Below are 53,583 nucleotides of genomic sequence, written 5' to 3' on the forward strand. Positions count from 1 at the left end.
ATTTCGAGGATTGTTTATAAAAATAAATTGAAAGAAAATGTCTGATATTATACAGGAATTTAACGACTATCGTTCTAAAATGAACGAAAAATTATTAGCTGACAATAATAAAATTGTAAAGCGAATTTTTAATCTTGACACTAATGCTTATGCTCCGGGAGCTCTTGATGTAAAAACTAAAGAACTTTTAGGATTAGTAGCTTCAGCAGTTTTACGTTGTGATGATTGTGTAAAATATCACTTAGAAACGAGCCATAAAGAAGGAGTTACAAAAGAAGAAATGATGGAAGCAATGGGAATCGCAACTTTGGTTGGAGGAACAATTGTAATACCTCATTTGCGCAGAGCATACGAATTCTGGGAAGCTCTGGAAGAAGAAGCTGCTAATTAGAAAATGTACCAATTTGATAATTAGATCATTTCCTGAAATACTCTAATTCTTGAATTCCGGAATACAAATTCTAAATTTTGAAACGCAATAATTTGTTAATTGATTTACCGAATTGATTATTTTACATTTATTTTGCCTTTCAAATAAAATCATAAAATTGAATTTGAGGTAGTTTTGAATTATCTCATTTTCTAATTATCTAATTATCCAATTGAAAAAATGAAGCTAAGAGCCGATAATTTAATCAAAACCTACAAAGGTCGAAGCGTTGTAAAAGGAATTTCTGTTGAAGTTAATCAAGGAGAAATCGTTGGGCTTTTGGGACCAAATGGTGCTGGAAAAACGACTTCATTTTATATGATTGTAGGATTGGTAAAGCCAAATTCAGGAAATATTTATCTTGATGATTTAGACATTACCGATTATCCAATGTACAAGCGTGCACAACAAGGAATTGGTTATTTAGCACAGGAAGCTTCGGTTTTCAGAAAATTAAGCATCGAAGATAACATCTTGAGTGTTTTGCAATTGACTAAACTTTCTAAGGAAGAACAAATTGCAAAAATGGAAAGCTTGATTGAAGAATTTAGTCTGGAACATATTCGTACGAACAGAGGTGATTTACTTTCCGGAGGAGAACGTCGTCGTACCGAAATTGCACGTGCTCTGGCAACAGATCCTAAGTTTATTTTATTAGATGAACCGTTTGCGGGGGTTGACCCTGTTGCAGTTGAGGATATCCAGAGAATTGTTGCTCAGTTAAAAAATAAAAACATCGGAATTCTAATTACAGATCACAACGTTCAGGAAACTTTAGCGATCACTGATAAAACATACTTAATGTTTGAAGGTGGAATTTTGAAAGCAGGAATCCCGGAAGAATTAGTCGAAGATGAAATGGTTCGCCGTGTTTACTTAGGTCAAAACTTCGAGCTTCGTAAAAAGAAACTTGAATTCTAGAAAAAGTATACAGTCCCAGTTTACAGTTTACAGTCGCAGTTTACAGTTCTCACTTTGACTGAATACTGTAAACTGAGACTGCGACTGGGACTGAAATACTGCGATTGAAAAGCTATTCAACTGTAATAAATTGCAATTGCTCTAGATCACCGTTATAAATATTTACATCTACGCGATGTTTGATTCCGGGCAATGATGCTTTTTCTGTAAATTGCCAAAAAAGCCAATCGTCTTCGATTTTCTCTCTGTAAAAATTGTAATTGGCAATCCAGAATAGGTATTCTCCAAATTCTTCTTTCAGGAAATCACTATAATAACGTTCGCCTGTATAAATAATTGGTCGAACCTGATAATGTGCTTCTACTTTATTCAACCAACGTTTTAAACCTTTTTTTAAACTATCCAAAGATTGGTTCTTTGGTAATTTCTCGATATCTAAAACTGGTGGCAAATCGCCTTTTTGCAATTTTACAGTTTTAATAAAAAGATCTGCCTGCTCAATTGAGTTTTCATTTGGACGGTAATAATGATAAGCACCACGAATGATTTTATGTTCTTTTGCGCCTTCCCAATTTTTTTTAAACTGCCTGTCTACTCTGTCATTTCCTGCAGTTGCACGAACAAAAACAAATTTTACAGGATATTTTTCATCCAGAACCTCGACTTCATCCCATTGTACTTTACCCTGAAATTCAGACACATCGATCCCTATTACTTTTCCTTTATGATTTTCAAGGACTTTAATATTTCGAACATCAGACAAATGCTTATCAACGGCATCTTCGTCTAAAACTTTACTGGATTTAAAGCCAAGATAATATGCCAGTCCATCACGATAATGATAAACTGCCACAAAAAAAAGCAAAACAAAAAATGAATAAATAATAAAACGAATTGCTCTTACTAAAACCGATTTTTGAGGTTGCGATTTTCTGGAATAAGAAGTTCGTCTTGTCGTTTTTCTTGCCATTCGAATAAATCTACTTTTTCAAAAATATATTATTCACAACTGATAATAATACATAAAAAATGATAATCAACGGGATTGCCATGTATTGAAGTGTTATTACAAGAAGTAATGAAATCAATAAAAATACGATTTGAAGCACATTATCTTTTACTGTGAATTTCTTGATTTTTAGGGCAAATAAAGGAATTTCGGCATTTAAAATATAAGCACTACATAATGTAATTATTAATAAAACCCAGTGATTACTTAAAATTTCGAAAATCATTAAGGAATCCGAATATTCAATAACCAAAGGAAGACTCAGAATAAACAGCGCATTTGCAGGAGTTGGCAAACCAATAAAAGAATCCGTTTGACGGGTATCTATATTAAAGTTTGCTAATCTGTAGCAAGAACCCAAGGTTACGATAAATCCTAAAAAAGGAATAAATACTGACCCAACTACCTCGTGAGGATTTGCACTTTTTACAAACAAACTATACATTACATAACCAGGCACAACCCCGCTTGTAACCATATCTGCCAATGAATCTAATTGCAGTCCAAGCGGACTTGAAACTTTGAATAATCTGGCAAAAAAGCCATCAAAAAAATCAAAAAAGATTCCTAAACAAACCATATAAAAAGCCATTAAATAATCGGCTTGAGAAACAAAAACAACGGCGATGCAACCACAAAACAAATTGATTAATGTGATTAAATTAGGAATATGCTTTTTTACATTCATGTTTTATATAATTTGATAATGACAGGGAACAAATTTAGCATAATAACTGCATGTAAGAGGAGTTTTTGCAAGAGTTTTTTATTTGAAATTTCGAGTTTCGCATTATTTATCAAAAGGAATAAATTTGCTGAGTAAAATATTATATTTTTGGTAAAAATTAAAACAGACTTCGGTTTGCTAAAAAATATCCGTTGAAGAAAACATTTGTGCTTTTATTATTTTGGTGTTATACAGTACAGTATGCGCAAACTGCTCGAAAATATTCGAATGAATTTATGAATATTGGTGTAGATGCTGCTGCGTTAGGTATGTCCAGCGCGGTGACTGCTTCGACAAATGATGTAAACTCTGTTTATTGGAATCCCGCTGGATTAACCAATCTCGAAGATCATCAAATATCATTAATGCACGCCAATTATTTTGCAAATATTGCACAATATAATTACATAGGTTATGCAAGTCCAATTGATGACAGGAGCGCCTGGGGAATTTCGATGATTCGTTTTGGTGTTGATGACATTATGGATACAACGCAATTAATCGACAATCAGGGAAATATTGACTATAATAGAATTAGTTTATTCTCGACTGCAGATTATGGTTTTACTTTTTCATATGCGCGAAAATTACCTGTTGAGGGATTTCAATATGGTGTAAATGCAAAAATAATAAGAAGGGTTATTGGTAAATTTGCTAATTCCTGGGGTTTTGGTTTTGATGTGGGACTTCAGTTTGAACGCAATAACTGGAAATTCGGATTAATGCTACGAGATATTACAACCACTTATAATGTCTGGAATATCGATGAAGAAGAGTATGCAAAGATTGCCAATGCGATTCCGGGAGAAAATAATGAATTACCGGAAAGCACTGAAATAACTTTGCCGAAAGCACAATTGGGGGTTTCAAGAAAGTTTGAATTTCATAATGATTACAGCCTTTTGGTTGCTACTAACCTGAACATGCGTTTTGAACAAACTAATGATATCATCTCTACAAAAACAGTAAGTATTGATCCTGCTTTAGGATTCGAATTTGGTTATACTGATCTTGTATTTTTGAGAGCCGGAGCAGGAAATTTTCAGAATGTAACACAATTAGACAATACTGAAAAAGTAAATTTTCAACCTAATATTGGTTTGGGATTTAAATATAAAGGTATTCAGGTTGATTATGCTTTAACTGACTTAGGAAACCAAAGTACCGCTTTGTATTCAAATATTTTTTCTTTAAAAGTAGATTTAGGTATCTTTAGATAAAATTTACAAACCATAAACTTCTTAAAATTTTAAATCATGAAAAATGTCATTTTCAAAAAAACACTTTTTAGTTTACTATTCTTACTAAGTTTTATTGGTTTCAGCCAAAATTTACCACTCTCGAAAGATGCCAAAATAAGCGTTATCACTTGCGGATTGGGTAATGAAACGTATTCTTATTTTGGACATACGGCAATACGTGTTGCTGATCCCGGCAATAACATTGACGTTGTATATAATTATGGCGCTTTTGATTTCAGGACTCCAAATTTTGTTGCAAAGTTTGCAAAAGGAGATTTACAATATTTTGTAATCGTACACTCGTTTCCGGAATTTGTTGACGAATATAATACAGAAAAAAGAAGTGTTTTTGAGCAGGAACTTCTTATTTCCCAAGATTCAAAACAAAAGCTTTTTGATAATTTAAACACGACCTTAGCTTCTGAAGATCGTTATTATACCTATAAATTTATTGATAAAAACTGTACTTCGATGGTGGTTGACATCATCAATAAAAGTTTGAATGAAACTGTCATTACAAAAAAAGGAGATACTGATATAACTTACAGATCTATTTTGTTTCCTTATTTTAATGGGCATTTTTACGATCAATTAGGCACAAGTATTATTTTTGGAACTAAAGTAGATCAGTTAGGTACCAAAATATTTTTACCTTTTGAATTAAAAAACAGCTTAGAAAAAACCAGGTATCAAAACCGTCCTTTAGTTAGTAAGACTCAAACGTTACTTAGCTTTGAGAAAGAAACACCCGGATCTTGGTGGAATAACGTTTATACTTATCTTTTTATTCTTGCTTTTGTTGTTTTGGCTCACAACAAAATAGTAGACAAAATCTATCTCCTTATTTTATCTTTTATGGGAATCTTTTTTGTTGCTGTGGGATTTTATTCTTTTCATCAGGAACTGGCGATGAATTATAATGTCCTTTTATTTAGTCCACTATTATTGATTTTGATTTTTCTATCAATTATAAAAAACAAAAGATGGACGTATCGATTTGCCGTATTACACTTACTGTTTTTAATTGTTTACAGTATTTTCCTGATTAACAAAGCTCACTTTTTGATTGTTTTACCAATGATTATTACAAGCGGATTTGTTTTAGTAAGAGTTGCTATTCGAAACAAAAAACGTATTCCGATTATTATCTAAATTATTGTCCGCGGTAAAATAAAACTGTCGTAATGGTTTTAAAAGTGATACTTAAATCCAGAAAGATGCTTCGATGTTTAATGTAATATAAATCATATTGCAATTTTATCAAACTCTCGTCTATAGATTCACCATACGAATAATTGACTTGTGCCCATCCTGTAAGTCCTGGTTTAATGACATGTCTGGTTTCATAAAAAGGCATTATTCGCGCTATTTCTTCAACAAAAAACGGTCTTTCCGGTCTTGGTCCAATTACTGCCATATCGCCTATTAGAACATTAAAAAACTGAGGCAGCTCATCTATTCTTGATTTGCGCATCATTTTACCAAAAGGAGTAATTCGTTTGTCATTTGAAGTTGCAAAAACAACTCCGTTAGATTCAGAATTTTCAATCATGGTTCTAAACTTGTAGATTTTAAAAACAATTCCGTTTTTGCCTACACGTTCCTGAGTATAAAACAATGGACCTTTATTGGCAAAAAGATTTATTAGAAAAATTAAGGGAACAAAAAGGAAACAAACTAATAGTCCGCTAAAAGAAAACAGAAGTTCCATTGAGCGCACCAAAAACAGGTATAATTTATTATTGTTGCTTCGGCTAAAAGGGAAAAAACGATAAAAATCCCTGGATATATATTGCATTGGGATACGTTGGGTTTTACTTTCATAAACCTGCGTATATTCTCGAATTATATTTCCTGATTCTAATAAGTGAAGTAATTGCTGGTATAAATCAGCCGTAATTCCATCAGTTTTTTGAGAAGCTATTACAATTTCAGAAACTTGGTTTTTAATTACAAAAGTCTCTAAATCATTCTTTTTAACTTCTTTTACATAATGAAATCCTGAGTTTTCTTTAGAAATTGAATCCGAATTAACAAACCCAATAATTTTATAATGCGGATCGACGTTTTCCAGACTCAAAACTAATTCTTCGACTTGATTTTGATCACATATTAAAACAACATTTTGAGAAAAACGATGTGATGCAAGGAAATAAACATAAAAAAAACGCCATAGCAACAATGTGCCAAGTATTGTAAAGTAGAAAATAAATATGATTAATCGCTGCTTGGGCAATTCAGGAGATAAAACCGGCGTAAATAAATAGGCTAAACTAGAAGCGGTAACAGTAAAAATTACACTTTGAAGTATTTGAAATTGATTGCTGGCAACTTGCAAGTCATACATTTCGAAAATTACTCCAAAAGCAAATAGATAACTCAGTAGTAAAATAACATTTAAAAAATTATGTGTATCGAAAATAAAGTAATTGTAATCAAATATCAAACTTAGTATATATAAAGCTGATAAGATAAAAACGGCATCAAAAATAAGAAGCAATATTCTTCTTTCCGATATTTCGAAATGCATTTTGTTGTTAGAGAACATTTAGTCAATTTGTTTAGGGGCTTAAACTTGAGTCAAATGTATTATAAAAAATAGAATCTAATCTATCAAATTTTCTGTTTTTTCAGGAATTTTAACCTGAACTAAAAGTAATGACAATGCATATACAAAAGCCGGAGCTGCTGTTCGCATTGCGGCATGATTTATAGTTAATAACCAAAAGACAAAAAAGGACAGGAAATATAAATGCTGCCTATTGTTGATATACACTACAAAAGGAGTTATAAAAAGCAATAAAAGTCCAAAAATCCCAAACAAACCATGCTCACTAAGCATACGAGTAATCTCATTGTGTGAGGCTGCACTCTCGCCAAATGTTTCTTTCCTGATTTGTTTACCCATTCCGGCTCCAACTCCTAAAATAGGATTATCCATAAAAATCGTAATTTCTTCACCCATTATTTCTTCCCGACCACCTAAACGATCTTTTTTTACTCTTCCTGCAGCATCTTGATTTGCATATCGTTTTTGTATAAGTCCATTAGTCTGAACAGAAGAATAAACCCAAACTCCTGCAGCCATTACTCCAGTTAAAACGAAGACCATTACAAATTTATTCTTGCCTCTAGCATTTGAAAAACTATATAATAAAGACAACAAACAAACAATCATAACTGCAGCTGTTATAACTCCTCCTCTTGAAAAAGTAACAATCCCTCTGTAAGTCATAAATAATAGCAAAAAGCCATTTATAAGGATTGCTTTTTTTGATTTTGAGAATAATATTAATTGCGTAAAAAACACAAACATTCCTAAACCTAAAGCTGTCGAAACCTGATTAGGACCAAAACCTCCGGAAGTTTCAAAATTAGATTGTGTACCTGTTACAACATCCCTAACGCTTGGGTTAAATAAAAATAAGTATACGGTTGTACTTACTAATGGTAATCCCATTGCAACTAATACATTTTGTAAATCAGTAAATAAAATTCTTCTTTTAAACATGTAGATTGCGGATATCGCTAGACATACGGGTCCCGATAAATTAAAAACCAATGACTTTTTGATATCAATAGAAGGATTAAAAACTGTAGAGGTAATTAAAATTGATGGAATTAATAAAATCAGGAAAAACCAATATATAAATGCATTCGTAGAAAAATTACTATACATCATACCCAAAAGCATGAAAAAAGCCACTCCGAATTTAACAAACTCATTATTGAAATTTCCGCCGGTCATTCGCAAAAAAACCTCAACTCCTACTAAATATCCTGCAACTAAAAGAACTTCATTGTTCTTGTTTTTGGTTCTGTAAACGATAAAAAAACCAACAACAAGAATTAAAAGCGCATATATTTTTGATAAAAAAGGAACTGTAAAAACAACTAAAGCAATTGCCGCATGTATTAGAAGCAGAAAACTATAGGATGATTTTGAATTTTTCATTTTTTATTTATTGTCTTTTAAACGGTAAAAGTAGTCAAAGATTTTAACCATAAAAGATACTTTTTGATAATAGTTGTTTCGCTAAATTGCAACTGAACGTTATGATGCAAAGCCAAACCAATCTTATTTCTGTAATTTTCATCGGCGATTAGTTTTTCAATTGCTGTAACAAATGAGTTTAGATCATTAGATTCTATCACTATTCCTTGCTCGTTTGAAGTAATTATTTTTGAAATTTCACCCACATTTGTAGCTACAACAGGCAAATTATACATTCCGTATTCTAAAATTGCCAACGGAAGTCCTTCTGAAAGAGACGGAAGAACGGCGATCTGGCATTGTTCTAATGCAGAATTAACAGTATTAGTTGTTCCATAAAAAAAGATAGTTTCGTCAAGTTTTAAGTCATTAATCTTTGTCTTTAATCTATCAGAATACGAATCTTGAAAATCTTTGCCAAACAAATGAAATGTCCAATCCGGAAATTTGTCTTTAATCAAATTTGCAGCATTTATTAATAATTCATAATTTTTTTGCGGACGTAAATTTGCTACACAAATTATTCTTTTGCCTTCTAATCCTTTTAAATTTATTTTTTCTACTGAAACAGAAGTGTCAATTATAAAATTAGGAAAGTAAACAACATTTGAACTCCACAAATATGAATTTGCCCAATCTCTAAGGGCAGTATTAACCGAAATAATTGCGAGAAAAAAAAAGGATCCCAATTTTAAACTCAGGCTTTTGCGGGAAGATAAATCTTGCGAAATCCCATAATGATCATGCCAAATAATTTTGACTTTCGGCAAAGTTAGTTTCACCAAAACAGCAATAAAAAAAGAAGAACTATGAGCATGAATTACATCAACTCTATTCTTTTTTAAATATTTACGCAATCTGAAAACTGCCTGAAGATCTATTTTCTTTTTTTTATTCAGGAATAAATAAGAAACCTTTTTATCAATTTGATTGACCAACAATCCTTCTTTTCTAGAGGCAACTAATCCTGAAAACTGTATTTCTTTTGATAATGCATTTGCATAATTCACCGCCATTCGCTCTGCTCCGCCAGCTTCTAAAGAGTCTATTATTTGTACAATTCTCATTTTGATAATAACTTTTTAATTTCGGCTTCAAAAAAATCCGTGGTATAATTTTGTGACCAGTTTGCAGCTAATTTGCTTTTTGCCAGAAACATTTTTTCGTCATCAAGTATTTCGTTTATCTTATTGCTGTCTTTTTCTAAATCCATTTCTAATAAAATTCCACGATTACCATAATCTAACATAAAAGGCACGCAAGAAACTTTGCTTGCAACCGGAATACATCCCCAGAACATTCCTTCGGCAATGGCTTTTGGCCAACCTTCACTTTTAGAAGGTAAAATCACAAAATGACTTTTTTGATAGGCTTTCTTTAATGTTTCCTGATTTTGATTTCCGTGTAAAACGATATGATTTTCCAGATTATTTGTTTGAATATAGTTTTCTAATTTACTTCTTTCAGAACCTTCTCCATAAACATTCAGGTTTAGATTATATCCTTTTTCTATTAATTGCTGCACTAATTGTATCGCATATAACGGATTTTTACCGGAAACTAAACTGCCTGTAAAAATAAATTCGATGGTAGTATCTAAACCTGTTTTTTGAATATTTTCTTTTTCAGCTTCTGCATATGTAGCCGTAAAAAAGGGTTTTATATTTCGAGACTGATTATGCCAATCTCCATACACTAAAACCTGCATATTACGAGTGAAAAATGTATTACTCAAAATCCATTTTTGTATTTTATATGTATAAGGCTGTTTACTATTAGAATCCCAGTTGCCGGCGTATTTTGCTGTTTTAGGTTTTGTTGGAAATAAAATTTGAACAATACAGCCTATTAATCCCATATTACCCGGACAACGCAAATGAATATGATCTGCATTTTTCATTGCGAGAAATATTCTCCAAAAAATAACGGGCAGTTTAAAAACTGACAGTAAGATGTTTTTGAAACTGGTCAAACTAAAATCAGGTACTTTCCTGAAATTAATATTATTATGTTTATAGGCGATATCTATTGCTGTTGGATGATCTGTTTTTAATGGTGCAACAACTATTACTTCATCAACATATTTAAACCAGATATTCATTTCGCGAACATAAGGTGCGTAAGCAAAAAATAAATCCCGCTCGCGAATGTGCATTACATGACTGATTATTACAAATTTCATTTATTTATTTTCTAATAATCTTTTAATAACTTTTTGAGGTGCCAGATAAGTTTCAAAATAATTCCTGCTTACTAATTCTAAGTTCTTTTTTAAACTTATATCTGTTGTTAGCTTTTCTATTGCCTGGTTAATTTCTTCCTGATTTTCAGCATATAATAAATGCTTTTCATTTAGTAAATCTGCCGGTAATTGATTGTAATGAGTCGTTGAAATAATTGCTTTACCCAAAGCTAAAAACTCAGCTAATTTCCAACCATGACAAGAGAGAACAGCTGGTGTATTAAATACAAAGGCAGAATTTTTTACTTTTTCTATATACGTTTGAAGAGGAATTATTTCTGAATATACCAAATGATCAAAACCTAAATTATCGCCATTACTTCTGGATACAAAACCACCTTCAAAATTAATATTCTCATTGCTTTTGCAGGTTTCAATAAACAAAGCCCTGTTGTTATTGGTTTCACTTTCTTTTTTCCAGATACTATTTAAAAAGAAAACCTGATTGGTCGAGGATTGGGTCAAATTATAATTTTTTAATCTCAATCTTTTATATTGTCGCCAATAATTAGCGGCAAATCCTCTTTTGTTTACAATAGCGTTTTTAAATCTTATAAAATTAAAAGTCAAGTGATATAAGGTTTCAAACAAGTTCCAGATTTTAATACCAAAACTTGGTCCTATTGCAACAATTTTCTCTTGATTATGAGCCGGAAAACTATCTGAATTATAATTTACTTTTCCGTAAATATCACACCATTCAAATGCCATCCTATTAATCTGGCTTGAATCTATCGAATCAATAATAATTTTTCTGGAATAGTTATTTCCTTCAATAATAATGGCAAAGGTGTCCTCGCTAAATTTAGGAAATTTAGAAGTATTGAATTCAAAACCTTTATAAAGTTCTTTTATTCTCTGAATGTAATATCCGTCGTAAAAAACATCACAAAGTCCATAAACATAAACTTTCACTTTCATTTTATTTCTTTTGGTTTACTGTACAGCAAACTCAACCAACCAATTGTTCTGCCAACGGCTTCTGTAAAAGGTGTTTTTTTATTGCCTGATGTAATTATATTCGTAAATCTAATTAGAGTTAATAGAATCGTTATCGCATTCCACTTAAAACGATCTTTAAAACCCGGATTTGGATTTTTAACACGCCAAATATAATATCCGTTCCGAACGACCATTTTTCCGTAATTATACTGATTAGGACGTCCTGACGGAGCATGAAAATGAGATAACTGTGCTTTTGTGTTTATAACATTTTTACCATAGTCAAGAGCTCTTAAACTAAAATCTGCATCTTCGTATAAACCATAACCTTCAAAAAACTTAGAAAACTTAATATTGTCGACCACAATTTTTCTAAATGCCATCGACATCCCAATAAGCAAATCGACTTCGTATGTTTTTCCGGTCATGGGAAATCCGGAAGTTCGACCATGAGAGAAATCAGGCATTTTTCCTGAGCCCAAATTAGAAGCCAGACCTAAATAATTTCTGGCTACGTTACGTGTTCCCTCTTTATAAAAATAACCTTCGAATAAATAATATTTTTTCTTATTGTAAACAAAATCCTGACTTTGAGGTTTCCATTTATATTCATTAATTGCTATTCCTCCTACTCCTGTAATATCCCGATTGTTTTGAAATGTTTTTATTGTCTCAAAAAAATAATCGAGTTCTAAAACGGTATCATCATCCAGAAAACAAACTATTTCGATGTTCTCACTTGTCTTGGAAATTCCAAAATTTCTTTGTTTTGTTAATCCTCTATTTTCTTTTGAAACCAGAAAATAGTTCAGATTATCAAATTTATTTTTTTCTAAAATAATTTTGGTCTCCTCATTAGTCGATCCGTCAATTATTAAAATTTCATCCGGATACAGGGTTTGCTTCTGAACAGATTGCAGTAAAGCCAGCAAAGGTTCAGGACGCATGTACGTGCAGACAATTAGAGAAAAGCGCAAGGGTAAATTCATTAAATTTTATACTTTTAAAACCACAAAAATATTTCCGGCGGTTAATTCTTCATCAGAATATTTTTTATAATCTTCATGAAGCTGGACTTTTTTAAACAAATCATATCTTGGTGTTCCTTCTTGTAAACTCTCATATTCTAAATGAACAATTTCGTAATCATATTTTTTAAATATTTCAAGAAACTGAGGCAGTCTTAATCTATTATGATAATCGTATTTAGTGTGAATTTTATTCCAATCTTGCTTGCTGTACTTTAAAAAATCCTGAAGCGATAAAGAGCTGTCATTATGCTGACGCAAATCACTTGGTGAAATAAAATGAATTACATATGTCCCTTTTTTCAGGACCGTTGTCATTTTTTTATGCAATGCGTCAACATCATTTTCATTCATATGCGAAAGCACATAGCGCGAAAAAACAACGTCGACATCAGGAAAATCATTTTTTACAATATTGTAATTTGGAAAATACTCGACTCCATCCGGAAGTTTGTACTTGTTATCCGGGTTAGAAACTATTTTAGAATCATATCTTTTAGAAAAAAGATCATTTAATGCTAAAACTGTTTCTTTTTTAAAATGCTCATTTATATCAAAAGTAAGTACTTTTTTTGCTTCAAATTTATATTTGAAAAAATAAGGCATACTAGGAAACCAGCCTGAACCAAACTCAAAAACAACTTTGTCTTTTAAGTCAATATTTAAATTGGTTAAAACTTTTGAAAGTCTAAAATAAGTTGATTCAACACTTTTTAATCGATCTTCTAAAGTAGATTTATCAAAAAAACTTTGAATTTTATGATAACAATAATCATCTACTTTATTGGGTAATAAAGTAAGTGATTTAAACAACATCGTTTTTAGTTTATGATTCATGTATTATTAAATTGCTGGTCGTTTATGTAGACTTGTGTTGCTTTTTTCAAATATATTCCCTTCTCGATCAATATCAAAAACCAATTTTTCAAAATCAGCCCAATATTCAATTAATTCAGTAAGAGTAGGATTCCATATTTGATTATTTTTGATCGTAGAACCTAAATATTTAAAGTTTTCAGCGACTTTATGATCTATTGTCGCCGGTGTCAGGAATAATTTACCGTCATGGTATTTCATGGGCACAGAAAAATAGGTATGCGCGATAAAAACCCCTTTTTCATTTATTAGCGTATTTATATTTTCTGTAGATAATGATTTCTTAAAATCAAGCATTTCTAAGGTTTGAAAAACATAAAACTCTTTGTCTGCAATTGTGTGTTTAAATACAGTTGGACAATATTTTGCTAATTTATAAGGTTTCTTCTTTTTAGTATTCCAAAATAATAAAACAGAAAAAATAGAAATGCTGAGTTTAAAAAAATCTCTTATTAATGGCAAAAATGATTTTAGATCTCTTTGAAAAAACACTTTCTTGAAACGTGATGCTGTATGTTTGTATCTCAAAATTAAATCTTCTTCATTGTAATAATGAAAAATAATATTTTTGATTACAAGCTGCATTTTTTTTATCAAACCCAGATCTTTATTTCCGTTTAAGAAACTTGATAATGTAAAATGCGTGGTATTAAACTGATTTATGACGCCATTTGTTGCTGTTCCTGAATCAATATAATTCCAAAGGGTATTTATTTGTTTTTTATGTAAAATATCCTCAAATTTATTTTCATTCAGTTTCTTATTCTTTAAAAGAGAAAAATTATAGGGTTGAAATCCGTGATCAATCCAGACATTTATATCCTGCAAAGGAGGTACAAATTGCTCAAAATCTGCAAAACTTTCATCATCTGTTTTTATAGATTGTGAAAGTGAATGATAACAAAGCTCGTGTCCGTCATTACTCCATTTTAAAAGTTCTTCTTTTTGATTTTGAAATGATGCATTATCTTCTCGTTTTGAGAAATGATTTAGAAAAAAGCCTTTGGTTACTTTTATCTGATGTTCTTTGAAAAATTCTCTTTGCAAAACCAGATTTTCGGCAGTATCAAAATCGCAATGATCTGTAAAACAAGCCACGGCTGTAAACGGTTTTTTTGATCGGCTTATTTCAATCGCTTCCTTTTCAGGAAATAATAATGTGGGATTTTCAATAAAACTAAAGTGCTGTTTTGCTGAAGAAATATTTTTTTTATTTTCATTTCCCAAATAATTTGCAATTGGCATCGCACAATCCGGATTAAAACGCCAAAGCAAAACTGTTGCGTTTTTAGGATCAATTTCCCAAATACCCGCAGTAATATTAGACTGAACAATCTGACCGCTTTCTAATCGTATTATTTTTGGACTAAACTGGTTTGCAATAAAATTAATTTTACCTTTTTGCCAGGTATAATCATGATTACGAAATTGCGTTACAGGTTCTAAAAAGACAATCTTTATATCGAATGAATTACAATCTGAAATAGTAACCTGAGATAAATCTATGACCGCTTTTTGTGCCTGACTATCAAACACAAGATCATAACTTTCCAGGGGTTTTATAATGGTAATAGATTGTATCAAATTATATTATTTAGTAATTAATTCATTAGCCCAATACAAACTTTGCTGCCATTGCTTTTTGAAATTTTTAAAATATCGAATCGGATTTTTAATGGTTTGAACTTTGTAAAATTTTAAAAATAAAATTGTCCTGTATCCGTTAATCTGCTCCTTCGTTAAATGCAATTGCTTGTACAGCATAACTGTTGGCGATGGTTTTGGCTGAATTATATCATCTCTCCAGGCTAAAACGGGTTTGGTTCTAAAACCTCCCATTGGGGCACTTAGATGTATAATTTCAGGATTAGGAAAATATAAAACATCAGCACCTAAATTTCGCAATTGCATTCCAAAATCTGTATCTTCAGCATAACCAAATTCAAAGCCCATTCTAAAAGAAACATTATTAAGTAATTCACTAGCCATAAAACAGTTTCCTGATCCAAAAATAGGGGCTTGATTTACAGTATCAGATTCTTTTTTTTCATTTTTCTTTAAATAAGAATTATTGATAACGGTTGCACCGTATTTTTTGCATTCTTTTAAAGTTTCGGCTATTAAATCTACTCCAAACCTATTGTCATCATCATTTAAAAAAACCCATTTGCTTTGTACTTGTGCCAATGCCAGATTTCTTGCATTACAAGCTCCTGCCTGATGTGTAAAAGTATGTTTTATCTTAAAAGGCCAGCTTTCGTTCTCCAGATAATCCAGTTCAGAAACACTTTCGGTATTTGTATTTTGTTCTACAATAATAACATTTTCAGGCAAATGAGTTTGTACAGATAAATCTTTTAAAACATCATGTAAATATTGTTTTCTTCCAATAGTCGGAATTATGACATCTATTGTTTCAATGCCTGAAATAGTCTTTGTTGACTGAACGTTTATGTGATCGAGTAAATTGTTTTCCAATTTTCTTTTACGATAAAAAAAAGTGGATATAAACGGAAGTATCGCTACTTTTCTTTCGTATAAAAACAAATTTAGAAACAACAAAACTACCCAACGGGTTTTATAATGCTGTTTTACAAATTTAAACACGATGTATAAACTTTTTTTTCTCTCTTCAGGTTTAATGGAGACATTTGTAAGTAATGTTGGCTCTGAATAACAAAGAAGTCCTTTTTCCATTGCTAATTTGGCAAGAGAAATTAAAAAGTAATCAAAATCAACTCCAGTATTAATTTTTCCGTCTAAAGCCAATAAAACAGCTGCATGAATTCCGCCCACACAACTACTCATTTGCCAGGTTGGATAACTCACTTTTTTACTAATTTTTATAAAAGGAGATTCCTCAACATATCCAATAGCATCTGACAAGAATGGTTTTGAAAATGGGTTGTATGATGCCATTATTTTATGATGATGAAAAACATCATTGAAAGCTGAAATATTTAGATTTGATTTAAAATCTATATTACACCAAATTATTAAATCATTCGGGTATTTTACCGCAATTTCAAATAATATACTGGCTATATTATTTTGCAAAAAGTCTACACTTTTCTTGTCGATCTCAACCTCAACAACCTTATTATTTTTGTGATAAACAATTATCATTTTAATTAATTTGATTAATTACTTTTTTATAAAATTCAATATTCTCAGTTACAAGCTTATTAATATCAAATTTAGCTTCAACTCTTTTTCTGGCTTGTTCTCCTATTTTCAAACAAAGTGCGTCATTGTCTAATAAATCACTAATTCTGTTGGCAAATAAATCATGATCGCCCGGATGCACAAGATAACCACTTTCACCATCAATAATAAGTTCCTGAGACCAGCCAATATTACTGTTTACTACTGCTTTTTTCATCGCCATAGATTCTATCGTTACCATTCCCAGAGTCTCGGCAAAAGTTGGAAACACACAAACATTTGCTTTTCTAATATAGTTTACAACCTCATTATATGGCATTTTACCTAAATATTCTACATTAGTAAGATCATCATTTTCTTTCAATTGATCTTGCATCAATTGCCATGTTGAAGCGGAACTTGTCTTGATATCTGGTGCGTCACTGCCAATTAAAACGAGTTTAGCTTCTGGAAATTTTTTACGTACTTTATTAAAAATTGCAGGTAATTCCAGAGCTCCTTTTTTGCGAATTAATGTTCCTACATACAAAATCATTCCTTTTTGAAAAACTGCGGGGAAATCATTTGTAAAATTCTGTAATTCTAATCCGTGATGAATTGTTTTAATCTCATCATTTTTCAACTTAAAGATTTTCTTAGAAAGTTCTCCTGCAAAAGTAGTTGGAGCAATAAATGCATTTGCACTATTTAATGCTAATTTTTCTGACCAGTAATTCTTTAGTTTTTGTTTTCTTTTTTCAAGATGGCAAAAATAGGCATCGCTGCCATGAAAACGAATTACTACAGGGATTTTAAAATTCATAAAAGCTGTTATTCCAGTCCAGTCAGGAGCTTCGATAATATTTATTTCTCTTTTGGAAATTGTCTCTTTTATAAATTTTTCTATTTTTTTTCTATTAAAATAAAATTTAAAGAAAGTCGCGTTACTATCCGTAAGACTATAAAGTGTGATATTACCTTCTTCTAAAATAAATTCTTTTTTTTGGCTGTATACAAAAACTGAAACTTTATGATCGAGCATATTAAGTTTCTCTACTAAATTGTAAACACTTGTACCTAATCCGCCATCGTGGCCAAATGCCTTATGCGGATAATGGGATACTATGTATGCGATATGTAGTTTTTGTGCCATATTTATTTTATTAGAAGTACTCTTTTGACACTTTTTTTAAATTGTATTTTTTTTCTTCTTATGTATTTTTTAATACTATAATTGTAACCGCCAAAACTTAAAAACTTCACGCCGTAAAAATCTATCCAAACTTCATTAGAACCAGTTTCTTTTAAATCTGCGTTCTTTTTTAGATAAACATCCAGAGTATTATTTTTCGTTTTTACCTCTCTAAAAGAAGAAAATATCGTTGAAAACAATCCAAGATCATTCTGCACAACTAGTTCATCGTAATTTAAGGCTCGTGAAACTTTAAAAATTTCGACTACATTATTAACGACCAGTTTTACAAGAGGTTTATTTAATTCTAACCAACTCTGGTATATCAAAAGTGGCGGTAAAAAATAATCTTTTTCTAAATAATAAACATTCTCAGAAATTTCAATTTCAGAATCGCTAAGAGCAATTTTTACATCAAAATAATTTAAAACATAATTTTTTATTATCTCTTTGTTTTTCTTTGATCTTATATAAAAAGTTACTTTATCTAATACAATTTTATCGTTTATATGATTGTAATTTGTCCATCTTTCCGGATAATAATCTTTATCGTTTAACTCGATACTTTTTGGTCCGTCAAAGTTTTTAAATGGTCTGATTATTTTAGAATCTCCTTTCTCTCCTAACCAAGCTGACCACCACGAAAAAGTAGAATTACTTATTATAAAATCATTGCATAATGATCCTAAGCATAATTGCTCAACCTCTGTTAATCCGTCACCAAAAAAAGCATTTTCTAAAAATGAAAAATGAAACTTGCAATATTTAATGTCATCGCTTAAAACAATCAAATTATAGTTCTGCCAATCCGGAAAATGTTGTACTAAACTATTGAAGTAAAATTTTACAGGCAATTGAAGATAATCCGGATGATTTACAAAATCTCCTCTTCGTATAGAAATTAGAATTGTTCGTTTAGAAAAAGCATCCTGATATAAATTTTTAAGCCTGTCGATTAAAGAATCAGAAAACTCAAAATAATGTTTTGTCAATGCTTTATCAAAATACTTTTCAGTTTGAAGCCAACCTTCTATATCATAATTATCTGTTGCTAATTCTCTATTATAATAACTATATTCTTTTTCTTCGACCGTTTTAAAATTAGAGAAATTGGCTTGTAAAAGCGGTAATTTGTTTTTAAAATAATCCTGATATTTCCAATCTAAAAAAGCAAATTTATGCTGATGCTGAACAGCAATGCCAATAGTCGAGGCTATTTGAAAAAGCTGATTTCCTAAATTGCCTTTCTTTCCTATTTTGCTGTACGTTATCATTTTTTATTTTAGCTTTGAGAGAGAATTATTTACTAAAAAAATCTTTTATGATTCTCGCTGTAAACATTTTGGCTCCGGTATCATTCATATGTCCGCAAGACGAAAAATTTTTATTTTCTACAACAACGTTTTCATAGTTATGAATTTCAGGATATGCTTTTTGTACTTTATCAAAATAATTCATTCCGATAACATTTTCGCACATAGGCGTCATTACGGTTATCAGGTTGATATTATTGTTTTTACAAATCTTTTTAATTTTTTCGTAATGTTTATTGTGTGGTAACGGATTTAGATTCACGATATTGTTTTTCATGTTTCCGTTTTCTACACCTAGTAAAGGATAATAACCTTCATTATCCAGATTACCTGTTCTTTTATGAATCGCATTAAAAAACATTTCTCTAAATCCTATTCTGCTTTCGAACTTAATGTATCTATAAAACGGAATATAATACAGTTCATTAAAATCTATTTCACTCTCAAATTGTTTTTTAACGATTTCTGAGCTGTGAATAAAAGGTAAAAACGCAGCGCTTATTCCTTCGGACCTGTTAATACCGGCAAGGTTTAAATCAGCTTCAAGAATAACATTCTTAATTTGATATTTACGTTCGATCATCCATTGTAACATTATTGAAGTTTCAAACAAATGAGAGCCACTCATACCATAATTAAAGGTTTTTAAACCTTTTTCTTCAAACATCGAAGTTACGAAATGATTGTTTGCTCTTGATGAACCTAAAATTATGACATCATATTTTCTTCCTTCTGAATTATATACCTGATCTATTTTTCCTCTGTTTTTACACTGTAGAAACATGACCGTGTAAAATCCATCTAATAGAATTGCTAACGAAATTGTTATCAGGACAATTTTGGCTATAAAAATTAAAAACTGTTTCATTAAAATTGAAAATATATAAATTCTTTATAATCTGAAAAAATCCCGAATGCGAGGATGGATGCAATAGCCAGGCTTAATCTCAACAAACTTCTTTTTCCTGAAATAGGTTCTTCTTTATTACGATTGTTCCATTCTACTAAAACGAAAAGACCTGTAAGTATTAATAGCTCATAACTATAACGTTCGTTTTCGAGATATTGAAAACTAAAATCAGCGTTTGTAAAAAGTCTTTTTAAATATAAAAAGGCGTCAGTTATCGTTTTTGATCTAAAAAATATCCAGGCAACGCAGGTCAGTAAAAATGTTGACAAAACGCTTATTAATACTTTGAAAGAATCAAAATTCCATTTTAACATGATAGAATCCATGTTGTTTCTATTTCTATTTGATAATAGTAAAGGCAGAAAATATAACGCGTTTATAAATCCCCAGGCAACATAAGTCCAATTTGCTCCATGCCAGAACCCGCTTACTACAAAAATGATAAATGTGTTTCTAATTTTCATCCAGATTCCGCCTTTGCTTCCGCCTAACGGAATGTATAAGTAATCGCGAAACCAAGAGGAAAGCGAAATGTGCCAACGACGCCAAAACTCTGCTATATCTCTTGAAAAATAAGGGTAATTGAAATTTCTTAAAAGGTCTAAACCAAATAATTTTGAAACTCCTAAAGCAATATCTGAGTATCCTGAAAAATCTCCATAAATCTGAAAGGCAAAATATATTGCTCCCAAAATAAGTGAAAACGAGTTCATGGAGGTATAATTGTCGAAAATAGCATTGGCATATGTGGCGCAAGTATCAGCGATGACAACCTTTTTAACCAATCCCCAAACAATTTGAAAAACACCTTCTTTTGCTTTTTCAAAATCAAACTCCCGTTTCACTTTTACCTGAGGCAATAAATGTGTAGCGCGCTCAATGGGTCCGGCAACTAACAACGGAAAGTAACTTACAAATAAAGAATAATCTACAAAGTTATATTCGGCTTTTATTCGTTTGTAATAAATATCAATAACATATGATAATCCGTGGAAGGTATAAAATGAGATTCCGACCGGAAGAATTACGCTTAGTAAAATTGGGCTTGCCTTTACTCCAACTGAACTTAGCAAATCAGAGAATGAAGATGCAAAGAAATTATAATATTTAAAGATTCCTAAAAATCCTAAATTAACTATTATACTCAGCCAAAACCAAAATTTCCGGCTTCCTTCTGATTTTCCTTTTTCAATCTGAATTCCTGTATAATAATCCAGAAAGGTTGAGAACACTAATAAAAATAGAAATCTCCAATCCCAGCAAGAATAAAAATAATAGCTGGCAATAATTAATAATGCATTTTGCGTACTTTTTGTTTTATTGAAAACAAACCAATACAGAAAAAAAACGATTGGCAAAAAAACAGCAAATGCTAAGGAGTTAAAAAACATATAATTTAAAAAAAATTGATAAAAATTTTAATGGAAAATAAATTCAAAAATTAGCTTAGTATTTTGTCTACAGCTTTCCAAATTCTGTTCGAAACACTTTCTGGCGAAGGACCACTTATAATCTCAAACCATTTTTGAGCATTTTCTATTGTTTCATTTGGGTGTTCTAAACCAAGTTTGATTTTTTCTTTTATATCTTCAGGTGAGTTGAGCCATAAAACTGCATTTTTATTTGGCATGGACCTAAAATGAACATATTGATAAATTTTAGAAACAGACCAGTCTTTATCGACTTTATGGGCTACATCATAATTGATAAAAGCACACGGTTTTTTGTGTGCAACATAATCAAATACCATTGATGATCCTAAATTCAACACCATCTCAGTATATTTGATGGTATTAATTTGCAATTCGAGATCTTCTTTTGTTGGTAAAATCGTATTCCAGTCTTCTCCAACTTTCTCCCATAAAGGAGCGATTGGCGTTATTATATCTTTGTTTTTCTCAAGAACTGAATCATATCTGTTTGAAAAATCTACAGGACAACGTCTAAAAATAATTCCTAATGAGTTTCCCTGATTATTTAATTTGCGAACTGCATCTGCAACATCAGATAAATATTGCGGATCATCAGGACAGGTTGTAAAATCATCTCCTGAATAACACACATATTTTTTATTTAAATCAAGGTTATATTTTTCAAAAAATTCCTTCTTTGTTACTGTAGAATTGAGATCAAAATGGCTTTCGAATTGTGGTGTTCCTGTTACAAAAATTTGATTTTCTTTGATATCAGGATAATAATGCAAAAGTTCTTTTTTCATGTGTTCGCTCCAGACAAAATAAAAATCTGTCTCGACTACCATTGTCGCTTTGGGCAAATTATCCCACGAAAAAATAAATGTTGCTGTTGGAATTCCAAGTTCTTGTGCTGCTAATAATGGTGCAATTGCCAAAACCGGACGTTGGTTTGTACAAAAAACAAAATCAGGTTTTTCTGCCCCAAGTGTCTCTAAACATTGCTTATAATAATCCGTATTTTTTTCCAGCTTTTTAATTTTTTCCCGAATTTTATTCAACCCTTTATTAGAAGAATGGGTTGCAATTAAAAACTGGGATATTAAATTTTTTACGGCTGGTTTTAATTTTTTATATGAAAAAGGAAAGCGATAGGTATCATAAACCTGATCTTTCTCGATTTGAATATTTAAATTAAGCTCAATATGTTTTCGCGCATTTTTATAGCTATCTGTTAAGAGATTAGCTTTTGCATTTTTGATTTTTACTTCATTAAAACCTAAAGTTGTTAAATCAAAAGGAGTATTATTCCAATATGTTATTTGAAAATTTTGCTGTAATCCGAATTTGAAAAAATTTGAAAAAGCAAAATTGCGCAGTCCTACTCCGTCAGGCAGTAAAATAAAAATCTTTTTAGTAAGCATCAACTGTCTCTAAATTGTTTTTGGTGATTGAGATGCCAAATATCTGATTTTTGAAGAGACTGAAGAAATAATTCGTTACTATTTCCTTCTCCAAAATCATCAATTGATCCCTGAACTTTATGCGAATCTATGATTGACAATGCTTTTTTTATACCAGATACAGAATAATCTGTGTTGATAATATCAGCATGTATGGCTCTATTTTGCTGTCTTGTTCCTATATTTATAATAGGGATTCCGTAATAAGGCGCTTCTCTAATTCCTGCGCTGCTATTTCCTATTATAAATTGACTGTTTTTTAATAAAGTAAGAAAATATTCAAATCGCAGTGACGGGAAAACCCTGAATCTTGGGTTGTCTTTTAATTTTTGGTAAGCGTCAAGAATAAATTGGCTTCCTAAATCATTATTAGGAAATATTACCACATAGTTGTGATTGTCGTTTAATAAGGATTCGACAAATGCTTCTGCATATTGTTTCATTATCGAAAACTCAGTCGTAACGGGATGAAACATCACGATTGCAAAATCATCAAACAAAATTTTATAGTAATCTTTGACTGTATTTAAGTCCGGCAACTGATCTGAAAACATAATGTCAATATCCGGGGAACCAATTGTAAAAATAGATTCTTTTATTTCTCCCATCTGACTCAGTCGTTTCGCTGCCTGATTGTTTGAAACAAAATGAATATGGCTTAATTTACTCACGCTATGACGAATTAACTCATCAACTGTTCCTGAAATTTCGCCTCCTTCTATGTGTGCTACCAAAATATTATTGAGCGAACCAACAATTGCTCCTGCAAGTGTTTCTACGCGGTCACCATGAACCACTATCATATCCGGATTTATGGTTTTGCAATAGCTTGACAATCCTTCGATTGTTTTTGCCAATGTTAAATCCATTGTAGTTTCATGTGTATGATTTTCGAATGTAAAAACATTTTTAAAATTGCAACGTTCAATTTCTATCAATGTATAACCATAAACTTCTTGTAAATGCATACCGGTGACAAAAACAAATACTTCAAAATTATCTTGTTTTTCAAGCGTTTGAATCAATGATTTTATTTTGCCAAAATCAGCACGGGTACCGGTAAGAAAGAGGATTTTTTTCATTTAAATATTTTTATTCAAAATCAGAAAAATCTAATTGCTCATCATTTTGAATATCTCTTGTAGCTGCTTTGCCTATTAAATCATTAAAATGTTCTGCCAGAATTTTTCCGGTTCCCGGACGTTTTACCCAAATATTTTCTTTAGATAAAACTTCTCCTTTTTTTATTGGGGCAATGGCACAAACTGTAGCAAAAGCAAAATCTATTGTTACTTGTTCTTCAAGAGCTGGTTTTTTAGTTCCGCCTCGCATTAGAGCTATCTCTGCAGAGGAAACTATTAATTCCTGACATGCTTTTTCATCCATACTACAAACAATATCCGGTCCGGTACGTTGCATATGATCTGTAAAATGTCTTTCTAAAATACTAGCTCCCAATGCTACTGCACCAAGACAGGCGTTATTATTTAAGGTATGGTCGCTTAAACCAAAAACTTTTCCGGGAAATGCTTCGTGCAATTCGACCATCGCACCATAGCGAACTAAATGAATTGGGGTAGGATATAAATTTGTGGTGTGCAAAAGTGCTACGGGAATATTATGTTTGTCAAAAACTGCAACGGCTTTTTGAACACTTTCGATAGTATTCATTCCTGTACTTAAAATTACGGGTTTGCCAAACGAAGCAATATGTTCTAATAATGGGTAATTATTACATTCTCCGGAACCTATTTTATAAGCCGGAATGTCGAACTTTTTTAAACGTTCTGCGGCTGCTCTTGAAAATGGTGTTGAAATAAAAATCATGCCTTTACTTTCGACATAGTTTTTAAGTTCCAGTTCCTGATCTTCATTTAAGGAACAACGCTCCATAATTTCATAAATAGAAACATCAGCATTACCTGGAATAACTTTTTTTGCAGCACCGCTCATTTCATCTTCTACAATATGAGTTTGATGTTTTACAACCTCAGCTCCTGCTCTATGTGCAGCATCGACCATTTCTTTGGCAACTTGTAAGGAACCTTCATGATTAATTCCGATTTCGGCAATCACTAAAGGTGGAAAATCTTGTCCAATTTTTCTTCCTGCTATTTCTATATATGGATTCATAAAGTAGGTTGTAAATTAAGGTTTTATATGTTTATGGTATAAATATTTGGCATAATCAAAGTCTTCTTGGGTATCAATATCTACATTGGCAAAAATATGATCTATTTCATAAGGAAATGCATCTTCAGAAATAATTATATTTTCAAGAATTAAGGCTGCTTTTGTAATATAAAGTAATCCGTTCTCGAAATAAAGCGGATCAAGATCCTGACTTCTTTGACCAATTTTGTAGTTGTAAGGAATAAATTTTTGATCTATTATTTTTCCGAATTTTTTATGATTCCGTGAAACGGTAAACAAACTAGTGCAATTTTCTTTTTGATAGATCTCAAACGTATCTTTCAAAAGATTCTCTGGTCTGATGGGATTTGTGGCCTGAAGCAAAAAAACATTTTCTACATCAGAATCAATACTTTGCAAAACATGTTTTAATGCTGAAACCGTTGGCTCAAAATCACCAGAAATACTCTCTGGTCTGTCAATGACTTTTGCGCCATATTCAAGTGCGATTTTTTTTATGTTTTCATCATCTGTAGACACATACACTTCATCAATAATTTTGCTGTTTGCCTGTGCATATAAAATACTAAATGACAGCAATGGTAAGCCGTCAAGTAATTTTATATTTTTTTCAGGTAATCTTTTAGAGCCACCTCTAGCAGGAATTATTGCAATATTTTTCATTTAAAAAAAATTAAGAAATGATATTATCTTTTGGTTGCCAATAAATTTTAGTGTCTTCAAGTTTTTGAAACTCAGAAAATTCATGATCTGAAAATCTGTTTTTATTTTTTATAATTTTTGGAATACAGGTAATGAAGTCAAAACCTGCAAGAATTAAAGCTTTCAAAGCTCTAAGATCACCTTTAAATACTTTCAGTTTTAGCTGCATCCAAATAGAATAAGCCATTTTTTTTGGGATTAGCTTTACCGGTAAAAACAAAAAATATAAAAACCAGCCTGATCTTAAAGATCTTTGTAAACGGATACTATAATCTGCATTTTTTTTTCTGGATTTTATACTAACTCTGTGATTTACTAAAACTGCAGGAAAATAATGAACTTCCCAATTTTTTTTGAATAATTGCATGGAAGAAAAATCTTCTTCGCCATAAAACTCAAACCATTCCGGATAATCAGGCGTATCTTTCCAGGCACTTATTCTCCAAACATGTCCGCAGCCTACAAATCCCTTCACTCTTTGTGCTTTTTCTGTAGAATTGATTTCTATAGGCTCTTCCAGTCCCCAAAAAATCCTTAAGGCTATTAGACCACAATTTTTGTTTTCAACAAAATGATTTTGAATAAGCTGCAAGGGATTTTCAGTAACAAAATGTGCATCATCATCTAATGAAATTGCAAATTCGGCTTTGGTTTCATTGAGCATTTTATTTCGACAATAGAGATATCCCTTTGAGATCTCATTGCGATAAATTTTAACTCCCGGAAAATCTGCTTTTACTTTTTCGAAAGTTCCATCAGTAGATCCGTCGTCAATAATAACACATTCTACGTCGTCTGCTTCTAGTAAATAATTGATTTTATTAAGAGTAACTGCCAAATCATCTTTGCGATTTTTTGTAGCTATAAGTATTGAAAAAGTGGTTTGATTTAGGCCCATTTAATATTTTTCTACCATTTGTTTTGGTAATTTTTTCCACTTCAAGAAAATTCTTAAGATCCAATCTACAGCAATTATTCTGGTGAAAAGTTTATTCTTTATGAAATAATTGACACCGCCTATTTTTTTACGTTTGAATAAGTTTAGGTTTGAATAATTTTCTGATGTTGTTTTTTTTGGGATATTTTCCATCCAATCTTCATAAATATTACCCATATGAAATGCGTAATTATCATAAGTTGTAAGTCTCCAATATCCTTTTTTCAAAGGTTTATTATCAATATAATCTTCTCCAATTCCAGCTGCTTTTTTGCCTCCAATAAAAGAAAGCAACTCTTCAAAAACATCTTTTTTGTAGGTTGCCACAAAATGTCCTGAACCTACAAAACATTGTACATCTCCTTGGGTAAGACCTAATCCAAATTTTAAATAATCCTGATTGTAATTTCTGTCCCAACCAATGCTGTCATAAAAATGAATCATGGCTTCTTGATTTTTTACAGGAAGAAATTTTAAATTCTTATTAAAAAGATTGTCAAAAATAACGTTGCCGCAATATCTTTTATACATTTTAAACTGCGGAACGATTCCTACTACACCAGCTTTTGGGATTTGAGAAAAAACTTTTAGTGTTTCGGTTTGCCAGTTTGAAAGGAACATAACATCTGCATCTGTTATGGTTACCAATTCTATATTATTTCCGGATAATCCTTTGAAAACGGCATTAATTTTACCAATATTATCAGTATGAATTAACTCTTTTATTTTATTTTCTTCCAGAAGTTCGTTGAGATATTTTACAACATTACTACAACTTCCATTATTGACAATCGTAACAAAAGTTCTGTCGTGAATGGTATTGAATAAAGAATTCAGACATATTTTTAATATTTTAAGTGCATCTAAAAAATATCCTTCTTCATTAGGAATATATACCGGAACTATTATTTGATGTATGTAGAAAGATTGTTCTTGATTAATCTCTTTATTAGGATTACTACCTATTCTCATAAAATGCTAATTTTAAAACTTCTCAGAATGTATTTAAACATTAAAAAAATTATTCTCTTTTAATTTTTTATATAGTTCTTCTTTAGAAACTACAACATTGTCGCTTGAAAATTCATCGAAATTTACATTCGAATTATCATAAATATTTTTATAATGCATCATATATAAATTTAGTTTTTCATCTAAATAAGTTCTTGGAGTTTCTTCTTTAGCAATCATAATTTCATGTATTTTTTCTGAAATTCTTGGTACTCCCAATGTAAATTTCAATCCAAATTCTTCTTTATAAATTTCAAAAAGATCTAAAACGCTAAAACTAGGAATGTTTGGAATAATATTAAAACCTGTAAACTGAAATGAATTGTGAATTAGCCCAACAGCTTCTTCTACATCGATCATAAATCTTGTCATTTCCGGCGAGTATAACTTTAGCTCGTATTTATTTTTAATAGAATCTAATATCAACGGAATTATACTTCCGGTTGAATTTAATACATTACCATAAATGGCTGTAGTAAGATTAACATTCGATTTTTCGGCATCTACAATAAAAGATTCTCCGCCTATAAATTTCATGGCTCCATACAATGTTGTCGCCGCCCTGCTTTTATCAGATGATATAAAACATGCTGCTTTAAAATCATTTTCTTCGGCTACATTACGAGAATTAATTGCTCCGTTTACAATAGTCCTCAAAGCAACTTCGACATTCTGATCAACTGCTTCAATTTGTTTCAAAGATGCTGCAAAAATACCATGATCATGATTTTTAGCTGCTTTATTCATTAACTTAAAATCTGAGACGTCTCCAATTACACAGTTAATTTTTGGAAATTGTTTTTTTAAGTAATAATGCTTAGCCTCATCTCTGCTGTAAATGGTTATTTCGGCTTTGTCATAAAAACTTTTAACTATTTCTCTTCCCAGATAACCGGCCCCGCCTGTAATAAATAATCTCATATTTTATAATTGTTGTAACTCAAGTAAGTTTGATACAAATCTAATTCAAATTTTGTCTTCAATTCTGGAAATTTATGGCTTAGGTTAATTTCATGGAAATATTTCAAAAGTCTGTAAACCTCATCAACTGACGTTTCATTATACAAAATTTCGCTTGGTTTTAATTTAGCAATAATAGGTATTACATCATTAATACTGGTTAATTTTACTTTATTTTTATTAAAATCTATTTGCAATTCATGATGCAGGTTATAGCAGAATGTTGCGACAAAAGATGTTTTATTGGGCACTGCATACATCCCAAAAGTGTTAGGAAGCTTAAAGGATATAAACTCTTTATTTATTGATGAACAATATTGACTGAACGCTGTTTTAGCTTCTTTTTTAGCTTGTCCGTATGGATTCTCTAAATCTTCCTGAAATGAGGATAAAAAAGCTACATTACATTTAATACCATTATCTGTTAAACACTTTATAGTATCATCTGTTAGGTTTTTGTTCAGAGTTATTAGTTTTTCAGGATCTTTATGTCTTTGAATAAAAGCTCCATGAATAAGCCAATCCAGCTCTTTTACTTTTGAAAGCTGTTCTAAATAATCTCTTCCAAGTTCTATCACTTCATATTTAAGAATATTTCTAAAATATTGTGTCAGATGTATTCCTATAAATCCTTTTTCTCCTGTAATTGCTATTTTCATTTTATTTATGAAATTAAAATGTTTTTATTATTTCATTAATTTCATTAGTCTGTATGCTTTAATACAATTCTTCAGTTTTGAAAATTTTCCAGTTCGAAGTGCTATTTTTATTCCTTCGATTATTCCTAAATAGAATTGCTGTTTTAAAACGGTATTAGAAAAATGTTTCCTGTAAAAGTAGAAATATAGCTTTTGCTTTTCTAATTCAATATTAATTGATTTTCCCTTATCTCTTTGTCCGCCAACCGAAACTTCCAGATGTTCAACCAGAATTTTAGGCTGATAATAAATATTTGCTCCAGCCTGAAGCAAGCGCATTCCGTAATCCCAATCATCGCCCCAAGTCGTGAAATTTTCATCAAACAAAAAGCCCGCATCTTTAAAAACGTCTTTCTTAACAATATTTAAACCGGAACAAACTTGTAATCTAAATCTTGGTTTCGAAAAATTGTGTGGTTTTGCGATTGTATCTAAAATGGTCTGATATTTAAATTCTGCAGTTTCCATTTTCTCAAACTGAATTCCCGGAATTAAAACATCGATGATATTGGGTTTTAAAATTTCTATAATTTGCTGGAATGCTACATTTGAAATTCTTAAGTCATCGTCAAGAAAAAATAGCCATTCTTCATTTTTATAATGTTTTAAAGCCTGATTTCTGGAATGATTTACAGATTTTTCTCTTTCGTTTTTAACAAACGTAAAACTAAAGTTCAGTGGCAATTTATTAATATCTGATTCTATATCAGCCTGACTTTGATCAACAATAATAACTTGCGAAATATAATTTGAGAAAGCATTTAAATCTAATAACAAATTAGACAAATACGCTACTCGATCTCTGGTTGGAATAACTAAAAAAAAGTTTTTCATTTATTTAGTATTTTAGCATAAAGTGCATAGACAATTTTAAATATTTTGAGTTTTTTTAAAATCAAAATTATACGATATTTTATTAATCGCAACTGAAAATTTATTGCTGATCCCAGACTTATTTGTCTAAAATGATAATTAAGTACGGTTTTATAATTTTGAAAAGTCGGAATATTTAAAAAAGCAACTTCTAGCTTATTTAAAATTACTTTTTTTTGAGGTTTTGTAAAAAGTGATTCATGTTCTGTAAAAAGTATGTGGACAAACTCGAATGTAGCCTGGTTTTTACGATTATTACTACTCGAATCTCCGGTAATACTTAAATTCGAAACTCTGATAAAAAGAGAAGCATCATTTATGGAGTAGATAAAATTGGGCAAAGAAAATTCTAACACGGCCAAATCATCAGAATGCCAGGCAAGAGGTAAATCTTTAAATGTTTCTTGCTCAACAATCTTTTTTCTAAATAAGTATTCGCTTAACGAACTTCTGGTTTTTTTTGAAAATTTTCTGGCTAAGAAATCCTGTCCATTTTCTAAAACCGGATGCACAAACTTATCTGAAAAAACTTCGCCTTTTTCGTCTATAACTTTGGTAGAAAAACGAACAACATTTATATTTTGATTTTTAATTTCTTCGTGATTCTTATAAAATAATTCAATAACATTGTTGCTCAATACATCATCGTCTCCCAGAATCATAATCCATTCTTCAGTTTGTGTAAGGGCAATACATCTTTGCCATTGTTTGACTAAAGATGTTCCTCCCAAATTTGAACCGAAAAAATGATAATCATACTCAAAAGCATCCTTAAACTTATTCAGCAAAGGTTTTGGATCTTCAGGACTTGAATCGTTGCCTATGTAGACTTTAAATCTCTTATCTGTTTGATTTTTTAAGGATTCTAAAGTTGCTTCAAAAAACTCAAGCTTATAATATGGTATAATGATAGCAATCATAAATTCATAACTTTTAAGTAGGTATCGATAACTGCTTTTTTGTTTTTTACATAATCAAATTTATCTTGTGACAGATTAAAATTAAGTTCTTGTGCCTGTACACTTATGTTTTTATTATCCAAAAAGTAAGTAATTAAATTTTTTAATTCGTTTATATCTTCAGGATTTTCAATTAGCAAACCATTTAATTTATTTTTTATAATTTCTGCCGTTACTCCGCCCGGATTTGATTGCATGGGAAATGCTCCCATAACAATTGCTTCCAGCAAAGTATTTGGCATGCCATCTGATGTACTATTGCCAATGTAAAGTAATGATTTACCCATAAGTTCTAATATATCCAAATGAGATAATTCATGTCTATCGTATACTTTAAAATTAAGTTTATTATCCTGAATATATTTTTTTACAGTTTCATGTGCCCCAAAAACTATTATTTCATAACCGGATATTATCGACTGTAAATCCTTTAAAGCTTTTATAATATTCAAAGCTCTTCCAAAATTATGTTCATATCCTTTTACCAAAATTAGCTTTCTTTCGCTAATAGGTAATTTATAAGGTTCTAATTCATTTATTTTAAATCCGGCGCCACCGGGAATGATCCCGAAAAAATGATTTTTAAAACCTAATTCCTGCGCTATGACATAATCACGTTCACAATCTGTAAGCAAAACATCTACTCTTTTTAATACTGCTTTAATTTGTAAGGCATGATCTTTAAAATTTTGATAATAATATAAATCACTTCCCCAACAAGAATAAATCCATTTTATATTTGGAAACTTTTTAATTGTTCTTAAAATTGGGTAAGAACAGCTTTGCATTTCAAAACTATGAATAATATCAGGTTGAATTTCTAAGATTATTTTTTGTAATGCTTCATTTATTGTTACTTCTAGAAATGGAAGGATTCTATTATATAAGGAAGGTATTTTTTTACTCAGAAAGTATTCTCCTTTTACATTCTTTTTCTTTCTTTTTTTCCAGTTTGTAAATTGATAAACAGAATCTAACGTATCTATTTTCCCTCTGTCTAAAATATCAAACCAATACAATTCGTAATCAGTATCTTTTAAATTTTCTATCCATCTTATTACATGAATAGAAGGCATTGATATAAATAGAATTTTCATTTATTTTAATTAATTATGCCTTTAATTCAAAAGCTTTTGTCTACAATTTGAAATTGCTCTTTTATCATTTTTTCACTTTAGCCAATATCCATTTGGCGAATCCGAGTAGATGTAGTTTTGAAAGTATTTTTTTTATTTTGTTCCCTACTTTATAGGCTCCTGAGTTTTTATATTTCTTCAATTGAATGCCACTTTCTCTTGACTGTTGCTGATACTTTTCTATTAAAAAAATTAAAAAAGCTTCAAATTCATTTTCAGATAACATCGTTTTCAAAATTGGAAATGAATAGAAGAAATTGCTTTTCATATGCGCAAAATCTTTAGTCATATTTTTATCATGATATCTGTAATACGCTAATGGCTGATCGACGAAAATAACTTCGGGATTATTTTTAAAAATCCTTAACCACATAATCCAGTCTTCTTTTGCGCCTAATTCAGACTGAAATTGAAAATTATGGAAATTACTTTTATGAAAAAAACCGCAATGGATTGGTATATTAAATTGAAAATCCCAATCATAAAGTACTTTTTCAAAAGTAAATTCTGCCGGAGTCAGCTTGCAAAAAGGAGGTTCTAAATTTTGTATATCTCTAAACATCTTAAAATTTGAGATTACAATTTTATGCTCTAATTCATTTGTTGTTAAAGCCGCCAATGAATCTTTTAATTTATTTTCATGCAATAAATCATCTGAGTCCACAAACTGTATAAATTCACCTGAGATTTTGCTTAATGCATGATTGCGGGCATAACTTACGCCTTTATGCTCTAAAGCATACAATGAAAAACGATTATCATTTTTTATAAATTCCCTAATAACGGCAACTGAATTATCTGTTGATCCATCATCTACAATAATACATTCCCAATGAGAATAGCTTTGCAACAATACTGATTCTAAAGTATCTTTTATTAAATTTTCTCTATTAAAAGAAGGAATTATTATTGAAACTAAAGGGGCTATTTGCTCCATTTTATTCATTTGAATATTTTATTGAATTTAAATAATTATGGAAAATGAAATGTTTATTTTAAAAGCTCTTTCAAAAATTCAAAATGAAATGTACTTACAGGTTTTAAGCGAACTATTTTTAACCAAAAATAAAAAGCTTGTTTTTTTAAACCAACTTCATTTAACTTACTAACAAAGACCTTTCCGTTTTTAATCTCTTGTTGCTTTAAGTTGCTATTTTCTGATAATGATAACGGTAACATTTTTTTATATAATTTATAAAATGCTATTGCAGATTGACACCAATCTTTATTTATTGTTCCTCTGGAGAAGTGCTCTAATAAAATATCTTTTGTAGCAATAATTCTGTACCCTTTTTTAAGATACTCAAATGAAAAATTCAAATCATAATTATGAAAACCGGTCATTTTTTCATTAAAAAAAATTGTACCTGTTTTTCGAGCTGCCATAAACACACCATCAATAGCTATAACCTCTTCGATTGAATTATTTTTAAATCCTTCTAACCAATGTTCTTTCCCTTTATTTTTAAGATGCTGAACAATATTTAAGTGCAAGTCTTCATTGGGACAATCCCACCAGGCCGATGGCATTTTTGTTTTACTTTTCGCTCCGGCAAGACCTATTAACCCTATTTTTTGATCGTCCTTGAAAATTGTATGTAAAATTTCTCCCCAATTTTGAGTAATTATATTAATATCATCATGTATAAAACAAAGTATTTCTCCTTTGCTTTTGATTATACCTGCATTATATGCTTCGAAAATTGAAAATTTATTTTCTGAGTTATCTATTACTATTAATTCATATTCGCACCCAATTGTTGCTGCAATATTATCTTTTAGAGAATTTGAAATATTAGTTTGTCGGGAACAAATTATAATCGAAATCATGAAATTATCTTCTTTAATTTTAAGACTATCTTTTTCTTTAATTTGTATCTCCTTAGAAATTCATCAAACACGCCTAACAAAACAAATACACCTTTCCATCTTTTATCATTATGAAATAGAATCATACCTTTTTCATATTTTAAAGATTTTGTTGTTTTTTTATTATTTGAAATAATCTCATTATAATTTACTGGCATTTTTTTTTGCAAAACTGAAAGCATTACTTTTCTCATTTGCAAATTAATTTCGATAATCGAAATTCTATTTTCTACTTTCACTGCAGTTGCAATAACGCTATTAGCGTGAAATCTAAAACTATTAAGTGAATCAGATATAAATGCAATTTTATGATTGCTAATTTGCTGAAAATACAATACCCAATCTCCGCAAGACTTAAGGTGAATATTTGAAACTAAATCATCAGTTATTTTCAGATTCTCTTTCCTTAGCAATACAGCGCTGGCATTTGGAATAGCATTAATATATATAAGATATTTTTCTATAAATAAATTACCATCTACCATAAAATCTGTCTCAAATTTTTTTACATCCAGAACATTTGTATGCTCTTTCCAGTTTCCAATTACTGAACCGTATTCATCAACACGATTAGATTGACAGTAAGATAAAACAACCTGATTGTTTTCTAATAAAGGCTTACTGACTTTTTCCAGAAAATTAGTTTCACAAAAATCGTCAGATTCTGCTATCCATATATAATTTCCCTGCGCCAGACTAATTCCTTTTTGCCACTGTGTAAAGGTATTTCCTGAATTTATTTCATTAAAAACACAATGGCTGACTTTTGGATTTTTCGCATATTCAGATAAAATTTGCTTGCTGTTATCCGTACTATTATCATCTAATAAAATGACCTCAAAGTTCTGGTATGTCTGACTAAAAATTGAATCTAAACGTTGTTTTAGATAATTTTCATGGTTGTAATTTGGGACAATTACTGAAATTAAAGGTAAGTTAGTCAGCACTTTATTTATTTCTTTTAAAAAACAGAAAACGTTTAATATTTTTTTTGAGAGACGCTAATCTTCGTTGATTTCGTAAATCAATATATTGTTTCAATTGATCATTCAATATTTCCTGAACTTCTTTGTCAAAGTTTTTTCGTATTTTTTTTAAAAATCCTATCCAAATTTGTTCTCTCTTAGCTTGCGTTTTTGATGACCAAACTGAATTTTCATGTAATCTGTAAACACCCATGCTTTCATCATGAAATTTGATTTTTCCATAACGGGCATTTAGCAAGTGCAAAAAATAGTCGCCAACAGGAGATTTATAAAAATACGCCGGTAAATTATCAAATAAATTATTCCTAAAAACAACACTACAGGTATGAATATAGTTTCCTTTTGCAAGATCTTTTATTGTTGTTGTTTCTGCAGCTTTCTGAGTAATACTATCTTCTTTTAAAACACCATTTTGCAATACTTTTACTTTATGATAACAGATTACATAATCTGGATTTTCTTCTAAAAAATCAACTTGCTTTTGTAATTTTAAAGGATCTGTCCAATAATCGTCGCCTTCACAAAATGCAGTATATTTACCGGAACATTTCTCAAAAGCAAAAATTCCATTTTTCTGCATACCAAGATTTTGCTCTTGTCTAAAATATTTAATTCTATAACTCTTGGGATGTTTATCTATAATTGATTCAATTATTTCAAGGGTATTATCAGGGGAGCAATCATCTGCAATAATAAATTCAAACTCGAAATTGGTTTGCTGCATTAAAATACTTTCGATAGCTTCTCTTATATACAATTCATGTCTATAAGTAGTCATCACAACAGATACCATTATTTTCTTGTCATTCATTAATTTATTTTCTTTTAAAAACTTTTATGTCAATTATTATAATAAATTACTGTTATTGATATGATTTTAAATTCAAAAATCTTGTTCTTTAAATTATAACTATATAATTTTTTGAGAATCAATAAATCCTCCTTTTTTGATAAATACCAATTCAACAAGCCATAAAATTTTTAATTCAAAAGGTCTATTTAAGTCAGTTATTTCAAAAAGCCTATATCCTTTATCATCCATAAAGTTAATTAATTCCAAAAAACTATTATGAAATGCTTTATTTACAACTCCTGCTTCAACCATAAATATTTCTGTCTTTCCAAAAAAATTACTGGCTCCTTTTAGAACTTCAATATCTAAACCCTCGGCATCAATTTTTATAATATCCGGTACAGGAATTTCACTTTCAAAAAGTAAATCATTTAAGGTCACAACCGGAATCTCGATTTGCTTAAATCCTGCCTCTAATGCTTCTTCTTTTGTGTATCTAAAAGAACAACTATCATCTCTATCTACAATAGTAAAAAGAAAAGACCCTTTTTTTTCACCAGCACCAACCGAATGAAATTGTACTTTAGGATTTTTTTCTAAAATATCCTTAAATGATTCTTTTAGCCATTCCTGAGGTTCGAGCAAAGTATAATATGCATCAGGGAAATATTGAAGAGCCTCGCGAGACCATGTACCATGATTAGCTCCAACATCAACAATATGCTTAGGTTCAAAGTTTATTTTTTTTAAAGTATTATAAAAATTCGATAATAAAAAATCCTTTGTATTTGTATCAACTGTGTTTACGGTACTTACCTTATTCAAAGTGTAACCTAAGTTTTTTAGCAATACTTTTGATACTTTTTTAATCTTCTTTCTCATTTTTATTTTTAATTATCTTTAATTGACCACTCAAATTTCGGTTTTATAAATCCTGGTTCTTTGCCCATCCACGAACCTATAGGTCGCTCTCCTTCCTGAACAATAAATGACATCACATCATTTTCAACAAAAAGCGTAGATTTAGCATCTTCAATTACATAAATACTTAAATAGTAAGTTCCTACATTTAAAAACCCTTCAGGAAAAGAGCATTGAACCCTATTTAAACCTTCTTTTAATTTTAAATTACTATTTGAATGAGAGAATGTAAAAAGTGGCTCACCAGTATCATTGTTTAAAACAAATGTCAGGTGTAATTTTTTTGAACCATCTTTTACAGTAAGTAAAGTATTAATTTCAATTTTCTGATATTCATCCAATGGCTCGTCAGATGATTTTCCATCTCCATTCAAACTAATTTCATGAAGTCTAAACTCTTTTTTATCATATTCAGAAGAAAAAACCTTTTTATTCATAGATTCAAAATCACTACTTAAATAATAACTTACAGCATTATCTACATTTCCTTCCATCGCAACTTTACCATTAACCAACACCAATCCTCGTGTACATAAACTTTTGACAGCTGCCATATTATGGCTCACAAACAAAACAGTCCTGCCTCCTTCTCGAGAAATATCCTGCATTTTTCCGATAGCTTTTTTCTGAAATTCTGCATCTCCAACTGCAAGAACCTCATCAATAACTAAAATTTCTGGTTCTAAAAAAGCGGCTACCGCAAAAGCTAATCGAACCGTCATTCCTGAACTATATCTTTTTACAGGAGTATCAATATATCGTTCACAACCAGAAAATTCTATAATTTCATTGAGTTTTGAGGCAATTTCTTTTTTAGTCATTCCAAGAATTGCTCCGTTCAGGAAAATATTTTCCCTTCCGGTCATTTCACCATTAAAACCTGTACCAACTTCAAGAAGTGAAGCAATACGACCACGAGATTTTATGCTTCCTGTGGTTGGAGCTGTTACTTTTGAAAGGATTTTTAATAGAGTCGATTTTCCAGCTCCATTTTTACCAATAATCCCCAGAACTTCTCCTCTTTGTACTTCGAAATTTATATCTTGTAATGCCCAAACATAATCTGAATCTCCTTTTGTAGAACGATCATTTGTTTCACCTATCTTTAAATAAGGATTCTCTTTACCTAGCAATTGATGCCACCAGCGATTTAAATCATGGCTTAGAGTCCCAGTTCCTACTTGACCTAAACGATATTGTTTAGAGATATTTTCGGCTTTTAATATGATATCCTTTTCCAATTATCAATGTAATTATTAAGTTATTTTTTTTAACTGTTACCTGTTTCTTTCTAAACCGTGTCTATAAAACTCTTTTCTGTTTTATTAAAAAATAAAACACCTATAAAAAATACTGCTATCGTTATGCTCAAGGTATATATTAATCCTAAAAATGAAATTTCTCCAATATCAAGTAACATATAGCGAGCAGTTTCAATAATGTATGCAAGCGGATTATATTCTACAAGCCAACCAAACTCCGGTAATTTTTTCTTAATTAATTCCATTGGATACATTACCGCAGATAAATACATTAATAACTGTATCCCAAAACTAACCAAGTAAGTAAAATCACGATATTTGGTTACTAACGAAGAAATAAGCATACCTAATCCTAACCCTAAAATTCCCATAAAGGCAATTAAAACGGGGAAAAAGAGTAAGGAAATATTAATGGTAAGTTTACTTCCGCTAAAATAATAGAAAATATAAAAGGCTATAAAAATTAAAAATTGAATTCCGAATTTTATTAAATTCGATATTACAACTGATAATGGCGTAATAATTCTGGGAAAATATACTTTACCAAAGATTGCTGCATTCGCCTTAAAGGTATCTGATGTTCCGCTTAAGCATGCGGTAAAATAACTCCAGACTGTTATTCCTGCCAAATTAAATAAAAATGGAGGAACTGTTCCGGTATCAATACCTGCAACGTTATTAAATATTATGGTAAATGTTACTGAAGTAAATAATGGCTGAATTAAGTACCAAAGCGGCCCTAAAACAGTTTGTTTGTAAACTGTGATGACATCTCGCTTTACAAATAGAAATAGTAGATCTCTATATTGCCAGACTTCTTTTAGGTTTAATGAGAAGAATTTATTTTTAGGTGTTATTTCAAACAACCAATCATTGGGGGTATTGTTGTCGTTCATTTTATGTGTAATTACAATTAGATTGTAATGATATTACTTGTAAAAGATAAGTTTTACTATTCTTGCATTTTTTAAATAATTAACAAGATTTTTATTCTTTTGTAAGTTATCCAGAAAGCAAAAAGGCGTTTTAAAAAAAAAACACCTTTATTATTATTAGAATAAAATTCAATTTATATTGTATGAAACTACTTGTCCAAAACTTCAAAAGCCGAATTCATACTTTTGAATTCCGGTACAATTTTTTTCATTTTAGTTACGATATCATCATTATCATAAAAATCAGCGATTCCTATTAACTCATCGATTTCAATATGTAAATTTTCATATTCATCTTGTATCTCCTGAGCAATCATGATTTTATTATGATATGTTGGTAACGTTTTAGAAGTATCATTTAATAATTCTTCATATAATTTTTCTCCAGGTCTTAAACCAACAATTTTAATCTTGATTTCTTTATCAGGAATGAAACCTGCAAGCTTGATCATTTTTTTTGCCAGATCTATTATTTTTACTGGTTTACCCATATCAAAAATATAAATCTCACCACCATTACCCATAGCACCAGCTTCTAAAACCAATTGACAAGCTTCAGGAATAGTCATAAAATAACGAATAATATCCTGATGTGTTATGGTAACTGGTCCGCCTTCTGCGATTTGTTTGGTAAATAAAGGAACTACTGATCCGTTTGAGCCCAAAACATTTCCAAATCGGGTTGTAATGAATTTAGTTGCGCCATCAATATTTTCTCTCTGATTTTTTAAAAATAAGGATTGAACATATTTCTCAGCTATTCTTTTGCTGGCTCCCATAACATTACTTGGGTTAACAGCTTTATCTGTTGATACCATAACAAATTTTTTGACATGGTACTTGCAAGATAAATCGGCGAGGTTTTTAGTTCCTTTAATATTTGTCTGAATAGCCTGAGAAGGATTTTCTTCCATCAAAGGAACATGCTTGTAAGCTGCCGCATGAAAAACAACATGAGGACTATAATTTTTAAAAACTTTATCTAATGCTTTTTTACTTCTTACGTCTGCAATTACAGCTACAATTTTTGTTTCAGAATCTAAAGTTAATGTTTCTAAACACAGATTATGAAGTGGTGTTTCGGCATGATCTAAAATAATGACCATTTTAGGATTAAAGCCTAATACTTGTCTTACTATCTCACTACCAATAGATCCTGCTGCCCCGGTAATAAGAATCGTTTTATCTTTTAATTGTTTTGAAATTGATTTACTGTCCAGAACTATAGGTTTTCTTTCTAATAAATCTTCAATCTGAATATTCTTAACTTTTTGAGATATCTCTTTTTGGTTTTCCCAGTCTGAAATCAATGGTACAGTATATACTCTGTAATTGAATTCTAAACATTGGTCAACTATAATTAGTTGTTCTTCTTTAGATAAACTTTTATCCGCAATAATTACACCTTCTGCAGCGACAGAACGCATTAGAGCAGGTAATTTTTTTCTTAAAATCAAAATAGGCAAATCTAACATTCGTTTAGATGCATTCTGATTATTTTTATCTACAAATCCAACAATTTTAAATCTGGATGGAGTCTCAAATTTTAATGCATTAGCTACCGAAATAGCATTAGCATCAGTTCCATAAATTACTGTTCTAATTAATTTAGAATTGGTTTTTTCTGAAAAATACAATTCAAAAGTTTGTTTCACTATCACACGATATAAAAACAAACCACAAAATGACAAGACTAAATTGATAAAAAGTGCCGTGTTTAAAAATGCTTTATGTCCTGTGTATAATTCAAAAACTAAATTGAAAAATAAGAAAAACACTAAAACCGACATTTGGGAAAACAGCAGTTTTATAGCATCAATATATGAAGAGTGACGGATGATTCCTGAATAAGTTCTAAAAAGCCAAAAGAAAAATACATTGATTGTAATTAAACTTGAGACAAAATAAAACTGATGCGAGGTAATTATATAACCTAATGCTGTGCCTTCAAACAGCATGTAAGTAAAAGTAAATGAAAAAACCAGAACCATTACATCTATTGCAATAATGATCCATCTAGGCAAATAGCTAAGATTATTAATACTGCTTCTTAGATTTCTTGGGGAGAAGAAATTATGCAACAAAGAGGCTATTTTAGTTTGTTTATCTGTATTCAATTTGGTTTTGTTTGATTTTGTAAACTTCACATTACTTACAAAAGTACAAATTAAAGGTTTTAAAAAATTATTTATTACTGTAAATTAGATTTTAACACCTTTTTTCTTTTGCTTTAAAAATTCTATCAAATAAGTACCATATCCAGATTTAACCAAAGGTAAGGCAAGTTCTTCAAGCTGGGAGTCATTTATAAATCCTTGTCTCCAGGCAACTTCCTCGATACAACCTACTTTTAAACCTTGTCTTTCTTCAAGAACCTGAACAAATTGTCCTGCTTGCATCAAACTATTAAAAGTTCCTGTATCAAGCCAGGCTGTGCCTCTGCTCAATATCCCAACTTTTAAAGACTCTTTTTCAAGATAGACTTTGTTAACATCAGTAATCTCATATTCACCACGAGCACTTGGTTTAATATTTTTAGCAATTTCAACAACAGAATTATCATAGAAATATAAACCTGGAACCGCATAACTTGATTTAGGTTCAGTAGGTTTTTCTTCGATAGAAATTGCTTTATAATTTTCATCAAATTCAACCACTCCATATCGCTCAGGATCTGAAACATGATACGCAAAAACTACTCCACCGTTTGGTTTTGTATTTGATTTTAAAAGCTCTTGCATATTAGACCCAAAAAATATATTATCTCCTAATATTAAAGCTACGTCATCATTACCAATAAATTCTTCGCCAATTACGAATGCCTGTGCTAACCCATTAGGAATTGCTTGTTCTGCATAACTGAACTTGCAACCTAAAGCAGAACCATCTCCTAATAGTTTTTTAAAATTTGGCAGGTCATGTGGTGTAGATATAATTAATATTTCGCTTATACCAGACATCATCAAAGTTGATAACGGATAATAAATCATTGGTTTGTCGTAAACTGGCATCATTTGCTTGCTCATGGCAAGAGTTAAAGGATGTAAACGAGTGCCAGATCCTCCGGCTAAAATAATTCCTTTCATAAATCTTGATTTTAGACTTTAGATTTTAAATTCCATAAGCTGAAATAGAAAATCTTTAAATCATCTTTATTTTATATAAACATCTTTTTTAAGCTCTCTTTATAATTTGGTATATCTAAATTATAAATCGTTTTTATTTTATTTTTATCTAATAATGAAAACTCCGGACGTTTTGCTGGAGTTGGATACGAAGCTGAAGGTATTCCACCAACATTGCAATTATATCCTCCAAATTCTTTTATACTCAACGCAAATTCGTACCAACTTATTTCACCTTCATTTGAGTAATTATAAATACCTGGAATCCAATTAGGTGATTTTATAATAGTAATCAGTGACTGAGCTAAATCAGCAGCATATGTAGGAGAACCTACTTGATCGTTAACCACATTAATAGCTTCTTTTTCCTGCATTAATCGCTGCATGGTTTTAACGAAATTATTACCAAATTTACTATAAACCCAAGAAGTTCTTATAATAATTGAATTTGGATTTTCTTTTAAACAAGCAATTTCACCAGCTCTTTTACTAGCTCCATAAATATTTATAGGATTCGTTTCTTCCTCTTCATTTAAAGCAATTGAAGATGATCCATCAAAAACATAATCTGTAGAAATATGAATTAAGCGTATATTATTCTTGAAAGAATATTTTGCGATTAATTCTACTGCCAGATGATTTACAGCAAAAGCGAGTTCTTTTTCCGTTTCCGCTTTATCAACTGCTGTGTAGGCTCCGCAATTAAAAATTATATTTGGCTGGATATGTTCTAATTGACCTTTAAGAATCTCTAAATCATTTAAGGTAATTGTAGTTCTATCAGCAAAAATCCATTCATATTCCGGATAATTTGAGGCTAAAACAGCTAACTCAGATCCCAACTGTCCATTTGCTCCTGTTACGAGAATTCTCTCCATTAAAATAAACTATTACAATTGTCAATAAAAGGAAGAATCTGATCTTTATCAGAAACGATCGCTTCTTCTAGATTCAATCCCCAATCAATATTTAGAGAAGGATCATCAAACTTAATTCCTCCTTCAGCAGCTTTATTATAAAACTGATCACACTTATACATTACAGATGCAGTTTCACTAATAACTGAAAACCCATGAGCGAAACCTTGCGGAACTAATAATTGCTTTTTATTTTCGGCTGATAATAAAATACTAAAAGATTTTCCATAAGTAGGCGAATCTTTTCTTAAATCGACAGCTACATCAATAATTTCACCCTCTAAAACACGAACTAATTTTGTCTGTGCAAAAGGTGGATTTTGATAATGCAAACCTCTCAAAGTCCCTTTTTTAGAAAAGGATTGATTATCCTGCACAAAATCTATATCAATTCCTAAATCTTCAAATTTAGTTTTACTATATGACTCAAAAAAATAACCTCTTTCATCGCCAAAAACAGTTGGCTCTACAACTACTAAATCCTTTATAAACGTTTCTTCGATTTTCATATTAAAATATAATTCTTCTTTATTTTTTATATTAATCAAAAAAGGTTTCAATTACCTCTTTAATTCTATTTTTATCTTCAATTGTTAGATTTGAACCTGATGGCAAACATAATCCTTTTTCAAATAAATCTTCAGCGATTTTCTTTCCATAATAAGGATATTTTTCAAAAATTGGCTGCATGTGCATCGGTTTCCATAACGGACGCGTTTCAATATTTTGATTTTCAAAAGCTATTCTTAAACTTTCTGTGTTTATACCTTTTTCTTTATCAGGTTCTATTAAAATAGTATTTAGCCAGTAATTTGAATAATAATCATCATTAATAACTTCAAAAAGCTTTACAGCTTCTATTTCTTGAAACACTTTTTTGTAAAAAGAATGATTTTCTCTTCTTGTAATTACATTTTTATTTAAAATTTCAAATTGCCCTAGCCCTATTCCTGCACAAATATTACTCATTCTATAATTGTATCCAATTTCACTGTGCTGATAATGAGCAGCATAATCTTTAGACTGATTAGCATAAAAAATCGTTTTTTCTTTGATAGCAAAAGAATTCGAAATCAATGCGCCTCCACTAGAAGTAGTGATTATCTTATTTCCATTGAATGAAAGAATTCCCAATGTTCCAAAAGTTCCGCATTTTTTACCTTTATATGAACTTCCAAGAGCTTCGGCACTATCTTCAATAATTGGAATTTCATATCTATCTGCGACCGCATGTATTTCATCAATCTTATAAGGACTACCGTACAAATGGACTGTAATTATTGCTTTAGGTTTTTTGCCTTTTTTAATTCTGTCTTTAATCGCAATTTCAAGATTTTCCGGACAAATATTCCATGTTTCCAATTCACTATCAACAAAAACAGGAATCGCTCTCTGATATAAGATAGGATTAGCTGAAGCCGAAAAAGTCATACTTTGACAAATAACCTCATCTCCGGTATTAACTCCTAATAAAATTAAAGCCAGATGAATCGCTGATGTTCCCGAATTTAAAGCAGTAATAAATGATTTCTCTTCCAGATAGTCCTCTAATTCCTTTTCAAATTGATCAACATTTGGTCCACCAGAAGTTATCCAATTTGTTTCTAAAGCTTTCTGAACATAAGTCTGTTCAAAACCACTTTGTTGAGAAAGAGATAAATAAATTCTTTTTTTATCCATTAATTTTCCAATAATCTGATACGAAGCGAACATCGTCATCACTAACGTTTGATAATGGTAAAGTAGAAAACGAAATTAGTTTTGAAGCACTTTCTAAAGATTCTATAGCATTCGCATAACCTGAAGGGATATGAACTATTTTACTATCGTTAGCAGAAACAATTATAGTTTCAATTGTTAAGTCTTTCGAAGGATTTTCCCAATTATCGATTTTGACAAAATGAATTTTGAAAGATCCACTTAAACAATAAAAATTTTTAGCATCTAATTTATGCCCTTGCCAGGCACGAATTGGATTTTCATCAGAATTACTAATGATATAGAACCTTTCGATATCATTAAAACTAAAATCATTTACAAAAGAAATAGTTCCGCGATGATCTGAGAAATTTCCTCCCTGAATTATTTTAGGAATCATTAGCTTAATTTTTATATTTTGTTATATATAACAGCGAAATCATTACCAAGATAATATATAAAGTTGTTTTATTTGTTTTTATTACAAAATAACACTTTAATTATATTTCATAAGATATAAAATCATCTAAAAAACTAGAAACATTTCTGTAATAAATCTATGTGTTTTTAAATAATAATGATTTATAAGGAATAAATTTATACTCATCTTTTAAGGTTCCCTCACTGTCAATATTTATCGCTCTAAAATATGGAAACACGTAAAAAAAGCATAAAAAACCTAAAATCAAAAATCTTTTATTCGTTAAGGAATGACGTATAATATCTGCAACAAGAATAATTTCAAAAATCCTGAAATAAACATAAATCCTAGTTAGTTCTGTAGACTCTGAAAATATATTTAAAAAAAAGATGGAGCAAATATACAGTACTAATAAATTCCTTTGATAATTATACTGAAAGCCAATTTTGTCTGAATATTTTATCACTAACACACCCATCACGTTCATAATCAAAAGCTTTAACAAAGGAACTTCTACTGCAAATTTACTTGAAACATAAAACAAATAATGAGAATCTTTAAGAAACAAACTTGCCCAATAAATAATACCAATTCTCGAAAGAATAAAAGAAATTCCCATTATTAAATATAAATGGTGATTTTTTATAAGATCTCCATATATAAAAACAATAAAGAAAACAATAAAGGGAATTACACAACTATAATGTAATGAACTCCCTACAATCATCCATAAAACATAACTGAAATACTTTTTCTCTAATAAAAAAGTAAAAGCATAAAAGGCGATTGTGATGGATAGATACTGTCTTATATAGGTAAATGAGTAAAGAAACAAAACAGGGATCAAAAAATATAATAGTAAAGGGAGACTCGTGTTTTGAGTATATTTCCTAATTCCCAAATAAGCAAACAGATAAGTGCAAAAAGAAAAAAAGAAAAAAAGAAATTTGTAGTCTAAGCCTAGACATCGAAAAAATTTCATGATAGTTAAAAAACCAAATTCAACATTATTATCTCTGGTTCCATTAATATACCAACTAATATAACTACTATAATCCCAACCTATTCTATCTCTAAGTCCTCCAATTAAAATCAAAATTCCTAATACAAACAAACTAATAATTTTCTCTGAACTAGGATATCTATAACTAATAAGAAAGAGCGTAATCATTACAAACATTAATAAAACATAAAAAATCATATCCTTTATTTATTAGTAAATCATCTCAAAATTCTAGTTAGTTAAATTAACCATTCTACTGATTGCTAACCTCTAAATATTTTTAGAATAATATCTTTAGAAATGAATAGTTCAGTAACTACTCAAATTTTCTTTTTTTTTAAATTATGGCTTTATCTTTAAACCGTTTTTATTTAACAAATAAAATTTAGAAGAATATATAAGGAGTAGAGGTGCAATTACTATTAAAAATAGTAAAAAATCCTGCACCTTTTGATATAAAAACACAACTAAAACTGAAACCAATAGTTGAATCAATCCATAATATGCAGATACTAGTCTATGCTGAATTTTACATTCGTTACTCAAAACCTGATATAAATGTAAACGATGAGCCTGGAAGATATTTTGTTTTAGATAGAGTCTATGTATAATTGTTGATATTGCATCAACACCATATACTGCCAAAAACAAAAGCCAAATAACTGAATGCGTTGCCAGAATAAGTTTTAAAAGGAAATAAATGATCCAAAAAGCAATTGCTATACTACCAATATCCCCAGCAAAACATTTCGCCTTTTTTCTATAATTAAAGAACAAAAAAACCAAACTGGCAATCATTGCATATTTTATAAAAACTGCATCTACAAAAAATTGAATGTTTTTATTAACGTATAGTAATGATCCTAATACTACTAGAGTATACAAACCTGTTATTCCATTAATACCATCCATAAAATTATATGCATTAATTAACCCTATTGCTAATATGTATGCAATAGCAACTCCGTAGAGTGGTAACAAATTAAAAACATCTAAATTATAAAAAACCAAGCTAATAGCTAAAAAATGAGTAGTGATTCTGATTTTATTTGATAAGCTTTGTATATCATCCCATAAACTCACTAAGCTAACTAAAGTAATTCCTGTAAAGAAAAAATAATTAGTATGGATATGCTGGACAAAATATAACAAGGCAGAGAACCAAAAGATTATTCCTCCGCCTCTTAATGTAATTTCAGTATGAGAACTTCTTTCGTTTGGTTTGTCAATAATGTTAAAATGATTAGCTACTTTAAAATAAAGTAACATCAAAATCATTAAAATAATTCCAAGTATTGTGTATTGCATTGTTTATTTTATGAAAGTATCGACTCTATTCCCAATTCCTATCTTTAATTTCGTCATAAACTTTTTGAATACCATGTTCTAAAGTAGTGCTGGCTAGCCATCCAAAACCATTTAATTTAGAAACATCCATGAGTTTACGAGGAGTACCATCCGGCTTACTAGGATCAGTTAGAATCTCACCAGTAAAACCTACAATTTTTTTAACCAAAATTGCCAAATCTAAAATTGAAATATCATCTCCAATTCCAATGTTAACTAATCCGGGATCATTATAATTTTCCATTAAAAACAGACAAGCTTTTGCTAAATCATCAGCATGCAAAAATTCCCTTTTAGGACTTCCTGTTCCCCATATTGTTACAGAAGAATCACCATTGCGCTTAGCTGTAATAAATTTTCTAAGCATTGCAGGTAATACATGAGAATTTTTAAGGTCGTAATTATCATTTGGTCCATATAAGTTCGTAGGCATTACTGAAATAAAATTACAGCCAAATTGATCACGATAAGCATCACACATTTTAATCCCTGCAATTTTAGCAATTGCATAAGGTTCATTTGTAGGTTCTAATTCTCCACTAAGCATATATTCTTCTTTTAGTGGTTGCGGAGCCATTTTAGGATAAATACATGACGACCCTAAAAACATCAATTTCTTTACATTATTTAAATATGAATGATGAATCACATTATTTTGTATCATCAAGTTTTCATATATAAAATCTGCTCTATAAGTATTATTGGCAATAATTCCGCCTACTTTCGCAGCTGCTAAAAAAACATAATCAGGTTTTTCTTTTTTAAAAAAATCAGTAACTGCTTGTTGATTTCTTAAATCTAACTCAGAAGAAGTTTTTAAAATAAAATTTGTATATCCTTCTGCTTTAAGCTCACGTAAGATAGCTGACCCAACCATTCCTCGATGTCCTGCTATATATATTTTATCGGTTTTATTCATCTTATATTTTATAAATAATATTTTTAATACTGAAGATTAAAAACTATTCAAATTGGTTTTTAATAAAATAACCTGCTTCTTTTAACATTTTTTCTTTTTGAAAATGTTCTACATCAGAAGCCATCATTTCTTTTACCAACAAAGGCAAATCATATTTAGGTTTCCAACCTAATTTAGTTTTGGATTTAGTAGGATCTCCAATTAACAAATCAACTTCAGTTGGACGGAAATATGCTGCATCTACTGCAATAACTTCTTTTCCAATTTCTATTTGGTGTAAGGGATTTGAACAAGATACAACATACCCTTTTTCGTCAACACCTTCTCCTTTAAACTCAATTTCTATTCCAACTTCACCAAATGACATTTTAACAAAATCACGAACCGTTGTTGTAACTCCAGTAGCGATCACATAATCTTCTGGTTCATCTTGTTGTAAAATTAACCACATTGCTTCCACATAATCTTTTGCATGGCCCCAATCACGCCTAGCATCAAGATTTCCTAAAAATAAATTATCTTGCAAGCCTAATGCCATTTTAGAGACAGCTCTAGTAATTTTACGCGTTACAAAAGTTTCCCCTCGCAATGGACTCTCGTGATTAAATAAAATCCCATTACATGCAAACATCCCATATGCTTCTCGATAATTAACTGTAATCCAGTAAGCATACATTTTTGCAACTGCATAAGGAGAACGAGGATAAAATGGTGTCGTTTCAGATTGAGGAACAGCTTGTACTAAACCATATAATTCTGAAGTAGAAGCTTGATAAATTTTTGTTTTTTTAGTAAGATTTAATATTCTTAAAGCCTCTAAAAGTCTAAGAGTACCAATTCCATCCGCATTAGCCGTATACTCAGGAGTATCAAAACTTACTTTAACGTGACTCATTGCTCCTAAATTATAAATCTCATCAGGTTGTACTTCTTGAATAATTCTGATTAGATTAGTAGAATCACTTAAATCACCATAATGTAATTTGAAACGTATATTTTTTTCATGTGGATCCTGATACAAGTGATCAATACGATCTGTATTAAATAAAGAGCTACGACGTTTAATCCCATGAACTTCATATCCTTTTTTTAATAATAAATCGGCTAAATATGCGCCATCTTGTCCTGTAATCCCTGTTATAAGTGCTATTTTCATTTTAATTTTAATTATTTTTTCTAAAAGACTCAAATGTTCTCATTAACCCTTCATTACAAGACACTGGTAATGCCTTGCCTATGGCCGTAACTATTTTTTTATTGCTAACCACATAATTTTCTGTAAGTTTTTGTAAACGTTCTGTATTTAATGGTAATCCTGAATAGTCTCCAACTTTAGCTAATACATTTATAAAAGAAGAATTAATATTCCATATTAAGCTTTTCTTTCCTAAACTGGCTGCTAATAATTTTATAAGTTCATTTGTCGACAAAGATTTATCATCTGCAACGTGATAAATGCCCGAAGGAATTTTATCATTTTCTAATAATTCTTTAATTACAAAGCAGAGATTTTCTACACTCAAAAAAGAACGTTTATTTTCAAACTCCCCTAATGGCCAAGGTAATCCCTTAGACACTAATTGATATAATAAATTTAAATTCCCTTTGTTAGATGGACCATGAATCATGCATGGTCTCAAAATATAAATTTTTTTTCCTTTGGGTAACTCTTTACTTAAAATATATTGCTCTGCATGATGCTTTGCAATTCCATAGTGAGTTTTAGGATTTGGAATAATATCTTCCTTTAAAACTCCTTCAACAACGTCAGCAGCAGCTTTTACAGTACTCATAAATATAAATATTTTAGCATCTGAAGCTAAAAAACAATCGAATAATTGCTTTGTTAACTCAAAATTAGACTCGTAATATTCTTTTGGGTTAGAACTTTTTTTCAAATCATGAGCTTTTCCAGCCAGATGAATTACGGCATCACTAATTATTTCAAAAAATTGATTGGGACGATACCGTACTTTTAAAACATCTATTTGATGAGCTTTGAGATGGCTTTGAAGATTAACCCCAACAAAACCAGAAGCTCCTGTAATTGCAATTTTCATTTTAGTAAAAACCCTATTATTTTCCACAAAAAGCGCATTCTAATTTTAAATGGTGAAAAAACAATTCCATTCATTTTAAGTGCTTTCTGAATTTCTTCTGTTATTAATTTGTAAGATGCAGTACCGGAACTACTTAAGCCACCAACCAACATTGCGGTTGTTGTTATACCTGAATATTTCCAACTTATATTGTTTTTCAAAAAAAACCTAGTAATCAATTCATAATCAGCACCAATTTTAAAGCCTAAATCATAATTGCCAAATTTAGCAAATAGCTCTTTTTTTAAAAAAATAGAAGGATGAGGAGGCATAAATCCAATTATAAGTTTTTCAGGATTCCAATACTTTGAAGAGTACAATCTTACGATTTTCCCATTTTCTTTATGTTGATTAATATCTCCCACAGAAGCATCGATATTGTTTTTAATATGAAAATCTACTATTTCAGCAATTACAGTATCTGAATTAAAAGTATCATCCGAGTTAAGAATTCCTATTAAATCGCCAGTTGCCAAGTTAATCCCTTTATTCATAGCATCATAAAGTCCATTATCAGGCTCTGAAATCCACTTACTAATCTTATCTGTATGTTTTTCAATTAAAAGAACTGTTGTGTCTTTTGATTTTCCATCAACTATAATATATTCTATATCCTTGTATGTCTGATTTGCAACAGAAAGAATTGTTTTTTCAATAGTCATTGCACTATTATAGCAGACTGTAATTATTGATACTCTCATTATTTGTATAATTCTTTATATACATTCATTGTTTCGTTATAACATTTCTCCCAAGAAAATTCACTTCCTCTTTCGAATCCTTTTTTTATTATTTTATCTCTATTATTATCAATTTTTAAAACAGCTTCATTAAAAGAATCAATTTCAAGCTTATCAATCAAAACTCCTGCACCCTGAGACACTTCAGATATTGAAGATGCATTTAAAGCGATAAAAGGACAACCAGCGTTCATCGCTTCTAGCAAAGGTATTCCAAAACCTTCATAAGATGACGGATATATTAATGCATAAGCTTCATTATATAACTGATTCAATTTTTCGTTATCAACATTCATTAATAATTCCCATCTATCTACCAACAAATTATTTAAAATAAATAACTCTTTTTTACTCAATTTAGAGCCTACAATTTTTAATTTATATCGTTTGTCCATTTGAGCAACTGCTTGTACACAAAAATCAAAGTTTTTATATGTGGCTCTGGAGCCTACAAAAAGGAAATATAAAGATTCAGATTTATTAATTTCAAGCTCTGAAATGTTATAATAATCTGATGACACACCATTATATACAACTTTAATTTCTTTATTTGAAAACTCCGGGAAGAAATAAAGCAAATCCTTCTTTGTGTTTTCAGATATGCATAATACAACATCAGCAGCATTTATTGCTTTTCTTTTTTGTGATGAATGTACCCATCTTTTCAATCCTCGACTAAAATGCTCATACGTAAAGTCGTGAACAGTGACGACCTCTTTTACAATATTGTTTTTCTTTACTTTCTTACTAAGTGTTCTGTAGTAAGAAGAATGAAAAATAAAATTGCTGTTTTTTATTTTTAAATCTATTTCTCTATATCTTGAAAATTTTTTTTCTGGATAAACTTTATCGCTAAGTAAATTTGTAGGTAGAATATTTAAATGTTTTCTAAAAATATTTTCAGATCTACTTTTTTCTTCAATGAATAAAGAATTAATTTTTTCTTGTTTTAAAACTTTATGAATAAGTTCATACCAATATACAGAAATACCTCCCGATTTTTGAAGTGAAAAAATAATATTATCAAGTATTATGTTCATATTATATTACTGTAGTTTTATTAATAAAGAAGTAATTCTTCATTAGTATATTTTAATTTTAAGTTAACTAATTAAAAATAGTTTTAAAGGGGACATATGAATCATAACTTACTCCATTTATTGTTACATATAATCTCATTAAGAAATATACAATAAAGATGAAAAATAAAAAAAATCTTAAATCGTTCTTCTTTATATTATTTAATATTAGGGGAACTATTATTATAGAAGCCATATCGTATACGAAGGACAATCTAACTAAAGCGACGGAGATAGATATAGTACTGAAATAAATTAAAATTCCAACCCAATATAAATTTAAATATCCTCGAAACTCTACACCTCGTTTTTCAAGCAAAATAAGAAAGTACAACGATAACATAAATATAAAAATCTTATTAACGAAGCCTTTAAAAATTATTTGTGCCATAGGGATTTCAACACCAAATGCATCTTCACCATTTTCGATATAAAATTGTATTTTACTTTGAGCCATTCCCCCAAAGACTGATCCTAAACTTAGCATTAGGTTTGAAAGGAAAACTGTCAACATTAAACTAAGTCCAATACTAAGAATCATCACAATTGGACGAATTTTCATAGGATAAACCCACCATGCAATAAGAAAAATCAATGATGTTCTATGAAATAACATTGCTAGAGATAACATTAACAAGAATTTCAATAACTTTCTCTCTTGAATATACCTTATCGAAAAAAATAATATTACAGTAGCTATCGATTGTCTTACAAAAAAAATATTTCCAAATGAGGTACTCCACAGAAATAAAAGAGATGTAACAGGATAAGGACTAAATTTCAAAATTGCACTACTCTGAAATGCAAATAGAATTATTGCCGATAAAAAAAGTAGTACCGTATAATTATCAAATATAATTTTTACAAATTCGTTTATTCTCGCAAATCCCCATTCGAACTCACTCTCTAAATTCCATTCAATTGAAGATTCAAAAAAAACATTATAAGCATCCCAGTCTGTTCCAGTTTTCCATCTTATAAATGAAAGCACAAATAGAAAAAAGCTTAAAAAAACAAAAAAGAACTTGTTTTCTAACTGTCTAAGTCCATAAATTTCAAATCCTGAAAAAATAGCTAATACAGTAAAAATTAAAAAATATAATATCATTTTTTCTTTATAACCCTATACAAATTAGTTAATTTCATAGTACCTATCAACTACAAAATTATCTCATCTAAAAAAGATGTTTCCTTT

52 protein-coding genes (1 of these 52 cut by a window edge) are annotated in these 53,583 nt (G+C 30.1%); 5 read left to right on the forward strand and 47 right to left on the reverse strand.

What is annotated here, in order from left to right:
• From tatC to lptB, 3 genes are all read left to right on the forward strand, one after another.
• Positions 1-45, forward strand: the 3' portion of a protein-coding gene (tatC, locus tag ASF10_RS23565) for a twin-arginine translocase subunit TatC (protein ID WP_056255105.1). Its footprint begins 771 nt before the window's first position; 45 of the gene's 816 nt are visible here — the last part of the coding sequence; its start codon lies beyond the left edge, outside the window; it ends in the stop codon at positions 43-45.
• Positions 38-391 carry a carboxymuconolactone decarboxylase family protein gene (locus ASF10_RS23570; protein WP_007803834.1) on the forward strand — a complete coding sequence of 118 codons (354 nt, stop codon included), beginning with the start codon at positions 38-40 and terminating at the stop codon, positions 389-391. Before tatC ends, ASF10_RS23570 begins: the two co-directional genes overlap by 8 nt.
• 219 nt (positions 392-610) lie before the next feature.
• Positions 611-1,351 (forward strand): LPS export ABC transporter ATP-binding protein, encoded by a 741-nt coding sequence (gene lptB, locus ASF10_RS23575; RefSeq protein WP_056255108.1) that lies wholly within the window; start codon positions 611-613, stop codon positions 1,349-1,351.
• A 112-nt stretch (positions 1,352-1,463) separates the two neighbouring features.
• Here lptB and ASF10_RS23580 read toward each other — a convergent pair whose 3' ends face one another.
• The gene (locus ASF10_RS23580) at positions 1,464-2,321 is read right to left on the reverse strand and encodes a glycoside hydrolase family 25 protein (RefSeq protein WP_056255110.1); all 858 of its coding nucleotides are present in this window, start codon (positions 2,319-2,321) and stop codon (positions 1,464-1,466) included.
• 10 nt (positions 2,322-2,331) lie between these two features.
• Positions 2,332-3,048 (reverse strand): CDP-alcohol phosphatidyltransferase family protein, encoded by a 717-nt coding sequence (locus tag ASF10_RS23585; RefSeq protein ID WP_056255113.1) that lies wholly within the window; start codon positions 3,046-3,048, stop codon positions 2,332-2,334.
• 275 nt (positions 3,049-3,323) lie between these two features.
• Here ASF10_RS23585 and ASF10_RS23590 point away from each other — a divergent pair, with 275 nt between their 5' ends.
• The gene (locus ASF10_RS23590; RefSeq protein WP_056255260.1) at positions 3,324-4,307 is read left to right on the forward strand and encodes a PorV/PorQ family protein; all 984 of its coding nucleotides are present in this window, start codon (positions 3,324-3,326) and stop codon (positions 4,305-4,307) included.
• 36 nt (positions 4,308-4,343) lie between these two features.
• The gene (locus ASF10_RS23595; protein ID WP_056255116.1) at positions 4,344-5,480 is read left to right on the forward strand and encodes a DUF4105 domain-containing protein; all 1,137 of its coding nucleotides are present in this window, start codon (positions 4,344-4,346) and stop codon (positions 5,478-5,480) included.
• A gap of 1 nt (position 5,481) precedes the next feature.
• Here the strand turns inward: ASF10_RS23595 and ASF10_RS23600 are convergent, their stop codons facing one another.
• The 45 genes from ASF10_RS23600 to ASF10_RS23820 form a co-directional block, all read right to left on the reverse strand.
• Positions 5,482-6,876, reverse strand: a complete 1,395-nt coding sequence (locus ASF10_RS23600) for a sugar transferase (protein ID WP_056255118.1) — start codon at positions 6,874-6,876, stop codon at positions 5,482-5,484.
• 57 nt (positions 6,877-6,933) lie between these two features.
• On the reverse strand, positions 6,934-8,283 hold the full coding sequence (locus ASF10_RS23605; protein ID WP_056255121.1) for an O-antigen ligase family protein: 1,350 nt from the start codon (positions 8,281-8,283) through the stop codon (positions 6,934-6,936).
• Positions 8,284-8,300: 17 nt separating this feature from the next.
• On the reverse strand, positions 8,301-9,389 hold the full coding sequence (locus ASF10_RS23610; RefSeq protein ID WP_056255124.1) for a glycosyltransferase family 4 protein: 1,089 nt from the start codon (positions 9,387-9,389) through the stop codon (positions 8,301-8,303).
• Entirely contained in the window at positions 9,386-10,504 is a 1,119-nt protein-coding gene (locus tag ASF10_RS23615) for a glycosyltransferase (RefSeq protein ID WP_056255126.1), read from the reverse strand. The genes ASF10_RS23610 and ASF10_RS23615 overlap by 4 nt, the downstream gene beginning before the upstream one ends.
• Positions 10,505-11,485, reverse strand: coding sequence for a glycosyltransferase (locus tag ASF10_RS23620; protein ID WP_056255129.1), 981 nt, complete (start codon positions 11,483-11,485; stop codon positions 10,505-10,507). It lies immediately after the preceding gene.
• Entirely contained in the window at positions 11,482-12,495 is a 1,014-nt protein-coding gene (locus ASF10_RS23625) for a glycosyltransferase family 2 protein (RefSeq protein WP_241775008.1), read from the reverse strand. The genes ASF10_RS23620 and ASF10_RS23625 overlap by 4 nt, the downstream gene beginning before the upstream one ends.
• A 6-nt stretch (positions 12,496-12,501) precedes the next feature.
• Positions 12,502-13,371: a class I SAM-dependent methyltransferase gene (locus ASF10_RS23630; RefSeq protein WP_131726574.1), complete on the reverse strand. Its 870-nt coding sequence runs from the start codon at positions 13,369-13,371 to the stop codon at positions 12,502-12,504.
• 6 nt (positions 13,372-13,377) lie between these two features.
• A complete protein-coding gene (locus ASF10_RS23635; RefSeq protein ID WP_056255137.1) occupies positions 13,378-14,994 on the reverse strand; it encodes a hypothetical protein in 1,617 nt (538 codons plus the stop codon).
• A gap of 6 nt (positions 14,995-15,000) precedes the next feature.
• Positions 15,001-16,536, reverse strand: a complete 1,536-nt coding sequence (locus ASF10_RS23640; RefSeq protein WP_056255140.1) for a glycosyltransferase family 2 protein — start codon at positions 16,534-16,536, stop codon at positions 15,001-15,003.
• Between the two features lies 1 nt (position 16,537).
• The gene (locus tag ASF10_RS23645) at positions 16,538-17,707 is read right to left on the reverse strand and encodes a glycosyltransferase family 4 protein (RefSeq protein ID WP_056255143.1); all 1,170 of its coding nucleotides are present in this window, start codon (positions 17,705-17,707) and stop codon (positions 16,538-16,540) included.
• 2 nt (positions 17,708-17,709) lie between these two features.
• Positions 17,710-19,020, reverse strand: a complete 1,311-nt coding sequence (locus tag ASF10_RS23650) for an alpha-1,2-fucosyltransferase (protein WP_056255145.1) — start codon at positions 19,018-19,020, stop codon at positions 17,710-17,712.
• Positions 19,021-19,045: 25 nt separating this feature from the next.
• Positions 19,046-19,927: a hypothetical protein gene (locus tag ASF10_RS23655; RefSeq protein ID WP_056255148.1), complete on the reverse strand. Its 882-nt coding sequence runs from the start codon at positions 19,925-19,927 to the stop codon at positions 19,046-19,048.
• The gene (locus ASF10_RS23660; RefSeq protein ID WP_056255150.1) at positions 19,927-21,360 is read right to left on the reverse strand and encodes an MBOAT family O-acyltransferase; all 1,434 of its coding nucleotides are present in this window, start codon (positions 21,358-21,360) and stop codon (positions 19,927-19,929) included. The genes ASF10_RS23655 and ASF10_RS23660 overlap by 1 nt, the downstream gene beginning before the upstream one ends.
• A 50-nt stretch (positions 21,361-21,410) precedes the next feature.
• Positions 21,411-22,805 (reverse strand): hypothetical protein, encoded by a 1,395-nt coding sequence (locus ASF10_RS23665; protein WP_056255154.1) that lies wholly within the window; start codon positions 22,803-22,805, stop codon positions 21,411-21,413.
• Positions 22,805-23,926 carry a UDP-N-acetylglucosamine 2-epimerase gene (neuC, locus tag ASF10_RS23670; RefSeq protein ID WP_056255157.1) on the reverse strand — a complete coding sequence of 374 codons (1,122 nt, stop codon included), beginning with the start codon at positions 23,924-23,926 and terminating at the stop codon, positions 22,805-22,807. The genes ASF10_RS23665 and neuC overlap by 1 nt, the downstream gene beginning before the upstream one ends.
• Before the next feature lie 10 nt (positions 23,927-23,936).
• Positions 23,937-24,977 carry an N-acetylneuraminate synthase gene (gene neuB, locus ASF10_RS23675; protein ID WP_056255160.1) on the reverse strand — a complete coding sequence of 347 codons (1,041 nt, stop codon included), beginning with the start codon at positions 24,975-24,977 and terminating at the stop codon, positions 23,937-23,939.
• 15 nt (positions 24,978-24,992) lie between these two features.
• Entirely contained in the window at positions 24,993-25,661 is a 669-nt protein-coding gene (locus ASF10_RS23680; protein ID WP_056255163.1) for a cytidylyltransferase domain-containing protein, read from the reverse strand.
• A 10-nt stretch (positions 25,662-25,671) separates the two neighbouring features.
• Entirely contained in the window at positions 25,672-26,598 is a 927-nt protein-coding gene (locus tag ASF10_RS23685) for a glycosyltransferase family 2 protein (RefSeq protein ID WP_056255165.1), read from the reverse strand.
• Entirely contained in the window at positions 26,599-27,609 is a 1,011-nt protein-coding gene (locus ASF10_RS23690) for a glycosyltransferase (RefSeq protein WP_056255168.1), read from the reverse strand.
• Between the two features lie 33 nt (positions 27,610-27,642).
• Entirely contained in the window at positions 27,643-28,569 is a 927-nt protein-coding gene (locus ASF10_RS23695) for a polysaccharide biosynthesis protein (RefSeq protein WP_056255170.1), read from the reverse strand.
• Positions 28,566-29,267 (reverse strand): NAD-dependent epimerase/dehydratase family protein, encoded by a 702-nt coding sequence (locus ASF10_RS23700; RefSeq protein WP_056255173.1) that lies wholly within the window; start codon positions 29,265-29,267, stop codon positions 28,566-28,568. Before ASF10_RS23700 ends, ASF10_RS23695 begins: the two co-directional genes overlap by 4 nt.
• Positions 29,268-29,294: 27 nt before the next feature.
• The gene (locus ASF10_RS23705) at positions 29,295-30,140 is read right to left on the reverse strand and encodes a glycosyltransferase family 2 protein (protein ID WP_056255175.1); all 846 of its coding nucleotides are present in this window, start codon (positions 30,138-30,140) and stop codon (positions 29,295-29,297) included.
• Entirely contained in the window at positions 30,137-31,099 is a 963-nt protein-coding gene (locus tag ASF10_RS23710) for a glycosyltransferase family 2 protein (RefSeq protein WP_056255178.1), read from the reverse strand. Before ASF10_RS23710 ends, ASF10_RS23705 begins: the two co-directional genes overlap by 4 nt.
• Entirely contained in the window at positions 31,096-32,235 is a 1,140-nt protein-coding gene (locus tag ASF10_RS23715; RefSeq protein WP_056255182.1) for a glycosyltransferase, read from the reverse strand. Before ASF10_RS23715 ends, ASF10_RS23710 begins: the two co-directional genes overlap by 4 nt.
• Positions 32,236-32,299: 64 nt before the next feature.
• Positions 32,300-33,211: a glycosyltransferase family 2 protein gene (locus tag ASF10_RS23720; RefSeq protein ID WP_157849082.1), complete on the reverse strand. Its 912-nt coding sequence runs from the start codon at positions 33,209-33,211 to the stop codon at positions 32,300-32,302.
• Positions 33,212-33,264: 53 nt separating this feature from the next.
• Complete coding sequence (locus tag ASF10_RS23725) at positions 33,265-34,104, reverse strand: glycosyltransferase (protein ID WP_056255187.1); 840 nt, start codon at positions 34,102-34,104, stop codon at positions 33,265-33,267.
• The gene (locus tag ASF10_RS23730; RefSeq protein WP_056255189.1) at positions 34,101-35,090 is read right to left on the reverse strand and encodes a glycosyltransferase family A protein; all 990 of its coding nucleotides are present in this window, start codon (positions 35,088-35,090) and stop codon (positions 34,101-34,103) included. Before ASF10_RS23730 ends, ASF10_RS23725 begins: the two co-directional genes overlap by 4 nt.
• 1 nt (position 35,091) lies before the next feature.
• On the reverse strand, positions 35,092-35,940 hold the full coding sequence (locus ASF10_RS23735; protein ID WP_082472503.1) for a glycosyltransferase: 849 nt from the start codon (positions 35,938-35,940) through the stop codon (positions 35,092-35,094).
• Between the two features lie 99 nt (positions 35,941-36,039).
• Positions 36,040-36,804, reverse strand: a complete 765-nt coding sequence (locus ASF10_RS23740; RefSeq protein ID WP_056255195.1) for an FkbM family methyltransferase — start codon at positions 36,802-36,804, stop codon at positions 36,040-36,042.
• An 8-nt stretch (positions 36,805-36,812) separates the two neighbouring features.
• Positions 36,813-38,084, reverse strand: coding sequence for a polysaccharide ABC transporter ATP-binding protein (locus ASF10_RS23745; RefSeq protein ID WP_056255197.1), 1,272 nt, complete (start codon positions 38,082-38,084; stop codon positions 36,813-36,815).
• Between the two features lie 50 nt (positions 38,085-38,134).
• The gene (locus ASF10_RS23750; RefSeq protein ID WP_056255200.1) at positions 38,135-39,001 is read right to left on the reverse strand and encodes an ABC transporter permease; all 867 of its coding nucleotides are present in this window, start codon (positions 38,999-39,001) and stop codon (positions 38,135-38,137) included.
• A gap of 188 nt (positions 39,002-39,189) precedes the next feature.
• Positions 39,190-41,157, reverse strand: coding sequence for a polysaccharide biosynthesis protein (locus ASF10_RS23755; RefSeq protein ID WP_056255263.1), 1,968 nt, complete (start codon positions 41,155-41,157; stop codon positions 39,190-39,192).
• An 84-nt stretch (positions 41,158-41,241) separates the two neighbouring features.
• Positions 41,242-42,126 carry a glucose-1-phosphate thymidylyltransferase RfbA gene (gene rfbA, locus ASF10_RS23760; RefSeq protein WP_056255203.1) on the reverse strand — a complete coding sequence of 295 codons (885 nt, stop codon included), beginning with the start codon at positions 42,124-42,126 and terminating at the stop codon, positions 41,242-41,244.
• A 71-nt stretch (positions 42,127-42,197) separates the two neighbouring features.
• Positions 42,198-43,043, reverse strand: a complete 846-nt coding sequence (gene rfbD / locus ASF10_RS23765) for a dTDP-4-dehydrorhamnose reductase (protein ID WP_056255205.1) — start codon at positions 43,041-43,043, stop codon at positions 42,198-42,200.
• Positions 43,043-43,591 (reverse strand): dTDP-4-dehydrorhamnose 3,5-epimerase, encoded by a 549-nt coding sequence (gene rfbC, locus ASF10_RS23770; protein WP_056255266.1) that lies wholly within the window; start codon positions 43,589-43,591, stop codon positions 43,043-43,045. Before rfbC ends, rfbD begins: the two co-directional genes overlap by 1 nt.
• A 31-nt stretch (positions 43,592-43,622) precedes the next feature.
• Positions 43,623-44,762 (reverse strand): DegT/DnrJ/EryC1/StrS family aminotransferase, encoded by a 1,140-nt coding sequence (locus tag ASF10_RS23775; RefSeq protein ID WP_056255268.1) that lies wholly within the window; start codon positions 44,760-44,762, stop codon positions 43,623-43,625.
• Complete coding sequence (locus ASF10_RS23780) at positions 44,755-45,180, reverse strand: WxcM-like domain-containing protein (RefSeq protein WP_056255208.1); 426 nt, start codon at positions 45,178-45,180, stop codon at positions 44,755-44,757. Before ASF10_RS23780 ends, ASF10_RS23775 begins: the two co-directional genes overlap by 8 nt.
• A gap of 157 nt (positions 45,181-45,337) precedes the next feature.
• Positions 45,338-46,402, reverse strand: coding sequence for an EpsG family protein (locus ASF10_RS23785; RefSeq protein ID WP_056255211.1), 1,065 nt, complete (start codon positions 46,400-46,402; stop codon positions 45,338-45,340).
• A gap of 144 nt (positions 46,403-46,546) precedes the next feature.
• Entirely contained in the window at positions 46,547-47,512 is a 966-nt protein-coding gene (locus ASF10_RS23790) for an MraY family glycosyltransferase (protein WP_056255214.1), read from the reverse strand.
• Between the two features lie 25 nt (positions 47,513-47,537).
• On the reverse strand, positions 47,538-48,470 hold the full coding sequence (locus tag ASF10_RS23795; protein ID WP_056255216.1) for a GDP-L-fucose synthase family protein: 933 nt from the start codon (positions 48,468-48,470) through the stop codon (positions 47,538-47,540).
• A gap of 43 nt (positions 48,471-48,513) precedes the next feature.
• Positions 48,514-49,626: a GDP-mannose 4,6-dehydratase gene (gmd, locus tag ASF10_RS23800; RefSeq protein ID WP_056255272.1), complete on the reverse strand. Its 1,113-nt coding sequence runs from the start codon at positions 49,624-49,626 to the stop codon at positions 48,514-48,516.
• Positions 49,627-49,633: 7 nt separating this feature from the next.
• The gene (locus ASF10_RS23805; protein WP_056255218.1) at positions 49,634-50,530 is read right to left on the reverse strand and encodes an NAD-dependent epimerase/dehydratase family protein; all 897 of its coding nucleotides are present in this window, start codon (positions 50,528-50,530) and stop codon (positions 49,634-49,636) included.
• Positions 50,527-51,270 (reverse strand): glycosyltransferase family 2 protein, encoded by a 744-nt coding sequence (locus ASF10_RS23810; RefSeq protein ID WP_056255221.1) that lies wholly within the window; start codon positions 51,268-51,270, stop codon positions 50,527-50,529. Before ASF10_RS23810 ends, ASF10_RS23805 begins: the two co-directional genes overlap by 4 nt.
• Positions 51,270-52,349, reverse strand: coding sequence for a glycosyltransferase family 4 protein (locus ASF10_RS23815; protein WP_056255224.1), 1,080 nt, complete (start codon positions 52,347-52,349; stop codon positions 51,270-51,272). Before ASF10_RS23815 ends, ASF10_RS23810 begins: the two co-directional genes overlap by 1 nt.
• Before the next feature lie 67 nt (positions 52,350-52,416).
• On the reverse strand, positions 52,417-53,496 hold the full coding sequence (locus tag ASF10_RS23820; protein ID WP_056255227.1) for an EpsG family protein: 1,080 nt from the start codon (positions 53,494-53,496) through the stop codon (positions 52,417-52,419).
• Positions 53,497-53,583: the final 87 nt, after the last annotated feature.

Source organism: Flavobacterium sp. Leaf82 (genome assembly GCF_001422725.1).
Classification (GTDB): Bacteria; Bacteroidota; Bacteroidia; order Flavobacteriales; family Flavobacteriaceae; genus Flavobacterium.

Excerpts from the sequence above, each read along its gene's own strand:
- ASF10_RS23570 (WP_007803834.1), top strand. The coding sequence starts at position 38 with ATGTCTGATATTATACAGGAATTTAACGACTATCGTTCTAAAATGAAC.
- lptB (WP_056255108.1), top strand. The coding sequence starts at position 611 with ATGAAGCTAAGAGCCGATAATTTAATCAAAACCTACAAAGGTCGAAGC.
- ASF10_RS23580 (WP_056255110.1), bottom strand. The coding sequence starts at position 2,321 with ATGGCAAGAAAAACGACAAGACGAACTTCTTATTCCAGAAAATCGCAA.
- ASF10_RS23585 (WP_056255113.1), bottom strand. The coding sequence starts at position 3,048 with ATGAATGTAAAAAAGCATATTCCTAATTTAATCACATTAATCAATTTG.
- ASF10_RS23590 (WP_056255260.1), top strand. The coding sequence starts at position 3,324 with ATGAATATTGGTGTAGATGCTGCTGCGTTAGGTATGTCCAGCGCGGTG.
- ASF10_RS23595 (WP_056255116.1), top strand. The coding sequence starts at position 4,344 with ATGAAAAATGTCATTTTCAAAAAAACACTTTTTAGTTTACTATTCTTA.
- ASF10_RS23600 (WP_056255118.1), bottom strand. The coding sequence starts at position 6,876 with ATGTTCTCTAACAACAAAATGCATTTCGAAATATCGGAAAGAAGAATA.
- ASF10_RS23605 (WP_056255121.1), bottom strand. The coding sequence starts at position 8,283 with ATGAAAAATTCAAAATCATCCTATAGTTTTCTGCTTCTAATACATGCG.
- ASF10_RS23610 (WP_056255124.1), bottom strand. The coding sequence starts at position 9,389 with ATGAGAATTGTACAAATAATAGACTCTTTAGAAGCTGGCGGAGCAGAG.
- ASF10_RS23615 (WP_056255126.1), bottom strand. The coding sequence starts at position 10,504 with ATGAAATTTGTAATAATCAGTCATGTAATGCACATTCGCGAGCGGGAT.
- ASF10_RS23620 (WP_056255129.1), bottom strand. The coding sequence starts at position 11,485 with ATGAAAGTGAAAGTTTATGTTTATGGACTTTGTGATGTTTTTTACGAC.
- ASF10_RS23625 (WP_241775008.1), bottom strand. The coding sequence starts at position 12,495 with ATGAATTTACCCTTGCGCTTTTCTCTAATTGTCTGCACGTACATGCGT.
- ASF10_RS23630 (WP_131726574.1), bottom strand. The coding sequence starts at position 13,371 with ATGAATCATAAACTAAAAACGATGTTGTTTAAATCACTTACTTTATTA.
- ASF10_RS23640 (WP_056255140.1), bottom strand. The coding sequence starts at position 16,536 with ATGATAATTGTTTATCACAAAAATAATAAGGTTGTTGAGGTTGAGATC.
- ASF10_RS23645 (WP_056255143.1), bottom strand. The coding sequence starts at position 17,707 with ATGGCACAAAAACTACATATCGCATACATAGTATCCCATTATCCGCAT.
- ASF10_RS23650 (WP_056255145.1), bottom strand. The coding sequence starts at position 19,020 with ATGATAACGTACAGCAAAATAGGAAAGAAAGGCAATTTAGGAAATCAG.
- ASF10_RS23655 (WP_056255148.1), bottom strand. The coding sequence starts at position 19,927 with ATGAAACAGTTTTTAATTTTTATAGCCAAAATTGTCCTGATAACAATT.
- ASF10_RS23660 (WP_056255150.1), bottom strand. The coding sequence starts at position 21,360 with ATGTTTTTTAACTCCTTAGCATTTGCTGTTTTTTTGCCAATCGTTTTT.
- ASF10_RS23665 (WP_056255154.1), bottom strand. The coding sequence starts at position 22,805 with ATGCTTACTAAAAAGATTTTTATTTTACTGCCTGACGGAGTAGGACTG.
- neuC (WP_056255157.1), bottom strand. The coding sequence starts at position 23,926 with ATGAAAAAAATCCTCTTTCTTACCGGTACCCGTGCTGATTTTGGCAAA.
- neuB (WP_056255160.1), bottom strand. The coding sequence starts at position 24,977 with ATGAATCCATATATAGAAATAGCAGGAAGAAAAATTGGACAAGATTTT.
- ASF10_RS23680 (WP_056255163.1), bottom strand. The coding sequence starts at position 25,661 with ATGAAAAATATTGCAATAATTCCTGCTAGAGGTGGCTCTAAAAGATTA.
- ASF10_RS23685 (WP_056255165.1), bottom strand. The coding sequence starts at position 26,598 with ATGGGCCTAAATCAAACCACTTTTTCAATACTTATAGCTACAAAAAAT.
- ASF10_RS23690 (WP_056255168.1), bottom strand. The coding sequence starts at position 27,609 with ATGAGAATAGGTAGTAATCCTAATAAAGAGATTAATCAAGAACAATCT.
- ASF10_RS23695 (WP_056255170.1), bottom strand. The coding sequence starts at position 28,569 with ATGAGATTATTTATTACAGGCGGGGCCGGTTATCTGGGAAGAGAAATA.
- ASF10_RS23700 (WP_056255173.1), bottom strand. The coding sequence starts at position 29,267 with ATGAAAATAGCAATTACAGGAGAAAAAGGATTTATAGGAATACATCTG.
- ASF10_RS23705 (WP_056255175.1), bottom strand. The coding sequence starts at position 30,140 with ATGAAAAACTTTTTTTTAGTTATTCCAACCAGAGATCGAGTAGCGTAT.
- ASF10_RS23710 (WP_056255178.1), bottom strand. The coding sequence starts at position 31,099 with ATGATTGCTATCATTATACCATATTATAAGCTTGAGTTTTTTGAAGCA.
- ASF10_RS23715 (WP_056255182.1), bottom strand. The coding sequence starts at position 32,235 with ATGAAAATTCTATTTATATCAATGCCTTCTATTCATGTAATAAGATGG.
- ASF10_RS23720 (WP_157849082.1), bottom strand. The coding sequence starts at position 33,211 with ATGGAGCAAATAGCCCCTTTAGTTTCAATAATAATTCCTTCTTTTAAT.
- ASF10_RS23725 (WP_056255187.1), bottom strand. The coding sequence starts at position 34,104 with ATGATTTCGATTATAATTTGTTCCCGACAAACTAATATTTCAAATTCT.
- ASF10_RS23735 (WP_082472503.1), bottom strand. The coding sequence starts at position 35,940 with ATGAATGACAAGAAAATAATGGTATCTGTTGTGATGACTACTTATAGA.
- ASF10_RS23740 (WP_056255195.1), bottom strand. The coding sequence starts at position 36,804 with ATGAGAAAGAAGATTAAAAAAGTATCAAAAGTATTGCTAAAAAACTTA.
- ASF10_RS23750 (WP_056255200.1), bottom strand. The coding sequence starts at position 39,001 with ATGAACGACAACAATACCCCCAATGATTGGTTGTTTGAAATAACACCT.
- rfbA (WP_056255203.1), bottom strand. The coding sequence starts at position 42,126 with ATGAAAGGAATTATTTTAGCCGGAGGATCTGGCACTCGTTTACATCCT.
- rfbD (WP_056255205.1), bottom strand. The coding sequence starts at position 43,043 with ATGGAGAGAATTCTCGTAACAGGAGCAAATGGACAGTTGGGATCTGAG.
- rfbC (WP_056255266.1), bottom strand. The coding sequence starts at position 43,591 with ATGAAAATCGAAGAAACGTTTATAAAGGATTTAGTAGTTGTAGAGCCA.
- ASF10_RS23775 (WP_056255268.1), bottom strand. The coding sequence starts at position 44,762 with ATGGATAAAAAAAGAATTTATTTATCTCTTTCTCAACAAAGTGGTTTT.
- ASF10_RS23780 (WP_056255208.1), bottom strand. The coding sequence starts at position 45,180 with ATGATTCCTAAAATAATTCAGGGAGGAAATTTCTCAGATCATCGCGGA.
- ASF10_RS23785 (WP_056255211.1), bottom strand. The coding sequence starts at position 46,402 with ATGATTTTTTATGTTTTATTAATGTTTGTAATGATTACGCTCTTTCTT.
- ASF10_RS23790 (WP_056255214.1), bottom strand. The coding sequence starts at position 47,512 with ATGCAATACACAATACTTGGAATTATTTTAATGATTTTGATGTTACTT.
- ASF10_RS23795 (WP_056255216.1), bottom strand. The coding sequence starts at position 48,470 with ATGAATAAAACCGATAAAATATATATAGCAGGACATCGAGGAATGGTT.
- gmd (WP_056255272.1), bottom strand. The coding sequence starts at position 49,626 with ATGAAAATAGCACTTATAACAGGGATTACAGGACAAGATGGCGCATAT.
- ASF10_RS23805 (WP_056255218.1), bottom strand. The coding sequence starts at position 50,530 with ATGAAAATTGCAATTACAGGAGCTTCTGGTTTTGTTGGGGTTAATCTT.
- ASF10_RS23810 (WP_056255221.1), bottom strand. The coding sequence starts at position 51,270 with ATGAGAGTATCAATAATTACAGTCTGCTATAATAGTGCAATGACTATT.
- ASF10_RS23815 (WP_056255224.1), bottom strand. The coding sequence starts at position 52,349 with ATGAACATAATACTTGATAATATTATTTTTTCACTTCAAAAATCGGGA.
- ASF10_RS23820 (WP_056255227.1), bottom strand. The coding sequence starts at position 53,496 with ATGATATTATATTTTTTAATTTTTACTGTATTAGCTATTTTTTCAGGA.